Origin of the sequence: Synechococcus sp. MIT S9504 (genome assembly GCF_047497135.1) — a bacterium.
In the GTDB taxonomy this organism is placed as follows: Bacteria; Cyanobacteriota; Cyanobacteriia; order PCC-6307; family Cyanobiaceae; genus Synechococcus_C.
Window position 1 is genome coordinate 2,388,471 of sequence record NZ_CP138942.1, and the last position, 57,671, is coordinate 2,446,141.

Sequence of the window (57,671 nt, forward strand, 5' to 3'; positions counted from 1 at the left end):
AAAAACAAAAGATGACTGCTTATACGGTGGGAAACACCCTGGCTGGAACGCCTACGGCAGTGACGCCATCAGGCAGATCACGCACAACCGCTGCACCGGCCCCCACGGTTACATCGTCGCCGATACAGATCTGCTGAATCACGGAGGCGCCGATACCGATCCAACTACAAGAGCCGACTTGCACCAAACCAGCCAGACGAGCGCCAGGACAAATATGAACACCGTTGGCGAGTTTTACATCGTGTTCAACGCTGCAGCCAGTATTGAGGATGGCGCCAGTTCCAATGGAGGCCTGGGCTTGGACGACGACCTGAGCAAAAGCCACAGAAGCAGGGCCGATCTGAGCAGATGGAGATATCCAGGATGGGATGCATCAACAACACTGGCAGGTTGTAACCGGCGGATTGAAGCTTCTCAATCCAAAACAAGCGGGTGGCCGCATGGCCGATACCCACCAATGCAATATCAAATTGAGAAATAATGGAGGACTGAAGGGCCATAGCCAGAGGACCAATTACGGGCCAACCCAGAACAAATGGCAATGGATAGCGATCATCAAGAAACGAAATGCTGGAAACAACTCCACTCGCCAGGGCTGTTTCAGCTATCACTTTGGCGTGACCACCTGCACCAAGAATTAGGAGCGAGCTCATCGACTCATACCGGAGCCCGTGAATGGAGCCATCGTGGCTTCTCCAACGGCGTTGATGCCCTCTCGTCGCACCACCCTCCATATGGTGAGCACAAGAATATACAAATCGAGCATCAGGTTCTTATTATTCACATACCAAACATCAAGACGAAATTTTTCCTCCCAAGATATGGCATTACGGCCATTGATTTGGGCCCAACCACTAAAACCTGGTTTCAGATCATGGCGGCGGGCTTGCTCGGGGGAATAGAGGGGAAGATATTCCATTAATAACGGCCGCGGCCCGATAAAACTCATCTCTCCTCGCAGTATGTTAATCAGAGATGGCAGCTCATCTATCGAGGTAGCCCGAAGCCAGATACCAAAAGAAGTGAGCCGCTCGCTGTCGGGCAGGAGGAGACCACTGACGCCGCGGGCGCTAGTCATAGTGCGGAACTTGATTAGCCTAAAAGGGCGGCCTTGGAAACCAGGACGCTCCTGCCGAAAAAGAATTGGAGCGCCTAAATGCCATCGCACCAAAAGCGCAACCACTAAGAGCAAAGGCGAAAGCAGCGCGAGCGAAAGAAGTGCAACGAGTCGGTCAACAAGGCTCTTCACAAGAAGATAATTACAATTCATTTGCAAATTAAACCAAACAAAAGAATGCAAATTTTAACCGCTCCCAATCAAAGTCTACTACGCCCAATTGCCCGATCCGAAAACAATCACACACAAAGGATTTTTCGAGCAGATTATCGAAGAATCCCAAGAAGAAGACCAATCAAGCAATTCAAATTCATACTTTACAAAATCAAGGAAAATCTCTGGCCTTCAAGCAAACCAAAGCAGTAGCAGTGGCAGTGGCAGTGGCAGTGGCACCATCACGCTGTAAGCCGGCGATAGCGGCCAACCAAAATAGAAAAAATCAAGGAAGCGATAGCGCCCAGGTGCGTACACCATCAGATTGGTTTGGTAACCAATTGGCGAGAGAAAGCTCTGGCTGGCAGCAAACACCACAGCGGTGGCAAACAACATCGGCGGCTGCCCCAAGCCAGCAGCCACGGCAGAGGCGATCGGTAAAACAAGAGCCACGGCGGCCGCATTGCTGAGCAGTTCGGTTGCCACCAGGGTGATCGCATAGATCACCAGCAAAGACACGTAAGCGGAACTGTGCTGCAACAGCATCAGCAAGCTTGAGGCCGCCTGATCCGCCAGCCCCGTTTTCTGCAAAGCCACGCTGAAGCTCTACAGGCCACCTAACACTGGCAGAAGCTCCAAGCGGCCACATCACCGAAGCTGCCGACGGATTGGCCGTGGATTCGAGCGCCATGAGCCTGAGCGCAGTCTTCGATCACGGCGATGCCGTGGTCGCGGGCCAGATCGAGGATCGCGGGCATGTCAGCAGGCCAACCGCCAAGGTGCACCACAGAGATGGCCTTGGTAAAAGGAGTGATCAGCGGCGCGATCGTGTCGGCAGTGATGGCTCCGGAGTCGGCATCGACATCGGCGAAGACTGGCTTGGCACCGAGCAACACACCGCTGGAGGCAGTAGCGATGAACGTGCGAGGTGTAGTAATTAGTTCATCACCGGAGCCGAGGTTAACCGCCAGATAGGCCGCAGAAAGGGCCAGGGAACCATTGGCCATAGCAATCGCGCGTGAAGTACCGCACCAAGTTGCGAACTCCTGCTCAAAGTTGCGAGTGACCTGACCTGTCCAGGCGTTCACCTTGCCGGAGGCGAGCACTTGGCTTGCAGCGTCGATCTGATCGGCGTCGAAGTGGGGCCAGGGAGCAAGGGTCACGAGAAAAAAACAAAAGATGACTGCTTATACGGTGGGAAACACCCTGGCTGGAACGCCTACGGCAGTGACGCCATCAGGCAGATCACGCACAACCGCTGCACCGGCCCCCACGGTTACATCGTCGCCGATACAGATCTGCTGAATCACGGAGGCGCCGATACCGATCCAACTGCGATTACCCACCTGAACCTCGCCAGCCAGGTGAGCACCGGGGCACACATGGACGCCATTGCCAAGCTGGGCGTCGTGATCCAAGGAGCAACTGGTATTGAGGATGGCACCACTGCCGATGATGGCCTGGGCCTGAATGCATGCCTGAGCGAACACCACTGAGCCAACGCCAAGCTGAGCCGAAGGAGACACACAAGCAGTAGGATGAACTAATGCGGGAACCTCGTAGCCAGCAGTAGCAAGGCTAGGCAACCACTGCACTCGCAAGGCGGCATTACCGATGGCCACAATCGCAGCTGAAAATTGCTGGCGAATGTGGGGATCGAGGGCAGCAGATAAGGGGCCGATCACGGGACAGCCGAGTTGATCGGGCAGCTGACCAGGGCCGCAGCAGCGATCATCGAGAAAGGAAATCCGGTTGAAACGACCTGTGGCCAGGGCCGTTTCTGCGATGACCCGGCCGTGACCACCAGCGCCGAGGAGAAGCAAATCCGACATCACCAGGCTTCAAGGATAGATATAGATCCTATGAACAGCGACATAGTGGATTCACTCGTGACGTTTTAAGATTGTTTTCGCCTGTGTGACGAAAGGACATAATCAGAGATCTTAGCTCTATAAAAACAATATCACTTAGCGAGAAATCAACATCAAGAAAAGCATTCTAGAAATTGAACTTATAGCAGGCACTGAAGCAAGCCCAAATATCTTACAAGCGCTTACTCTAGGAATTTTAAAAAAATTGCAGTCTTGTATTCTTTTAAGAATATGGACCGATCAAACAAACTCTAACAAACAAAATGATTGCTAGACAATGCATTTTAGCAACAAATCAAGCCTCTCAACAGAGATCCAACGGGCGATCAACAATATTTCACGACGAAACCGCTACTAAGCAACCACGCTGCGCGGAAAACGACAAGAAGAAATCACAAGGCTCACACTAGAAGCTAAAAAGAATTACAGCGGCGAGCACATACACAAATAGAGCTGGCATTCAGCGAGACAAACACGAATGCTATTTTAGAATTTGCAAAATGCGATTGAATTCTATCAAGACGGCGCATAAATCACAAATGTTAAGCTTCGCGCGGAACTAGGCAAGCAAAAAGCGATGCCCTCGATGGTCGAATCATTTAGACAAAAAACAGCCGAGCAAGGTACAATTAGTACTAAGAGAAAGCAGCCATAACACAATCAAAAGGACACAAAAGAATTCAAGAGCATATATTTATGCGCCAATTACTTCAAGTAACTGAGAATTTACTTTGTGGACGTCATAATACTCCTTTGCTAGAGCCAAACTGGCATAAGACATGCTCTGTACCTCTGATTCAGGTGCTTCAAGCATCTGAATCATGGCACCCGCCAAAGCATAGGCGTTCCGAGGTGGAACCAACAGCCCGTTGATCCCATGATCGACCGTTTCACGGCAACCGGGAACATCAGTTGTTATAACAGGGCGGCCAGTCGCCAAAGCCTCAAGAACAGATCGAGGCGTGCCCTCGCGAAAGGACGGGAGCACATAGAAACGACAAGAAGCTAAAAGCGGCTGAACATTCTCAACATCACCCAAGTAATCAAGAACACCAGACTCAGACCAGGAATCAACCTCATCAGCAGTCACACCCGATGGGTTTGGGTCAAAAGCGCCTGCAAGCTGAAACAAAGCAGCAGGGAAACGAGCTTTAACAATCTTTGCAGCCTTAACGTAATCTCTAACCCCTTTGTCGACTAAAAGACGCGCCAACATGAGGAAGCCGGGTTTGGAGGGTAATGGGACAGGGGGAAACATATCCATATCAACGCCTGAGCCGTACACGCGAACACTGTCCAATTGCTTTGCAATTAATCTGCGATCACGAAAAAAACGCTCGTCATCAGGATTTTGAAAAATCACAATTTTTGCTGACTTCAGTGACTTACGATAAAGCTTCTGAACCAAAGCCCGAATCAAACGCCTTTTAAATTCGTTGCCCTCAGTAAATACATAGCCAAGACCTGTTATCGTGGGGACAAATGAGATATTACCAATAGAATTACATGCAAATCCACCATAAATCACAGGTTTTATTGTATATGAAATAAGCATATCTGGAAGATAATTTCGAAGTAGCTTTTTTAGCTCGAGAAAGGCAAGGTAATCGCAAAAAGGATTGATACCTCCTCTCGCAAACGGCACCACCTCGAAACGAATACCTTGCCGTGCAAGGACCTTACGAGCATAATCTGTACCATTATCTGCAGGAGCAGCTGCTATAACTTCATGACCGAGATTGCGTAGTGCGGTGAGGAGAGGCCCCCGAAAATTAACTAGAGATCGTGAAAAGCCAGCTAAAACAAAGATTTTCATTTGTATAAATAAAGATCAAGAAAATTAATTCGCAATCGATCAATGACGATAAATACAGGAACTACATAAATCGATGAAAATGGAACATGCAGCCAACATATTCGAGAAGTACGAGAATGATGAAGCTTACATAGATAGCATTGAGAAAAAACTATAAATCGCTCAGGTTCAAGCGTTCTAATCTGAACACATAAAATTGCAGCAAATGGGAAAGCGCATGGAGGCCTGCTTCACAGGTGGGGAGAGCCTGAAAATAAGTGTTTCCTTGGCTAAGAGAAAGCAATTAAAATTAAAGCTCATTAGCAGGATAGCAGAAAGTCTAAATTATTAACGATACATGAGAATATAATACCCACAGGCTGCGGAAGAGAGCACAACCTATCAATCCACAAAATCGTTAATTGAGGCACTGTGCCACTAGTTCTGCCAAAGCTGCATAAGGTAATTGCCGAATGTTTCTACAGTATGAAATCTTTGCAAGCAATCTGCTGACGCATGTAATTGTTCGTCACTAATCTTAAGGTTGCCCATTATCACGTCAAGAAGAGCCTTGTAAACATCATCAAGAGAGGGGCTAACAAGAATAGAGGACTCAGGTTGTAGAAGCTTGTAAGTAAGCCCTACGTTTGTAGCAATAATGATATTATGGCAAGAAATAGCCTCCATCAAGGATTGAGAAGGGTAATTCTCATACTGCTGCAATGAAAGAAAAACTCTGGATGTAGGGAGGATTGTCCTCAAGTCTGCACATTTGGAAAACGTAAAATTATGAAGAGAGAGAGAAGAAACTAATGAATTAACTTCTCCAGAAAGAGAACCATTACCATAAATACTAAATCTCCAATGCTTCAATATACTCGAAGGGCATAATCGCTGAACCTGTGCTACTGCTAAAACGAAAAGCAATGGATTTTTTGATACTTCCATTCTTCCAGCAAACACGACATGGTTTTCTTTTTTCCCAGGACGAAAGAGGCTATAGTCAGTAAAAGAACAAGGTGTTATAGTTACAGGACATTGAACATTTGTTTTTTTTAACTCGTACAGAGAGTCAATATGGTCTGCACATTGAAGATATAGTGAGAATAAAAGACGGTTTTCTACCGGAGATGGCAAACCATAAGCCAAAGGATAATTAGCAACTGTATTGATAACGCGGGGACGATTGAATCCAAGGCGTTTAAATAGATAAAGAAATATATAGTAAGGGAGGAGAGATTTTTGAATTAAAACATTATGGACAACATCAAATTGGCGTAGAAAGAGGGTCCTGAAAATCAAAGACGCATTAAAATGCAAAATACATAATATACCCCTGCCTGGAATTTTAATCACTTCCTGAGAAGCATCAAGCAAATCATACGAACGGAATGAGGAGAAAAGGTTTGAAGGAACGAAGAGTATTGTAGATATTTTCCTGCTACCAAGATATTGAATTACCCTTGCAAATCTCCTCTCAGCTCCACCACCTGCCTTTATAGAATGGCAGTATATAACAACGAGTACTTTAGTGATTGGAACTGAAATCATAAAAAATAAAAAATAAAGTCCAATGGCGCCAACGGAATAAAAAGATCTAACCGATGGCATAAATCAGCATTTTTGAAGAACGACTGTATAATGAACAAAAAGCGGAAGCAAATACTCAGGAATATACCTCTCAAAAGAATAAAACCAATCAGCAAACTTTTTGTTTGGGGAAATACGGAAGTACTCCTTAAAAATAAGCTTAAATCCGTGTTTCTCAAAAAGCCTGATGAGCTTAAAAGGGCGAGTTATTCTTTCATTTCCATACAAGTGTTCTTTACCGTTATCATCTAAAAAAGTCTTTACAAGTTCAAATCCTCGCTCTCTAAATAATATATATTGCAAAAATGGATTCCAACCATTGGATTCGCAAATAACACAAAATCCATCGTCAGAAAGTAGATTGTATATAACGCCAGGCAACTCTTCTCGTGGCTCAATATGATGGAAAGCTTGTTCCATCCATATAATATCAACACGCTTTTGACTACAGGAAGCGCTGGCGTATTCAAATATATCTACATTTTCAAAAGTCGCATCTAGGTTTATGCCAAAACTATGTTCTAACATGTTCTTCCTGTATCTAGCAGTTTCTAGACGATCCTCTCTTAGATCAATGCCTTTAACTACAGCCCCTGATAATGCAAACCAAAGAGTTTCAGTACCGCACCCACACCCAACTTCCAAAATAGATGGAGATGTCTTAAATTTATTGATTAAAGAACAAACCTGTTCAGTTTGCTTGTTAAACTGAAACGAGATAGCATTACCAAAGTAGTCCATATAGGATGCATAATAGCTTCTAAAAGTCAATCCTTCCGGGGAAGCGTCGTCACGAAAGAGATCTATGGAATACTTAATAAATGAAGCAATGTCTTTAAAGATCATTCTGGAAGAACTCCTAACCATATGCAAGCAATTATAGGACACAACGACTCTAAGCTTTGAGTAAATTGATGCGGCTTATATCGGATTGATAGGGCAAGCAACTACCAGTGAATTGCAAAAGAATAGCTCCTTAAACATATCAGTTGAAGCATGATTTATTATATAAATATATACGCCTTTAGAGTGGATGCAGCAAAAGAACAAGCATGAAATCTACTCTAGAAAAAACATAACCAGCCAGAGAAATTGGTGATTTCAACTATGTCGCACTTATGAAAAGTCAAAAGGGAACGGAAACAAAAAGCACACTATAAAATATGAGGTAAAGGGATAAAATGCAAAGTCATATAATATACGGGAAAAGCAATTTAATCCAATTAAATTACATCTGAATCCAACGCAGATCTGATCAAACTTTAATGCCAAGTGTCTCGAAAACTTTCTATCTAGGAATATCGAGTAAATCAGATGTCCTATGCAGCCAAATTGACAGAGAGGAGTAAATTCTCGATATTTTCATAAATTTAATATCAAAGCCAACAAGACTGTGATTTCATGGTTTAATATCCTCTCATTTGATAGCTTGTCAAGTGAAGCATGGCAGCAAAAATATCAAGCCTTCAACTCAGTCAAATTTTCACTTGCTAGAATAAATCGTCCACAACTATAGCACTAAGTATAAACTAGAAAAACAAGTATTGGCTAGATCCAAAGACAACACCTGATATACAAGTAGTTGACCAATTTTCAAATGTGGTATTTCTCCTACAGGCAATACACAATGATTCAGGTAAGACATGATGGGGCGCAAAATCCTAAACAATAAATTATGCCATCTAAGAAAAAGGTCAAGCATTAGTGCAAATCGAACACGGCTTATAGCTCAAATCGAAACTATTTTCTTAGTTAAGTTATTTGCAAAGTGAGCAAAATATCTGAGGATAAGAATGACTATAGCTCACTAATTGCACTAAAAAACTTCAACTATACAAGAAATATGGGGATTGAGAACCGAGCAAAAAGTCTTTTGAAAGATCAGAAGGTTCTAGAACCACGGAGATTCTTAAGTCTGAAAAACTGAGAATTTAAAAAGAGAAAAAATATAATACCATGCCCGCCAACCAAAAAGAAACTGTCTAAAAATGACCTTAGAAAGATTGCCAACCACAAACCAAAAGGTATAGAAAAAGATGAAATAGCAAACAGAACAACTTTAACTAATCCTGGGATTCCTTCGTATAATAGCATATATAAAAAACTATTATGTGGGTTGAAAGGGTAAAGCAATGGGCCCAAATTAGACAAATTATAAAAAATCATTTCCGGATCAAAGGTTATGATTTCTTGCCACCAAAGGAATCTCACCTCTTCATAATCGGTATGAAACTTTGGATTGCTATAGATTATAAAAACAAGAGAGAAGAGCAGTGTGATAACAACCATAAACTTAAAAATTTTGGAAGCACTAATACCCCAAACTTTATTTTTTAACCAAAGAAAATTCTCATTACTTATAAGCGACAAAAGCAAAAATACGGATGACCTATTAGAACCTATGCCGCCTGGATTACTAATAAGTGCAGCTGAGACACATAAAAGAACTGTAAGCTGATTGGCTTTTCCAATGAAGATAAAATTCAGGATAATAAGATATAAATAGAGTTGCGAAAGCAGATTGACCACGTGCAAGCCAAATTGATAGTACGCAATCCAGGCACCTACCAATATCGAGAAAACCACCAAAATGTCTATTTTTTGATAATAATTGCTATGCAGATTCAATCTAGTCAATGACAAAGGAAGAAACAAAAAACCAACAAATGGAATAAAAGATATGGCGGGACCCAACACACCACCATCAAGTAAGGAGGAAAACAAGCCAACGATGAATATTAATTTCCCAAATCCACCAAGCAATTTATATTGTGAAACAAAAAGAAAGCCGCCCAAAACCAACAGAAGAATTATTGAATTAACAATTATAGAGTCAATTAAAGGCAGCAATATAACTTGAGCACTCAGTGATAAGCCAAAAAGAGTATAAGCAATTTTAGATCGTACAAAATTCACGGAATCTACCAGACATACAACACTTTAAAGGGGTAGAACTTTTATTGAGATCTCTTGAGGCCACACAGCTTTTAATTGAAATCACAGGATGAAAGTACTTTGACACAACATATGACTAAGAGCGACTCATCGTTGCCAAAAGAAAAAAGAATAAACAATCAGCTTTAAACTTAAAATTTTAATCTAGATGAAAGAACAAAATCATCAAAAAGCTACTTAACAAAAGTTCATCTATAAATTGGATCAGATTATTCATAGACTGGAGATAATTAACAGCATTGCTAATCAAGTATATTGTAGCAGGGATGTCAGAAGCTAATATCCGAATGAACGTCGAACAATATTAAACATTTTTTTTGCTAAAATAAAATATTTCTTTTCGCTAGGATAAGCATCGTGCATTACTTCTGGCCTATCAATATAATTAGTAAGATCAATACGACTCCAACCCATTTTTTTCAGGAAATACGAAATATCGTTGTCTAGATCTTGTTGAGATGGATAAGGAATACCCTCCAATGCTTTCAAAGCATCAGCCCGAGACATTTGTCCTGAAGCGACAACCGTCCCTAGGTGCAACAAACGCTTGTCAACACCAAATTTCTCGGGAAGGAGATAGCCTTGATAGAACCGCGTAAAAATTGATTCATAATGTTTAAATGGATAACGTTTATAACCATAATGAGTTTCTAACGCATCTAAAGCATCAAACTTATTGAAAGGCAAATAATCTAAAAAAGATATCCACTTAATACCGCGAATAAAGCTATCTACAACAAGGTCAACTGTAGAGTAAAGTGGAAAAGACTTGATTCGAATACCCGCAAAAGTTTTAGCTAATGCCCTGATATTTCGCGCATCACGCTTGTACCAATTCCAACCTTGTGGCATACGCATACCTTCTGTAATCTGATTGCTCCCAGACATAATGTACTTTATGCCATATTTACGCGCCTGCTGATAACATACGGCAAGCATAGCATTATCATATAGCAACTCAACATCTATAACATCAGCATCAAAGAAGGATTGCATTAACCCGCGATATTCATGCCAATTAATCACATGGGTGTAAAGGTCAACGGAAAAGCTTTTAACTAAATTAGCGATGTTATTCTGTGCAAGTTCAGAGTTCCAACCGTTATCCATGTGAACAGCAAGCGGGCGCAAACCAAGTCGTTTAACCTCGACAAGCGTCCAGGAGCTATCAACTCCACCTGACACTCCAACAATACAATCGTACGTTTTTCTTTTTCCATCCTTTTTAACTTGGTTTACAAGCCTCTCTAGGCGTCTTCTCTTTTTATCCGGAGCTTCGTCAATAATATGACTCGAACGTTCAAGGAATTCAGAGCAGAAATTGCAAGTACCGTTGCTATCAAATACAATTTCAGAAGCCGAAGTGTCCATCAAACAACGCGTGCATTGCTGATAAGGCCTATTGTTTTTATATGCAGTCATAATTCATATACTAGATGGATTGAAGAGATATTCTAATTCATCATAACTAGGATAAGTAATTAATACCGCTCGATGCTTTCCATAATATACGAAAAAAGCCCCCGCTGCAACAGCGCTGGCACCAGCGTCTACGCAAGCCTTGATGTCTGCCAGGCTAGATACACCGCCAAGACAAATTAAAGGAACTCCAATCGCAGAACTAGCCTGCTTGATCAATGACAAGTCAGGCCCAGCAAGCGTACCGTCTTTGTCAACTGCATTAAGCACCACTTCTCCTGCACCAGCCAGAACAAGCCTCTGCATCTCCTCCAACCAATCGACATCAATCAACTTGCCGGATGATGATTGATAAAGCTTGGGATTACCTCGCCAATTTTTTTTTATATCTAAAGATACCATGATACTTTGACTCCCAAACTGACTGACAAGTTCTCTAATAAAGGCAGAATTAGATAGAATTGATGATTGCAAACATATTTTTTCTACGCCCAAAGAAAAAATTCTTCTCGCTTGATCTATATTTCTAATCCCTCCACCATAAGATAACGGCATGAAGCACTCAGCAGCAAATTGCTCAATTAAGTCATAGTCTGGTTCACGTTCTTTCTTACTCGCCACAATATCAAATATAGCCAACTCATCTACTTCTTTATCGTTAAAAATACGAATAACATTGATAGGATCTCCAACATATTCAGGGTTTTTGAAACGAATTGTTTTAACCAAACTTCCTTCACTTAGTAGTAAGGACGGTATCACACGATGCTTAAGCATAAATCACAGATTGATATATCGGTGCATGAGTTCCATACCAAAACGATGACTTTTTTCAGGATGAAACTGCACACCATAAATTCTTTTTTTCTGGAAAGCTGCACAGAAGCTATCTCCATGATTCGAAGTTCCAATCACGTCTGAAAAATGGTCTGGAACAACCCTATAAGAATGGACGAAATAAAAGCGCTGCTCAATTTCACTCAAAGGTAGCAACAAATTAGGCACTGTCGAATTGACTACATTCCAACCCATGTGGGGTACTTTTAAACATGATCTTGCAGGAAACTGAAACTTTTTGACATCTGCATCGATTAAACCTAGGCCAGGAAGTTGACCTTCTTCGCTTCTTCTACAAAGCATCTGCATTCCGAGACAAATACCGAGTATGTAAATATTTTTACTGTTAACGAGATTTATAATGGTTTGGGTAAACCCTATATCCGTTAGCCGAGTTATTCCTTCGTCAAAATGACCAACACCAGGAAGTAATATTTTTGAATAATCTTGAAGTTGTGAAGGCGTCTGTAATGTAACAGCCTTACCACCCACCTTTTGGATCATCCGCTCGATTGAACCAATGTTCCCCAGGCCAACATCAATTACAGCAATGGATTTGCTAGTAGTCATCAGTTTTTACTAACCTGCCGATCTAAACCACTGTTTGCTAAAATCCATTCAATTGCTTTTTGCCATGATGCCGAGCTAGATGTATTCAGCAAATTAGATTTTAAAGGAACAGCCTCATCAATCCAAGACTTAATATAACTTGTTTCAGCCGAGCTTTTAACTGCATAGCCAGAAGACACTAAGTCTTCAAACAAACCTGCATTAGTATTTCCATCTCGTAAGCTTGGACATAACAATAAAGACTTCAATCCAAAATTAGCGCATTCGTAACTAGCCATCGAAGACATAGATACGCTTCCAGAACATATCCTGGCTAATGATGGCAAAGGCAGCGAAGAAGCGGTCTGCCATTCGCAATTAGAATGAATTGAGCAGAATGCATGAAGTCTTTCTCGGATAGCACTATACTTTTGACCTCGATGTTGGACGGGATGAAGTCGAAAATGCCAAAAAACTTCTTGCATTTCAATTATAACTTGCTCAAGCTTTTTAGGAAACAAGCCATTATCCAAGATTCCTGCGAGATGAGTATATTTACCGTGATCGCCGTCATAACCCCACTGAAGAAGCACGATAATTCTCTTTACGTAAGACTTGGCTATTGGATATATATCGTTCGAAGGAAGTGGCTGGTAAGATGAATTTTTACCGACAAATTTTTTGATAAAAGGATTTGGTATTTCTAGAATTTTGATCCCTCGCTGAGCGATCGGCAGAAAAGTTTCTGTAGACACGGAGTCCATACTCAGAATAGCTTTTGGCAAATGGGAAGTCTTCCGAGAGTTCAAACCCCAAGGAATTACATCATAACCATAACCATGTAAGAGCTCAAGATGTAAAATATCAAGTTTTCTGGCAGCAAGGCATAAGCCCTCTGAGCATCCAATCGTTATTACAACCCTTGCGCGGCAGGATTTAAAAACCTTGCTAAAAAGCAAAGTATCAAGCATCACTTTGTTAAAAAAACAGCTAAGAACAATTACGGCGAAATGCTTTCTATTCAGGGATACTGGGTTAGCCCATGCTTTACTACCTATTAACCTCGAAAAAGGGTGAGCTACAACCGAAGAGACTAAACCAAGTATTTCAAATTCTTCTCTTAAGCTATCAATCAAGGGTGAATACGCTCGCCCATCTAGCTGTAAACCACGATCACTATCATGACAGAAGAACAATACATCACATTTCGAAGGGTATTTGTCTGGGCCAGACAAGACGGCCGCCCAAAAAATATCGATAAACTTTCGGAAAAAGCGTAAAAAAATCATAATATTTTTCGATATCACTATGAATGCAAAAAACTAGTGTGTACAAAAAGTTAAAGAATCTGTCACAAGCCCGTATAATGGTTTCATGGAAGACTGTAAAAAGATTTGATTTGAGAACTTAACCCGTGAAGAAAGGGCATTTAATTGGCATTTCATGGTTAATACTGGATACAGATTGAAGGCTGATTTCACACAGAAAGAGATAAAATTGCTTAAAAATAAATGGTTGAATTAATCAGATATTTTATCAAGAAAATAAACTGCACAAAGGCCTCAGAAATAAAAACTAGATTAGCGTGTGCCACAAAATAAGTAAAACTAGTACGAGTACAGACGACGTAGGTCATTTGAGATGATGCTTTCACCAATCATTCATTGATAAGTAACGTCAAAAAAGCGCTTCTTAAGAAGATTTTCAAGTGATTGACTCTCCAGAATCTTCACAATGGCTGTACTTGCACCACCACTTCCATAGGGGTTACTGACCTTAGGGAGTTTAGCCTGAAAAGAGGATGAAAACAAATGTCTAATAGATTTGGCGATAGATCTATAATCAGCCGGACAATCAATAACACTTTCTGCGCGCAGGCGACCCTTTTGCCGATCACCAATATTAACGGTGCCTTTGCAAAAGCTAGGAACTTCAGCAAGTCCGCTAGATGAGTTGCCGATTACTCCATCCACATGCTTAATGCACGAGAGATACCTCAACTGACCGAGAGAAGTATAGGCACATGCCATTGGGTGCGATAAACAAAACTCCCTGATCTGGTGAACCAAAATGCGGCTATCAGTGTCTGCATTGGGCATAGTAAAAATCAAACCGACATTATTCAGCTCATTTAAAGCTGTTAATAGCTCCTTCATCTGATTACTACTAGTAGTCTTCTCCAAAGTGACAGGATGATATGTAATCAAAAGATTACGCTTTGCCAGCTTAAAGTCAAGTTCTTTCTCCAATTGAGAGCGGCTAAGCAGCTCAAGACGTATTATGTTGTCTATACCTAAGCCACCAACGTTATACACACTCTGAGGCTGTTCACCTAACTGAATCACTCTTTTTCGGTACTCGTCAGCGGCAACAAAGTGAAGATGTGACATCTTGGTGATCGAATGGCGAATCGCATCATCAAAAGCACCTTCAGTAAGCTCACCACCATGGAGATGAGCAATAGGTATACGGGCAATCATGGCAGAAGCCGCAGCGGTGAAGATCTCAAAACGATCGCCAAGCACTAAAAGAAGGTCAGGTTGAAGTTCTGCCAAAACATCTGCGAATCCAACCATGGCCAACCCCATCGACTTTGTTATCCCAACGGGTGTGTCGGAACTAAGCAACATCTCAACTTTGCGGTCAATGAAGAAGCCATCAGCTAAAATATCTTCGATTGTGAGCCCGAACTCCGGGGATAAATGCATCCCAGTCACAATCAGCTGCAATTCGAGCAGCTCAGAGTCTTGAATGCCCTTCATCACCCAGCGCAACAACCCGTATTCAGCACGGGTGCCTGTCACAACGCAGATTTTGCGCGAGGTCGTGCTCATTCGATCAATGCGTCTGCAGCGAAGTCTCGGAGAGCTTTCCGGCCGATCCAGGCATCCCAGTTCATTGGCGAGATACCTGTACCGGGGCGCTTGGCAGTGAGATTTACCTCACTGAACAGCTCACCAGCGCAAATAGGACGAGCCGCCACTAACGACTTACGCACCACCGGCAGGTTGTTCTGCTCACTTGGTGTTGGCCGCTTAATGCCATCACCAAGAGCCCGCTCAATAGTTCGGATGCCACGAACCATGGCAGCAAACTGATCGGGTTCAAGGCTAGCTTTGTGATCAGGGCCGGGGAGTTTGCGATCGAGGGTGAGGTGCTTTTCGATAACGGTCGCGCCCATTGCCACCGCGGCAATCGGCACAGAAATTCCATCTGTATGATCGGAATAACCAACCGCAACTCCAAAAGATTGGGCGATGGTGTTCATCGCTCGCAAGTTAACCTCATCTAGTGGAGCAGGATATTCAGTAGTGCAGTGCAACACGGTGATTCTGCTGCGAGATGTCCCAGCCTGTTCCAGCACCGCAAGTGCAGCTTCAATCTCACCAAGATTGGCCATACCTGTGGAGAGAATCACAGGCTGGCCCTGACTTCCGATGTGGCGCAAATAGGGGAGATTAGTGATTTCACCGGAAGGAACCTTCCAGCGCTTAAGCTTCAGGGATGCCAGCAGCTCAATGCTTGAGATATCAAATGCAGTGGAGAAAAATTCAATATTTTTCTGCTGACAATATTCAATTAACTCTACATGTTGATCAAAGTGGAGTTCGAGGCGCTTCAACATCGCCAGTTGGCCCTCCGAAGAATCCAAAGCCCTCTGTTGGTAAGCCGCTTGTTCTGCATGCTGTGTAGCAAGTTGACTTGCTTGAAAAGTCTGGAACTTCACCACATCGGCTCCAGCATCGCTAGCAGTATCGACAAGCTTCTTGGCGAGCTGTAGATCACCATTGTGATTCACACCTGCTTCAGCAATAATGATGGTCATTTACAAAACCTCCCACCTGCAAAGAGTTTAGCCTCAGAAATCCATTCAACAATACGAATATAAGTATCACCGGTCTTGACTAAAAAACCAACACCATCTTTAGCAAGAAGGGCCCCCGGTATGCACTTATATGCGGGAGCATCGGTGACAAGTTCAGCTTTTACAATATAGACGGTCTTATCTTTTATTTTTGTCTGGGCTAATGGCCCCGGGTGTGATAAAGCCCTGACAAAATTAAAGACCTCTCTTGAGGTCCAATTCCAATCAATTGTTTCATCCCCTGGCTTTCTTTGGCTAAAAATACTCCCGACAGGGTGGACAGAATTTTGAGTTAATCGAGATGCGTTCCCTGACCTAATAAGTTGGATTGCTTCATATAACACTGAAGGACACTCGCGATGTGCCCTGGCAAGAAGAGATCCATAGTCATCATTGCCATCAATAGGGTAAATGCGCTGAAGCACAATATCTCCGGTGTCCACTCCATCATCAATATAATGAACTGTTATACCAAATTCTTTCTCATCATTGATTAGCGCCCAATTAAGAATATTGCGACCTCTATAGAACGGTAGCTTTCCAGCATGGCAGTTTATAGTCCCCAAGGGAGGGAAAGAGTAAAGCCGCGCTCTAAGAATTTGATCAAAAGACATTGAAACGAACAAATCACACTTATGATCAGCTATCAAATCCAAAAAACTATCAGAATTTACATTCTCGGATATATAGAATTGAACCCCGAGGTCATCCGCTTTTTTCTTAAGATATTGATCAGGATTTGAAAACCTAGCGCAAATAAAAGCAACCTCCAAACCTGTATCCAAAGCAATTAAATCAAGAGCTCGATGGGACCATGGGCCATCGGCAAAATACCCTATTTTCAAATGTGATAAACCCATGTTTGGCAAATAATACGTGAAAGCTTGAATTAAATTTTTGCAAGGAAGGTATAGAACAGGAGGTTAATCAGAATTCGATCATCACCTCCAATCAGGAGAAATGGCTACATTCCTCCCATCCCTCCACGAGCTGAGGACTACTAGGCAGATTAAGCAAACGCGACGCTTGATTCTCGGCCACACCGAGCGATCCTGCAGGGCAAGCCATATACATCGGAAGCTGGTGTAATGGTGTCCATACTGGGCGAAGCAATAAACCGATCGAGTGTGCGCGTTCCAGCAGCTGCAGCCGCGCAGCTTGAGCGACGAGGGGATCCTCTGCAGTGAAGCGCAAGCTCACCAACCAGTGATTACTTCGGCAATCAGTAGGTTCCCCTACAAGCTCAACGCCGTCCAGCTCAGCAAAGACCTCTGCATAGCGTTGGACTACAAGGAGTTTAGCATCAAGACGACGATCCAAATCCTCTAGCTGGGCAACACCAAGGGCGGCATTGAGGTTGGGAAGGCGGTCGTTCCAGCCAACGGCATCGTGCACAAACTCCCAAGGGTGAGGATGCTTGGCGGTAGTCGACAAGTGCCGTGCCCGCTTAGCTAGGGCAGAATCATTAGTGAGCAGGGCACCGCCGCCACCAGTCGTAATCAGCTTATTGCCGTTAAAGCTGAGTGTGCCCACTGACCCAAACAGGCCGCAATGGGTCGCTCCTCGCCAGCTGGCGAGTGCTTCAGCAGCATCTTCAACCAGGGGAAATCCCCAAGTATCAGCCAACGTCCGCAGCTGATCCACCTCGGCTGGATGGCCAAAAACATGCACTGGCAGTGCCGCAGCGATACGCCGGCCTGTTTCTCTGTTGACCAGGGTGTCTTCGCGTCGATCAGCAATGGCCTCCAGGCGTGCAGCCAAGGCAGCGGGGCAAAGGCCTAGCGAATTGGGCTCCACATCAACGAAATGAGGCACCGCTCCAAGGTGAGCGACGGCATTGGCCGTGGCCACAAAGCTCAGCGGCGGCAACAGCACCTCATCGCCAGGGCCCACCCCCACCAGATGCAGGGCCAGCCGGAGGGCGATAGTGCCGTTACTCACTACCACCGCATGTCTAGCGCCGGTAATACTGCACAACTCCTGCTCAAAGCGACTCACCCAGCTGCCTGCCGTGCTCACCCAACCGCTATCAAGGCAGTCCTTCACATAGGCCCAGGCCTGAGTGCCACCAAAATCAGGCTCATGCAAGCTAATCGGATGCTCCTTAGAGCAGGAACCCACCACTTGCTGAATTCCCTGCAGTACAGACTCCACATTGGGGTTTGCAGCAGCTTTCACATCTCAGACCGCATAAGTACCAGGTCGATAGCGTGACAGGTTGTCAGGATCACTGAACCAATCAGCGGTTTGGGCCAGCCCGCGACGGAAGCCCTCAAGACCGCCATAGGCAGGCTGCCATCCGGTGAGCTGGCGCAGGCGGGTGTTGTCGCCAAACAAACGATTCACCTCGGAAGCCTCAGGCCGCATTCTCTGTTCATCCGTAACGATCTCCAGCTCAACATTCATCACCTCAGCGATGAGAGCAACCGTATCCCCGATCGAAATCTCAAAATTGCTGGCTGCATTCACAACCTGACCTAGCGCAGCATCACAACCAGCGATGCTCTCGAAGGCAGCACAGGTATCAGCAACAAAGTTGAAATCACGAGTTGGTGACAGTGCCCCCAAACGAATCTGACGTTGGCCTGCAGCGACCTGAGTGATAATCGTAGGGATCACGGCGCGGGCACTCTGGCGAGGACCGTAGGTGTTGAATGGCCTCAAGACTGAAACAGGCGTTTCAAAGCTGCGCCAGTAGCTCAGTGCAATTTGATCTGCACCGATCTTGCTGGCGGCATAGGGCGACTGACCCACCTGGGGATGATCTTCCGTAATAGGCACAAACTGGGCAGTGCCGTAAGTCTCTGAAGTGGAGGTGTGAACCACGCGGCTTACCCCAAGGTCACGGGCAGCTTGTACAACATTCAACGTACCGTGAATGTTGGTATCCACGTAGCTAGATGGAGCCACATAGCTGTAGGGGATGGCAATCAAGGCCGCCAAGTGAAAAACCTGATCACAGCCTCGCATCGCTTCCCTTACACAGAGGGGATCGCGAATATCACCCAACACCACTTCCAGCTCAGCCTTGGTGGATTCCGGGAGAGTATCGAGCCAACCCCAACTAGCATTGGAGTTATAGAGACAAAATGCACATACCCGATGGCCAGCTTCCACCAACGCTTCAACGAGGTGGGAGCCAATAAAACCATCCGCACCGGTGACCAGAACTTTACTCATCATTGTGTGTATCTCAACCTGTTTGTTGCATCAGAAATTCACCCCATTGCCAATCAAGCAGAGTGTCGATATCAACAGAATGCTCTGGTGACATCACATAACCCAAAGTTTGTTTATTAAGAAAGCTGCTCTCACGCTCCAAGAAACAACGAGATGCCAGATAAAGAGCGCCATTAAGCTCATACGCATGTGGAAGCTGTTGGCGGCAGGCAACATTCGAGCGATAAAGCAAAGGCTGCAATACTTTGTCTGGCGACATGCTAAACATCCATGCTGGGTGCTTGCTAGAAAGCGACACTGACACAACCGAATCGTTTCCAGCTTGCCGATATAGGGCTACTATCTTCTCAACATCCTCCACTCGTCGTAGCGGAGAAGTGGGTTGCAAAAGCAAAAGATCACTAACGTCTGGCAGCTGCTCAAGAACATGCAGCACAGGAGCGATTCCGGACGCAGTATCGGTGGCCAATTCTAGGGGCCTGAGAAAAGGTACCTCAGCCCCGCCTGCGAGTGCGATCTCGGCAATCTCATGATCGTCGGTGCTCACCACCACTCTATCCACGCTCGGTGCTGCTAATGCCACATCAATTGACCATTGCAGCAGAGGTTTGCCATAAAAAGGTCGAATGTTTTTCCGGGGGATCCCCTTAGAGCCTCCCCGGGCAGGGATCAAGGCAACAAGGCTCATGGCTCCTCCTGAACACACCACTCACGGTGGGCTTGCTGCAGAGTTTCTGGCCGGCCTACATCTAGCCAATATTCATGGATTGGACATACAGCCACCCGATGACCAACCTCTTGAGCAGCTTTCAACAGGCTAGGCATGTCGGTGAATTGATTTGGAGGTAGAAGAGTCAGCAGTTGTGGATCAATCACATAAACCCCGGCGTTTACCTGATGCCTATATGTTGGCTTCTCCTCGAAGCCGGCGAGTTCAATACCTTTGGTTTGCACCACACCAAAAGGAACTGTGAGCTCTTGTTCGCGAACACAAAGAGAAGCCTGAGCTCGATGTTCGGTGTGGAAGTTCAGCAGATGGCTGAAGTCAAGGCGCGTCAGCACATCCCCATTGAGCACCAAGAATGGCTTCGTAAGCGAAACAGGAAGCAACTGCAGTGAACCGGCAGTACCTAGTGGTTCATTTTCGATCAAATAGCGAATCGAAACTCCCCAGCGAGCTCCATCAGCAAAATGCTCGATGATTTGCTCCTTAAGGTAATTCACCGAAAAATAAAAATCAGAGAAACCGTCTGCGATACATTTCTCGAGCAAAATTTCAAGCATAGGACGACCTCCAACTGGGATCATCGGCTTGGGGCAATTTTCTGTATAGGGCCGCAAACGAGTTCCTTTCCCACCGGCCATGATCACGACGGAGTTGTCGAGTTTCTGGGGATTCAGAAGCTCCTGCAACAACAGTAATTCGACAACCAACCCATCTTCATCAAGCACAGGGATCTGCCCCAAAACCTCCCGACGCATCATTTCAAGTATTACACCCTGATTGTCGCTGCTACGCACGAAGCGAAACTTGTGATTCATCAACTGGTGAACAGGCGAGTCAAGACTTGCGCCATGCAACAAACCACGACGGATATCTCCATCTGTAAGCGTGCCGAGCAAACGCTGATCATCATCTACGACCAAGGCAATTTGAGCAGCTCCTTGATCAATAACTTTCATAGCATCCTGAATTGATAGATCGGGAGCTACGAAAAAATCTACAATCTCGGTAGTCACAGTTAATTCATTCCAAAAGCATGTCTGCCGGAGAAATCAATTCTCTGCATGTCATCGCCAGTAATCTCAAGCCATCCAATCCACTACGCTCTGGGTGAAACTGAAATCCGGCTATTGAGCCATTCCGAACTGCAGCCACAAAGGGGTGATGACCATAGTTGCAGTGGAACATCACCGAAGCTGGATCAACTTCGGTAGCCACAAAACTATGCACAAAGTATTGATAAATGACCTCAAAAGAATTATCGAAAAGACTAGCAGAGCCTTCAATCAATCTGTTCCAGCCCATATGGGGCAAAATTATTGATTGTCCATCAACATCAAAAGCTGGAAGCGATTTTACTTGACCCTGGAGAACACCAAGCCCATAACTCTCACCAAATTCATCACTGGATTCAAACAACATCTGCATTCCTAAACAAATACCAAGCAAAGGTTTTTTTGAAGCCACCCACTCTTGGCATAACCAGGTATCCAAACAACGACTTCGCAAAGAAGACATTCCCTTAGGAAAAGCCCCAACCCCAGGCAAAGCCAATAGATCACAAGAGCTCAACTGGTTGGTTTGATCGCTTAGAACGATCTCAGCGCCAAGACATTGCAAAGCGTTGACAAGGCTCTGCTGATTACCCATTCCATAATCAATTACACCAATGCATAATTCTGCTAAAGAATAATCTTCTTTCAACTCATCAAGCCTCGAAGAGGTAGAGACTCCATGAGCAACATGACGAAGAGGAATTTTTGACACTGAACCTGTTAATTTATACTTGACGGTCTCAAGATTCAGTCGACGTTGATGAAGCGCCGCGCCCAAGCTCACAGCTGAAACCTGGGGGTGCTGCAAAACCGTATTTAGTTGATCGACTTCAGCAAAACCACCCCCAACAACCAACGGAACGCGAGCAATAGAGGAAGCTACTGCTATCAAATCCTCATCAGGTCCAGAACAGGTGCCGTCCTGATCCACAGAGGTAAGCAAGATCTCACCAGCACCGAGTTGGTTGAGTTGTTTAATCCAATCAGCAACATCTCGGCCTGTCCGTTCACGGCCAGCTTCTTTCATTGCAACCCAAGCCCCATCGGCCGTACGCCTGGCCTGAATTGACGCAACCACGCACTGTCTGCCGAATGCCTCAGCCAAATTTGTAATCAACTCTGGACTTTCAAGAGCAGCTGTGTTTACAGCGATTTTATCCGCACCGGCAGCCAGAAGATCCGCAGCATCTTTAACTGATCGCACACCACCACCAGCAGTGATTGGGATAAAAACTTCGCGACTAGTGCGACGGAGCAAGTCAGAGAGACTGTTGCGACCGAATAGACTGGCAACAGCATCGACGTACAGCAACTCATCAGCTCCACTATTAGCGTATAGAGTTGCAGCGTCACAGGGATCACCAACGACTCTCAATCCTTCGAAGCGCACGCCCTTGATCAGGCGACTACCCTTGATATCGAGTCGAGCAATTAAACGCTTGCAAAGTGTCATATTATAAGCCTATTTATTACCCTGCCATGAAGCAGCAGAAAACTCTTGCCTAGTATGCTCTTCATCAAAAATTCGACTTCGAAGCTGCCATCCAGATTCATCAGAAAACTGCCAAAGGTGTGGAGAGCGAAAACGATCGGATAGGAGATCGTAATAAGCACGATCAAAAATTGGCTGCTCAAAAGCCTTAGAAGCTACTGGAAAATGACTAGCAGGAAGACTCAAGTATTCAAAAATCTCATTAGCCCACCGCTGAGGAAATTCGCCGTCATATTTACGGACAAGAGCAATTCCTTCTTCACGGGTAATGTCTCGGGAACGTACTTCTTGAGCAGCATCATAAGTAGCTCTTCCAATTCCAAATTTAATCCAGGTCGTATGATAATGAAAATCGTCAATCCGATCATCAATAGAATTATAGGTACTATAAGTTCCGGCAGTTCTTTCTGGTGCGCATTGGAAACCACCATGCTCAACTGCATAGTAATATGCATTTTGCGGATGCCACTTTTCGTAATACCCAAGATAGTGGACTTCAATATTTTTTTCCTCGATCTGTTGGGGATTGATTGGCATATACGGCTCCCAATCGATTTTTTCTAACCCCAATTCTCGAAGGGTAGCAAGCGAAGCTCCACCCAAAAAGATTTCGTCTTGGCTCGATGAGGTGAAGTAATCCCAACTGCGTTTCGCAGAACTCATATCTGCCTTAGGGTTGCCGTATTCAGCTTCGTTCTCACCATAAAAAATTAAAGGAATATTGTATTGAGCAGCAATTTTCGGAGCAAGGTTTTTTTGCCCAAGGATGAATGGCTGGAATGGGTGGAATAAATTTTCAACAGCCAAACGAGTTATGAGCCGATGAACACGCCCGTTGGGCGTGAAAAGAATGTTGTCGAAACCAGCATGGATCCATGCTTGGTGGTTCTTCCAGCCCCAATCAGTGTATACATGTGGCGCCCATGTACACGTGAGAGGATGCATTCCATATTTGTATTTTAAAAGATGTGCCTGAATGAAACTATCTTTACCGCCGCTCCCAGGCACTAAACAATCGTAACTCCCGTCGTTTCGACGATGGCGATCGCATAGTTCTCGAAGTTCCTTTTCGCGATCATTCCAATTAATAGCTGCTTTCTGCTCAGCGACACGACAAGCATCGCAAATAATGTTTTCGTCAAAGTAAATAGCTTGCTTAGGAGTCTTTCCATCATTTTTGAACTCAGTAGTACTTGAGGGCCGCTGATTACTTATAACACATGAGCGGCAAAATTTGACTTCTAGTGGTAGTCCATAAAGAGCATTAGTGGAGTGCGCAGCTCTGAAAGCTGCTAAATCAATAGGCTGAGGATAATGATAAATAATCATTGTTGAATAAAAGAATTCAAATCAAAAATAAAGATTTAAGCTTGCTAACGATGAGAAGCAGAAAGCTTGCATTGTAGCTCAGGCATGCAAAAGCAGGTGAGAATCGTTTAATTATTGCATCATCAAAGGAGAAGCCCCTGGTGGGCCCTCGGCTTGGATTAGCCCCTTCTCAAGGCGTATTACACGGTCACATGAACTGACAGTAGAGAGGCGATGAGCAATTATCACAATAGTAAGGTTGTGGGAAAGACTCTTTACCGCATTCATAACCGCCGCTTCCGTGGCGATGTCTAAGGCGCTAGTAGCTTCATCGAGCACTAGCACTTGTGTCTGCTTGTATAGCGCCCTAGCAATACCGATGCGCTGACGCTGACCGCCGCTAAGGCGAACACCACGTTCTCCAACAAAACTTCTATAGCCCTCTGGAGCCTCCTCAATAAAGCTTGCGATATGGGCTTGAGCAGCAGCATGCTTTACGAGAGCCATGTCGATCTGGCTAGGGGGTACACCAAAGGCAATATTTTGTGCAATAGAGCTGTCAGCCAGATAAATATTTTGTGGCACATGAGAAATCTCAGCCCTCCAACCTGCCAAAAGCTCTGCATGGGCTGGGTCGTGCAAATCAAGACCATTCACCATCAGTCGCCCATCACTTGGAGGCAATAAACCCATGAGCACATCAACTAAAGTACTCTTACCACTACCAGTACTTCCAATAATACCAAGACGCTCACCACGATGGACCACTAAATCCAATCCTCTCAGAACATTTTTCTGAGTTGATCCATAGCGATAGTAGATATTCTCCAAAAAAATAGCTTTAAAACTTTTTACAGGCTGGAGAGAAATACAACTTAATTCCAAAGGCTGATTTAACATGGAAAGTACTGCCTCCATCGCAGCACTAACTCCTTTCAAAGTGACCCAACTGTTATATATCTGCTGCAAGGCTGGCAACAACCGCTGAGCACCCAAGGCCAAAGCGCCAAGAAGAGGGATAACGTTTGAGCCACTGCCCCTCTGCAAAACTAGTATCGAACCAAGAAGAGCAATCCCCACCATTCCTAAGGCTTCTAGCGCATACCGAGGGAATACACCCAAAAAAAGATTTTTGGAAGTAAGTATTCGCTGAATGTGATTTGAATGCCTGTAGACTTGGAGATAGGTGGGCTGACTGCCATCAAGCAAAATATCGCGAATAGCACCTAATCCTTCCTGCAATGCCTTAATTTGCTTGCTTAAAGCTTCAGCAATTTTGTTGCTATTACTATGGAGCTCTTTACGCGCTGTAATTGAGAGCAAATAGTAGGCAGCACAAAAAAGAGCAGCAGCCGATAAAGCAACAGACGCGTCAATTAATAACAACCCTAAAAACAAAGCTATTGATACGAAAGCTGATGTTAGGAGCTGAAGAAACGAATTCAACCCTACAACTGTTAGGTCCGTTTTGCTAGTAATAGTTGCGATTACAGAGGAGGTGTTGCGCTGTACATGTACTTCATAAGGCTGATATAACTCACGTCGGTACGCCTCACAACTTAAGTCTGAGCCCACTTCAGCAGCCAGTCGCAGGTTCAGCCAAAGATTTGTTAATCTTATAAAAGCAGCTAACACAGCCGCAGATGCAAATACCAGAGTGGCGGGTATTAAAAGTTGGCTCGCTGCTCTGAAGCCCATCAAGAGCGCGAGACCACGAATCATTGGCTGTTGCCACATACTAGTAGGGTCACTTAGCAAAGCTAGAAAAGGCAAAACCGCACCAAGTGATACCAGCTCAGCAATGCCACTAGTTAACATGGTTACTAGGAGCAATCCAAGTTGGATTCGGCGACGTCTATTTAAATGGGACCAGATGCCAAAGAGAAGTACCTTGGTAGTTGGTGATTTCTTTTCAGGATTCTTATCGTCGATTTGCAATGTTCAGTACTCCAGCGGCAGATGAACGGTGCTGCCATCACGTGCTGACCGGTAGGCAGCAATGAGTAGCTCCAGGCTACGCAATCCCTCACGGCCATCACATTGAGCCGCCTGTTTCCCCTGAAGAGCATCGAGGAGATTAGCGTAATAAACAGGATGGCCAAAACCATAAACACTCGTTGTCTCGTAGCTAGCTTTTTCTACGAGAGAATCATCAGGGCTTTCATCGGCAAAATCCCAGTGCTCAATCTGATTAACCGCCTTCCCACCAATTTTCACAGTACCTTTTTCGCCGAGCAAAGTGATCGAGCCCTCCAAATTTTTGGGATAAGTCAGCATTGTCACTGCCATCGTTCCTAGTGCACCATTACGCCAACGCAACTGCAACGCTGCTGTGTCTTCCACTTCAATATTGCGACTTAACGTAGCCATAGAAGCGCTAACGCTCTCTAATGGTCCAACCAACCAATCAAGCAGATCCACATAATGACTGGCCTGGTTCATCAGAGCGCCGCCATCAAATTCCCAAGTGCCGCGCCAGTGGGCTTGGTCGTAGTAGCTCTGCGGCCGCTGCCAAAATACATTTACCGCCACCATCACGATCTTTCCAAAGCGTCCAGCCTGAATCTGTCGTTTAACCAGCTGCAATGTACTGTTAAAGCGGTTCTGCTTAACAACAAAAAGACGCACCCCAGCTTCATCACAAGCCTTCACCATTGCAATCCCATCAGCCCAGCGAGTGGCCATTGGCTTTTCTGTGCACACATGCAGCCCTGCCTTAGCTGCTGCAATTACCTGCTCTGAATGCAGACCGCTTGGAGTAGCCAGCAGCACCAAGTCGACAGGAGTAGTACCGGCGGCACCGGAAGCAGAAAGAAGATCGCTATAGCTAGTGAATTGAATTGGATACAATCGAGCTCCGGAGTTCTCTTCAAAAACTTCGTCTATGTACTGCTGTGCATGACTAAGAGATTCTTGCTGAGTATCACAAATAGCCACAAGTTCTGCACGGTCATGGTGAATAGCGATGGCTTTGATGTGATTGCGGCTAATACGACCACAACCGACAATTGCAATGCGTATTCGACGCCCATTAATTGGGGTAATTGAGTGGAGCATAATTAATTTTCAAGCGACAGATAGCGTGGATTAAAACAGAGATCAGTAATGACAAATTACGACATATTTGTCAAATCTTTTGAAGACAGCTAATAAAGGATTGGCGGCTACGCAACTTTTCTTGAAACAGAGCTTGAAAAGAGACGAGCCATTAGATTCCATTAGCATCATGCAGAGGAAGCAAAAGAAGTTTGTTGTAGTGCATTCTTCAGGGCATTCACTACACGGCCTTGATCATCATCGCTAAGCCAAGGATGCATGGGAAGGCTTAAGACTCGCTCACAAGCAGCCTGAGCCAAGGGCGTTTGCCAACATTTTCTGGCACGGCCATTTACACAACGTAGAGCTGGTTGTTGGCTGAGGAGAGTGGGATAGTGCACAGAAGTAGGAATCCCCATCTCTTTGAGCGAAGCCTGTACTTCAGTACGCTGATCCACTTGTACTGTGTATTGGGCGTAGACGCTTGTGTTACCAGCTTTCAACTGGGGAGTTGTGACAATTCCTGCAGACTGGAGTTTTTGGCTATAAGCAGCGCCGATGCGGCTACGCGCTTCAACCTCTTGAGCGAAGTTGGGCCACTTGCCGAGCAAAATCGCAGCCTGAAGAGTGTCGATGCGGCCATTCACACCGATATCGGTGTGAAAATAACGCCGCGACTGGCCATGCCGCGAAACCCGGCGCATGCGCTCCGCTAGTTCAGAGCTATCAGTAAAACAAGCTCCGCCATCCCCATAACCCCCGAAGGGTTTCGAGGGGAAGAAGCTTGTGGTGCCGATGGTACTCAGCCCGCAACTGCGCCGGCCGTGCTGCTCGCTGCCGAAGCTCTGCGCACCGTCTTCAATCACAGGCAAGCCATGCCGCTCGGCAATCGAATTAATGGCAAGAAAATCAGCCGGCTGACCGTACAGACTCACCGGAATGATCGCCTTGGTGCGCTCGCTAATCGCGGGTTCCAGATTGATGGAATTAAGGTTGTAAGTGGCTGGATCGATATCCACGTAGACCGGCGTTGCACCCAACAGGGCGATCGTTTCTGATGTAGAAATGAATGAGAAGGGTGTGGTGATTACCTCATCCCCAGCCTTAACACCCAGGGCCATAAGAGCGATTAATAGCGCATCGGTACCGCTGGCCAACGCAATGCAGTGCTTTACACCTACATATTCAGCCAGGATGTGCTCCAGCTCCTCTACCTCTGGGCCGAGGATGTAACGACCATGGTTGAGCACCCCAGCAATGCGCGCATCTACGGCTTCACGAATGGTTCGCCCATCTGGCAGTTGCTGGCGTTGCTGCGCCGCTAAGTCAATGAACTGCATCGCTTAAACGGGTGTTTGGGTGAGATGTTGATCGAGGAGTTGGTAGACGTCACCCGAATGGGGGCAGGTCCAGGAACCGCTGCCCTCAAGCGGTAAATCGACTCGCTCGCCGTAAGCACTCATCCAACCGATTTGCTTGGCCGGCACTCCCACAGTTAATGCAAAAGGCTTAACTTCGCGGTTCACCACTGCACCCGCACCCACAAAGGCATGGTGTCCAATTCGAATACCACAAACAATCGTGCAATTCGCGCCGAGTGTTGCTCCCGTCTCAACAATAGTATCGCGGTATTCATCCCTACGGCTTACAGCTGAGCGAGGGTTGTACACATTGGTAAATACCATGCTGGGACCGCAGAACACATCGTCTTCCAGGGTCACGTTGTCGTATACCGAAACATTGTTCTGGATCTTGACGTTGTTCCCGATGCGAACATGGTTGCCTATAAACACATTCTGGCCGAAAGAGCAGCGATCACCAATCACAGCTCCTGAACTTATGTGAACCCAATGCCAGACCCTACTGCCGGCACCAACTGTGGCCCCATCATCCACCAGAGCGGTTGGGTGAATCGTGGCTGATGGGTGGATATGGCTCATAGTTGATTTCACTAGTTCTTAATTCGAAAGTAAGAAGTGATTGACACATTCTCAGAGCCGCAATGCTCCAAGCTCCCTTGGCACGATTGATTTCAGATCTACCAGCACACCATTCGGCTCAAGCAAAAGGCTCCATTTTTCGGCGCTCAGGGCAGTAAATTCCCGGTGGGCTACAGCAGCAACCACCGAGTGCCAGGTGCAGCCCATGGGGATTTCGCCCAGGACCTTAAGGCCATACTCCCTCTCGGCCTCCGTTGGATCGACCCACGGATCCACAACCAAAGGCTCCATTCCATAACGCCGGAGGGCCTCCAGCACATCCACCACTTTTGTGTTGCGAAGATCTGGACAATTTTCTTTAAAACTCAGCCCCAAAACCAAGACTTGGGCACCGGAGATGACTTGGCCACCTCGGGCCATCTCCAGCACAAGTTGTTCAACCAACCAACGGCCCATTCCGTCATTGATGCGCCGCCCCGCCAGTACCACCTGTGGGTAATAACCCAACTGCTCAGCTTTGTGAGTCAAATAATAAGGATCTACACCGATACAGTGCCCGCCCACCAAGCCGGGCCTAAATGGCAAAAAATTCCACTTCGTGCCCGCTGCCTCCAGCACATCGAGCGTATCGATACCCATCTCGCGAAAAATAATAGCCAACTCATTTACTAGGGCTATATTCAAATCACGCTGTGTATTCTCTATCACTTTAGCAGCCTCAGCAACTCGGATGCTTGCGCCTTTATGGGTGCCGGCCTGAATAATTGAACCGTAGAAAGCGTCAATCCAGGACGCAGACTCTGGAGTGCTACCGCTGGTCACCTTGGTGATTGTGGAAAGTCGGTGTTCAGTGTCGCCAGGGTTGATCCTTTCGGGGCTGTAGCCGCAGAAGAAATCGTTGTTGTTAATAAGACCAGATGCTCTCTCCAGGATTGGCACACATATCTCTTCTGTAGCGCCGGGATAAACAGTGCTCTCATAGATCACCAGAGGAAAACACGATATTTCACAACGGCTCTGCTGCTGCTCAAAACGCTGCTTCAGAACCAAGCCCACAGTATTACTAGCCTTTTTCAAGGGGGTGAGATCGGGCCGCTTTGCGCTGTCGATAGGTGTAGGAACCGTTACGATAAACACATCCGCTACCGCCAATTCGGACGGATCAGAAGTGAACTCGAGCATTGTTGCTGCTTCCAGCTCCTGAGAGCTGGTCTCATGGGTGCTGTCGTGACCTGCGCTTAACTCGCTCAGACGCTGCTGATTTATGTCGAAACCGATTACACGACGCCTCAGAGGTGTTCCGGTGCGGACGCAAGAACTAGGTGTAGCGAAGGCAACAGAGAGTGGCAGCCCCACATAACCAAGGCCTATAACCGCCACTGTGCAGGTAGCGAGGGATGGAAGGGGAGCAAGAGTTGGATCTGGAACGGACTGGGTGGTGCTACTCATAAAAAACCACCGGACAACTCGGGGCTAGGGAGTGGGCTGAACAAGATTGGAACGATGTGGAAAAAGAGGGGATGAGTGTGCTGAATTACACTTGATAAAATTCCCTATACCAAGAAACAAACCGCGAAACGCCGTCTTTGACCTGCGTGTTGGGCTTGAAGTCGACCCATGCCTCTAAGGCGGAGGTGTCAGCTGCCGTGGCCGGCACATCGCCTGGCTGAATAGGCAAGAATTGCTTCTCGGCTTTGATGCCTAGAGAACTTTCCACTGCTTCGATGTAATCCATCAGCGGTGTTGGGTTGCTGTTACCGATGTTGAACACTCGGCTCGGTGCCCAGCTGGTGGCCGGGTTGGGGTTGGCAGGATCGAAGGCCAGATCTGGGGCCGCAGGCTTCTCGAGTAATCGAACCAAGCTTTCGACAATGTCATCGATGTAAGTGAAATCGCGCACCATCTCGCCGTTATTGAATACCTTGATCGGCTCACCTCCCAAAATCGCCTTAGTAAACAGAAACAGCGCCATATCTGGCCGGCCCCAGGGTCCATACACCGTGAAGAAGCGCAAGCCAGTGGTCGCTAGGCCATAAAGATGGCTGTAAGTATGGGCCATTAGCTCATTGGCCTTCTTAGTAGCCGCATAGAGGCTCACAGGGTGATCCACGCTGTGGAGCTCGGAAAAGGGCATACGCGTATTGCCGCCATAAACAGAGCTACTACTCGCATACACCAGATGCTTTACGCCATTTTGGCGACAACCTTCAAGAATGTGACCAAATCCCACCAGGTTGCTCTGTATGTAAGCAGCAGGATTCTCAATAGAATAACGAACCCCTGCCTGCGCAGCCAGATTCACCACCTTCGTAGGCTTGTGTTGAGCGAAGGCAGCTTGCACCGCATCACTATTTTCCAGATCAGCCTCTATCAGCAGGAAAGATGTACCTGTTGACGATGCTGTGTCTTCGAGTTGGAGAATCCTCGCCCGCTTGAGATTTGGATCATAGTAAGAATTGACGTTGTCGAACCCCACAACGGGCGTTCCCTGCTCCAGCAAACGGCGACACAGATGAAATCCGATAAAGCCGGCAGCACCGGTTACGAGAATAGTCACTAATCAAAAAAACTTTTAGAGAAAGAACAGGCACAACCCTCTGAATAGACGATTAGAAGCGCGACTAGCCTATAGAAGATTGATATTTTCACGACGACTGAAGCAACTCATACACCAGGTTCTGACGAAAGTACATTACCGGGCTCTCTAGGCCTTCATCAAGGGAATATGAGACCGCCAGCCGAGGGCGGTCAGACAACTCACTTCCAGCTGCTTCTAAGGGATGCCGTCGAGTTTGATGGAGTCTCAATGGAACTTGCATGATAGCCCGTAAAGATCACAAAATCTTCTTGAGTAACTGCTGCTGAGGTATGCGCCACTGCATTTCCACGTGGTAGCGGACGTCGACCCAGTCCTCAGCGAATCGAGATTTCTATGAACATAAATTGTTTATTACCTGCATCGATCCGGACCAGACCAAGAGGATCCTCAGAGCCACAAAGGGTTCGCCTCGGCGCTAGCTCTCATAATCGAACTGCATGTCCTTACAAGTATAGATCCAATAAGCCCCGCAGTAGCTCAACATGACTCAGCAAGGGTAGAGATTCATTACATCTTAGGGACTGCGCCGAACAGAAGAAAGGGGATGAGTACTTCGCAGCACTTCCAAAAATAAAGCAACAAAATTGCAGCAATTCTTCATCACGGATGATTTTTACTTGTTAAATCCAATACCTGAATCGACTCCATAATTTTCAGAGTTTTTAACGCTTAGGGATTGCCGGTGTATCAAGCCGCTGCGTAACCCTCAGGCTCCTGCAAGACAGCATCTCAAGCCAAATTGCTCTGAACGCCAAGGTTGTAAATCTCATCAGGCTGCGCTTGCTGAATAATCCTGTTCAAATTGCTGCTATCCGTTAAATCGCCGAAATGCAGCACCAGCCGAGGGTTATCCACGTAAAGATCCTGATAGAGATGATTAATTCGGCTTGTATTTAAAACTGTTTGCTCTTTTTAATCCCATGGACCACATATCCTCGTTCCAGCAACAACTCCGTTAGATAACCACCATCTTGGCCGGTGACTAGGGCGGTTTTGGTGGCGGGGCAGCAATAGGGGGGGGGCATTGAATCTTGAGAATGACGTGCAGGCACAACATCTCTGCCTGCGGTCACTGCGGACAGGAGCTGAGCTCAACCGTCTCGGCTGTGACGTGATGGCGTTTAGCTTGCCACGGCGACGCTGCACAGCTGAACGCGTTTTGGAGGCAATGCACTTTTCGAATAACCACCGCAGCCACCTATGCAGCCCAAAAAAGCTGGGGAGGACAAGCAATTACCGTCACTATTGACACAATACCGTTACAGCAACGACACGCCTACGCGCCACTTTCTCCCCTTAGCTGACCTGCTTCCTCTCTCAACAGCTCAAGGCGTGCCCTGAGATCGATGAACAGCCAGTGTCTTAGGGCAAATCCGCCTGATTTAACTGAGAGGGTGAAAACATCGGACTCAGCAGCACCTTGATTCCGGAGCAGTTTCTGAACGAGGGGCAAAGCAGCCTCAAAGCACTGTGCCCAAGAAAGCCTTAACCCTCGCCAATTGTCCGCAGCTATTGCAAAGGGGGGGGGGGATGTCCTCTTTTTGATTTAAGCTTTCATGAGCGACAGCTGCTTAGCAATGTGGAGTAGGCGCATTGGCTTCAATGGCAGACATCGATGTGCGCTGGCTTCAATGCTTAGAGAACTACGAATAGTCTTTGGCAACGCTCTAATGAGCACTGTCTCTTACTGCCAGCCGCCCACTCAGCGAGCTTGAACCCAAATATTAACAGGGGTTTGTTCACCTACAAGCTCAGCTGGCTTCTGCTCAAAGATTTTTGAGCAGATCAAGGCGTGGGTGGAATCACTGGCTCACGAGATGTATTGCGGTAAGCAATTGTGAGAGATCTTTTGCCCACTTGCACGGAAAGCACCTGGATAGCGATGATCAGCAGCCACAAACTCAACAGCCATACCTACTACCCAGCTCTTGCTAGAGAGATTGCACAACTTATTGCTAATCCATATGGCAAAGGACCTCAGGGCTTTCAGAAAGAGCTGCGCCGCTAAGCAGAGCAGAGCCCATAACCCCAGGCATCGCGATAACCTGCAATACCTGGGCTGGCTTGAGATCAAATTCTTCACGCACTCGCTTAGGAATGACAACTTGATAGTTCGGGGTAACAGTCGAAAAATCCATCAGCAAAACATACTGCCCATGCACGATCCATCAGTAATCAATGCTGCTGGGCAAGAGCAAACAGATCAATAGAGGCGAACGAATCGAATTACGAGGACAGACGTGACTTCAATTAAGCAAGCCGTCACCAAGGCCCCGTCCGGGAGCAATGCGGTGATCCATTACGCCGACCCAGAGGCTGTTGGCGAGTCTGCAGAGAAGCCACTTCACTATTGGGATGTGAATGCGAATGGCACTCACTGCCTGCTGGCGGAAGCACGGCAGCTGCTCACACACAACCTGGGCAGCAGCCAGGGACAGTCCTTTCTGGAGGTTGTTGAGGCCATGAAAGCCGAAAACGGCCGTTCCATCACCTTTGCGATCTTCGATCGTTGGCCTGGCGAGCCGGCATCAGTGTCGCCGACCCCAGCAAATCTGCTCAGCGGCTGGGATGGCGCACCAAGCGAAACCTTGAATAGATCAGCCGAGATGGCTGGACATGGCAAAATAAGTTAGTATTGATCAAGCTAAGCCAAAATTGGGAGAGTGTGGTCGCTGGGCTCCATCTCGAAACACGTAATTTTCATTTGAAGCCCGTTCACAATAATCAACGAAATAGCACTAAGTGGTCGCCTGCAAGACAGCAATTAATTGAGCAGGATCATCAAGCAAAACTCGGTGTTCTTCGCCGTTCACAAGCAGGGACTTCAAAAGTAGTTCTCCTGCTTTAGCTTCTTCATCACCAATCACCGCAGCCCAACTAGCACCGCTTCGATCAGCTCGCTTGAACTGCTTTCCAAAGGCAGCACCAGTGGCATCAAGTTCAACTGAGACTCCAGCTGCTCGTAATTGCCTGGCCAGCTTCAAAGCGACGACCTCAGCTTGATCGCCACGATTCACCAGATAAAGGTCCGGAGCTTTTTCAGAGATGAGCGTGGCAGCAGCTCCGTCAGCGTCAGCTGCAGCTGCAGCGTCTAACACCAGCATCAGCCTCTCCATTCCAAGTGCCCAGCCCACTGCAGGCGTGTGAGGACCGCCCAGCTGTTGCACCAAACCGTCATACCGACCGCCGCCACATACAGTTGCCTGCGCGCCGAGTTGATCACTGGTAATCTCGAAAGCAGTGTGACCGTAATAGTCAAGCCCACGCACAAGCCGTGGGTTGAGCTGAAACGGAATTTCCAGCTGATTAAGAAAACGCTGGACCGCCTCAAAACGCTGAGAACTGTCGTCGGTTAGAGCGTCCAGCAATGTGGGTGCATTTTCAAGCAATGCTTGAGTCGTTGAGTGCTTGCTATCGAGGATGCGTAAAGGGTTGGATTTCAGGCGCTGCTGGGAGTCAGCATCCAACTGGTCGACTCGGGCTTCAAGCCAATTCACCAACTGCTGCCGATAGCGCTGACGATCCTCAAGGGTGCCAAGACTGTTGATCTGAAGTTTCAGGCCGGATACACCCAGGTCAGAAAGCAAATCCCAAGCCAAGGCAATCACCTCAACATCACTGCGTGCACTACTCACGCCCAGAAATTCAACTCCGATCTGATGAAACTGACGCTGACGCCCGGCCTGAGGACGCTCATAGCGAAACATGGACCCCGCGTACCAGAGCTTCTGAGCACCCTGACTCAATAGGCCGTGTTGTAAGGCAGCTCGCACAACCGAGGCAGTACCTTCTGGACGAAGCGTGCAGGAGCGGTCACCACGATCAAGGAAGGAATACATCTCCTTACCAACAACGTCAGTGGCTTCACCGATCCCCCTTGCGAACAGATCAGTTACTTCAAGTAAAGGCGTCCGAATCTCCTCAACCCCAGAACGCAGAAAATGAGCACGAGCCACACCCTCCACAACCTGCCAACGGCGAGTCTGGTCCGGAAGGAGATCGACCATGCCACGAAGGCTCTGCAGTTGACTCACACCTGTTGTTTCTTCGATAACACCATTTTGCATGGTCGCATCACCACCTCCACTTGACCCAATTCCACCCCTGGCCACAACCAACTTTTATCTGGGGTCGGAATGACATAAATTCGCACGGCATTTGATCGGTTCAGCATTGCTGAATACCCGTTTCCTATCGACAATCGCTGCAAGCGCCTTGATAGCTCTTCCGGCAGTCGCGGTGAATGCTGAGCAGATCTTTGAAATTGAAGAGACAACGACTACGCAGGAGCAACCCCTCCCATTAGAGCAACGAGCTCAGATCTCCTACGATGCCTACATTCTTGGACCAGGAGATGGGCTCCGGATCGAGCTGCTTGATCTGCCAGAGCTCAGCGGAACGTTTGCAATTGGTCCTGACGGAACCATTTACATACCACGCCTGCGTGCTCTTTACGTCGAAGGGCTCACTGTCGAGGAACTTCGATACTTCCTCACTGAGCAATTTCGAACTTATGTTCGAAACCCCCAGGTGTACGTGCGCCCCATTAAGTACCGACCAATCCGTGTCTATGTGGGCGGAGAAGTTAGGCGACCTGGCTACTACACTCTCAGCGGTGTACAGACGATAACCGAAGACGTGACATCAACCAATTTAGGTGATGTCGACTCAGGAATAAATGCTCTTGGAGAAGGCGTAACCTCGAAAAGGTCAACATTGACGAGTGGAGGCAGTAGTGGAAATCTCTTCCCGACAGTATTTGACGCCATCCGCACTGCCCAGGGCATTACGCCTTACTCCAAACTTTCAGAAGTACAGGTCACACGAAGACGCGCCCAAGGGCTTGGAGGAGGGCGGATCAGAACGAATCTAGATTTTCTTTCTCTAATAACAGAAGGAAACGAGTCACAAAACATAAGACTTTTTGATGGCGACGTACTAAACATTGCAAAAAGCCCTGTAGTACTTCGCGAACAACTACTTAAGGCTGGACAGTCAAATTTAAGTCCGCAATTTTTGGAGGTTTTTGTTACGGGACGAGTTAATATACCTGGAGGCATAACTGTACCACAAGGCAGCTCACTTAACCAAGCGATTTCGTTAGCTGGCGGCGCCAAGCTTCTTAAGGGAAAAGTCGAATTTGTACGATTCAACCGAGATGGCACTATCGATAGAAGATTATTTGCGTACCAACCTGCCGCGGCTGCCGACGCACCAAATAACCCTATCCTCGCAGCCGGTGATTTAATTCGCGTCCAAGACTCTCTCCTTAGCGGCAGCGTCAGTGTCTTGAATGAATTAACCGGACCGTTCGTCGGACTTTACTCCGTTTATTCACTTTTCAACTAAATTGATAAATGACAATAAGCGATTCGTCAAAGCAAGCTGTAAACATGTCACGCGCGCAAGCCGACGACGAGATTGATCTCACGCAAGCTGGAAAATCATTGTTGCGCCACAAATTTTTAATTGCAAAAATCACTGTGGCCACTCTTGTGCTGTCGGGCCTTTATGCATTTACTCGAAAACCTGTTTGGGAAGGTCAGTTTCAAATCGTCCTTCAAAGCGAGTCAAAATCATCAAGCGGGGCAATGTGTCTGCTGCAGTCCAATCCAGGACTAGCCAATCTTGTTGGTGCGGGAGCTGGTTCCAGCAACTTGGAGACTGAAGTGCAGATTCTTGAGAGTCCCTCAGTGTTGAAACCCATTTTCGATTTCGTCAAAACCCAAAAAGCCAAGTCAGGCAAAGACACCAGCAAGTGGCGATATGCAGAATGGTTTAAAGACAATTTATCCATCGAGCTTGAAAAAGGCACTTCAGTACTTAATCTTGAATATCGCGACACTGACAGACAACTTATTTTGCCTGTAATCAATCGCATTTCCAAAGCTTATCAAAGCTACTCGGGCCGAGACCGAGAAAAAGGGATTAGCCAAGCTATCAGATATCTCGACGAGCAAATCAATATCTATCAAACAAAAAGTGTTACTTCTCTCAGGGAGGCTCAGAATTTCGCTGTCGAACAAGACCTCACAGCTCTCCAAGGCAATGGAGAGGACGATAATGAAATCAAAAATTCAATCAACATTGAAAAAATCCGAATTCAAGCAGCTAACCAAATCCGTAGTGTTAATGAACAGCTGAAACAACTTGATTCACTCAATGATGATCCTGAAACTTTGATGTACATGGGGCGCAATATCCCAGAACTAGCATCTCAGGGCCTTCCCCAAGCTCTTGATAAACTCGATACGCAGCTAGCCACACTTCGCACCAAATATACCGACAAGGAAGATTCTATTCGTCGTCTTTTAGAACGTCGTCGGCTGCTCATTGAATTGTTTAAACGTCAGACCTACGGCTATCTCTATGCCAAGCGCACTGCAGCGAAGGCGCGACTCGCGGCAGCAGAGCGACCCAAAGGTGTATTGATTAACTACAGAGAATTGCTCCGTACTGCAAATCGAGATGAAGCTACTTTAATTCGATTAGAAGGGGGACGTCAGCTTCTTGCTCTTGAGCAAGCACGCAACGAAGAACCCTGGGAGCTGATCTCAACACCAACGCTTCTCGACAACCCTGTAGCCCCTCATAAAAAGAAGATTATGGCTCTTGGTTTGCTAGCTGGAATCGTTTTCGGCAGCGGCGCTTCTCTTGTTGTGGATCGCCGTACGGGCCTTGTGTTCAGCACCGATGAACTACAAAGCCTGCTGCCATGTCCGCTTCTTAAGCACTTGCCAGCCATGGCCAAAGACACTTGGACCGATGCAGCAGACCTGCTCGCCTCGGGCCCCTTGGCAGAAACCGGTGGAAACACTGACATCGCACTGATCCCCTTGGGCAACATGCCGAGCGATCAGCTCGAAGTCTTCAGTACAGAACTGCGTCGCGCCCTTAAGGGACGCAAGCTGCTTGTGAGTACCGATTTGCGAGAAACAAGCGATTGCGCCACCCAACTGCTGCTCGCTGCACCAGGAGTTGCCACTCGCACCCAGCTCTCACAATTCAGCCAGAAACTTGCTCTTCAGGGAGCTCCCCTTGCTGGTTGGGTGCTGCTGGATCCTGAACTCGATCTGGGGTGAAGTACACACCTTCTTTCCAAAGCAGAGTGCGCAGGCTTCTGCTTTCCAGCTCCGTTTTGACAATCGGAGTGGGAAGCGGGCTGCCTCAACCAACACAGGCGCAGATCGTGTGGAAGGCCATCGACTCTCCTGTCATCGCCCCTCCTCCTGTGGTCTGGGAACCCGTCTCTGAGGCAGACGAGCGAGATCCATCATTGACGGCTGTTTCTTGGCAAATTGTGCCTGGATCGGAGCAACAAGATCAACCATCGACGGTTGTGGCTTGGGAATTGCTTGATGCAGATGATGCAACCAATCTCCCAACGTCGGAGACTGCGTCGACAACTGAGATCAATCCACCCGCCAGCGTGGAAGAAGCTGAAGCGTTGCTCAGCGCCATCCCTCTGACACCCAGCGATTACGTACCGCTGCTGCGACTCTCACCTTCCGTCCCCACAGCAGAAACCTTGCCTGCTGATCAGTGGCGCATCTCGTTTGGAACCATTTCGCCCTTTGAAAGTGCTGCAGGCACAGGCAATCAGAACTATTCGATCAACCTCGATATTGGCTTGAACGACAGCCTGATGTTGTCATTTTTTATAAGTCAGGCCGATGACCCGCTCAACGCCCCACTCACGGGTTTCGCAGTACAACCAGCCAATTTCTGGCAAAGCTATGGTGCCGCGGCCCAGTGGCAAGTTCTCAACCAAAACAACTGGAAATTGGCAATCAGTGGCTCACTTGAAGCCTGGGAAGTGGGCAGTGGCGGAGACGACTCGTTCTCCGACTCGGGAGATAACGCCAGCCCCAACATTTTCAATGACTCAGGCAGCCGAGTCTTCACCCGAAACTTCGTCGGGTCCCTCAGCCTTCCGGCGACCTGGCAAGCCAGCAAACAGTGGCAATTCAGCTTTGCCCCTGGTGTGAGCTTCCTGCCTGCAACGCAAGGCTCTGGCCAGGGTGGCGCTGGAAAGTTCTATGGAACCAACCCCTACGTCAGCGGCGGAGTTCTGTTCCAACCGTTCCCGGAGCTGGGCTTCACCGCCAGCATCGCCCAACCAATCGGCAGCGGCACCAACAGCTTCGATGCAGATCTGGTCTTTTCTCGCGTACCCATTCTGTCCGCTGGGATCAACTGGGATCTCAATCCACGAATCGGGCTCAAAGGCTTAATCACCAATGGCTTCGGGGCTACACCGGCCACGGCATTGCTCGCTTTGCCCTCCGATAACCGGCTTGGCTACTCCGCCAGCTTCGTGTTCACCCCCGGCACTGCAGACACACCACAAGCGCCGCTCACACCAAGGCAGGATTCACTCGCCAAAGGCGGGCTCACAGTCAACACCGCCCTGGTACCACCGGACACCAAAACAGAGGCTTGGATTAATGCCGATAGCGGCGGGAACGTCAATGGTTTCGTTGGCTATTCCCTTTCCAACATCTTCCAGCTGACTCTTTTCAGTGGTGGGCTTTACAACAACGTGCCCCAAACCACGCCCCAAGCCCGCCTCTACGCCAACGATGGGGCCTGGAACTGGCGTATCGGCGGCAAAGCCGTCGCCTTCAGCCCTCTTCGTGGTGCTCCCTTCTGGGGAGGTGGGCGGATCACCCTGGGAAGAAGTAATCAAGAGAGCAGCAGCGGCCAGGGCTATGTGTTTGCAGAAACCATGGCCACCTGGGAAGCCACCGAGGGATTGGCGTTCAACTTCAACCCGAAAGTGGCCTTGAGCGGAGCAGGCAACCTCTGGGGATTAGGGATCAGCTCCAATCTGCAACTCTTCCCAGGCTGGGAGCTAGTACCCGAAGGCAATGTCGTCATCAATCAACTGTCCCAAAGCAACGGCACCCTGGGTCTTCGTTGGCATGCCACTGACAGCATTGCGCTAGAGGCCTACGGAAGTACTGCCGCCTCCCTGTTGGATATTGGTCAGTTGATCAATGCTGAACAGGTGCGCTGGGGTGGACGATTACTCATCGGTTTTTAACGACGGATCTCGGCACGAGCCTCAACGCAACACCCGAAGCACTGCGCAACGTGAGACGTCCGGTCCATTCAGGGCCTGAGCTGTCATCACCAGGAAAAAACTGAAAGTGCTTGATGAGTTCAGCCAGCACCAATAAGGCTTCCTGCTGGGCAAACGCAGCTCCGGGGCATTTGCGCGGACCTAAGCCATAGGGAAGCCATGCTTCTTTGCGACAGAGGATCTCCTGGTCCGTAGCGGTGCCATCCAGAAAACGTTCCGGGCGGAATTGATGAGGTTCCGGCCAGTAGTCGTCATGGCGATGAATCACCCAAGGAGAGAACGTCAATAACGATCCCACCGGACATCGGCTGATCGCTGGTGCTTGCTGCGGGCATTCGATCGATGGAACCGAGAGGTCGGTGTCTTCGTGAACGCGTTCACGAATGAAGAAACTCACCGGCGGATAGAGGCGCAAGGTTTCCTGAAAAACCGCAGCTCCATAGCGCAGCTGCCTCAAGCTTTGGTGCGTCAACACCTCAGGGAGAGATGCCACCTCTGCATGCAACTGGCCCTGAGCCTCTTGATCCAGAGCCAACAGCCAACAGGCACTGCTCAAGGCACTGGCTGAAGTTTCATGGCCCGCCAGGAACAGAAAGCAAATCTGATCCACCAATTCCTCGGCCGTGAAGGAAGTACCTGTTTGTGGATCCACGGCGGCAAGCAGGGCCCCCAGCAGATCCTTCACACCAGCCTCAGGCTGCGCAAGCCGCTCCTCGATCACGCCTTGGATCCACTGACGAATCACCAGTGCATCGCGTGCCAGCGAGCGCTGCACCCAACGCCGTGGCAAACGCGCAAAGCGCAAGATGAGTGCCCGGGCAGCCTTGCGTTGATAGCGCCCAAAGGCCTCAAACACCTCGCGGGCCTCTCCCTCTTGCACCGGTCTACTGAGGATCGTGCGCACAATCACATCAGCGGTGACCCAGGTCATCGCAGCCTCGATATCGATTTCAGCTCCTTGTTGGCTGCAATCGGCTTGCTCAGAGAGCTGTTGCGCAAGGCGCTCCAACATGGCGTCTTTTGCAGCCTCCATTGCAGGAAACACCTGCTCCAACTGCGCCACCTGAAACGCCTGATCAACCAAACGCCTTTGGCGTGCCCATTCGTCTCCATTGACAGAAAAGATGGCTCGGCCAATCAGAGGTTCAAGAATCCAAAGCGTGTAGGGGTGCTTCGGGAAGGCCTCCACCTCCTGCACCAGCACGCGCCTCAGCAGGGTTCGATCATTCACCAAAAACACTCTCAGGCCCAGAAGATTGAGCTCACCGAGAGCGATGCGGAAATCCCATTCATTGAGCAAACCAAACCAACTGCTCCATCCCCGCTTGAGGCGACGCAGCACATTGGCGGTGTAGGGCAAAGGCTTTGGCCAGGGGGGTGTGATGGCCATCAGATCGTGATTTCTCCAGTCATCAGCCCGCAGAGATCCAGGCCCGCAGCGGGATTGGTCAAATAATCGAAATGAAGGTCAAACAGCTGGGCCAACCATTGCCGATTGCGCTGTAAACCGTTGGCTTGACGCAGATTCAACAGCTGCATCAGCGGGTAGTCACTGCCACCTCTCTTGGGCACAGGCAAACCGCAGGCTTGGTAAGGATTCACGCCAGCAAAACACAACAAATCATCGAAGGAGGTGACATCCAGCCAGGGCAAGCAGGGTTCCATCGCCAGCGTCTGAAGATCATCGCGAAAAGCCCCTGCACCTGGATACAAGCCCAGATTGGCCAGGTTCTGCCCCAGGCTCAGCAAACACACCCTGGACGTCATTGCCATCGAATTGGGATGGCGTCGCAGTTCAGCTGCCACCATCGCCAAGACAAACGATCCAGAACTATGACCCACTAACAGAATTTCATCAGCGGGATTTTTGTCTTCCAAAGCCAGCAATGCCCCCACTAACTCCCGCACCCGCTGGCGCAGCATCGTGTCTCTCAGGCTGCCAAGGCGATGGGTGAACAAAATGGACCGGCAAAGCCACACCACACCCAAACGATCCGCCAGCCGCCAGCCCTGCCAGAGCACAACAGCCACCACCAACGGCACCAACGGAAGCCAGAGAAAGCCAGCCAAGACTCCAGCGGCAATCGCTGAAAGCGTGACCAGTATCAAAACCATGACGGGGTAAAGCCCGCAAAGCGCCACACCAGGGCACAACCGCGCCGTACGCACGACTCCTCCCTGCAGCAGATAGGCCCGCGCAAATCCAAGCAACTGGGTCAGCAACGGCCAGGGGTGCTTTGGCCAGTTGGCACGGGCAATGTCATCCCAATGCAAAAAAGCAAGCTCATACTGTTGATCAACCTCAGGATCCAACAAAGGCCAGCGGGTGATCCTTTCACCTTCCTGACGAGACCCCAAGCGCCAACCACGCTGTTTCATCAGCCGCGCAAATAAACGCTGATAATGCGCTACGCCACGGGGGTCAAACCCGCTCAGGAAGTAAGTGCGTCGCCTGCACGATGATCCGGGCTTCTTCAACTCGTCTACTCGATTCACTGCCATGTCCATCCAGCTTCACCTGCGATCAACATTGCTCGGGCTGGGGATCGTGCTGACACACTTACCAGCAACGCCAGCGGACGCTGCGCAAGCAACAAAGATCCAGATCCAACAGTCAGGCAACACCCGTACGGCTGAGATGACGCTGCCCGTGTCACAAGCGCATGCCTGGACAGTGCTCACAAACTATGTCGCCACGGGAGAGGCAATGCCTGACATCAGCAAGGTGCAGCTACTGAGCCGTCAAGGCAACCTGATTCGCATGCGCCAGACCTATCAAGCGCCTTACACCTTTGGCTTGAAGATCAGCGCAACCCTGGCCGTGAAAGAAAGCCCAAAAACGGCCATCGCCTTTCACATGCTGAAAGGCGATCGCATTCGCAAGCTCAATGGCAGCTGGACGATCACGCCAACACCAACGGGAACGCGTCTGCGCCACACCATCACCCTGGTTCCAGAGCTGCCAGGCATGCTGCAACCGGTCTTCGCTGAACTGACTCGCAACAGCTTGCGTGAATCGATGCAACGCCTGAGTGGGCTGATGCAGGCCAACAACTAAACCTCAACACCCCGATCCCTGCGGAGTACCACGCGCGAAGGCCTGAACTGCACGGTGTAATCGACACCACGCCATGAAACATGGCGCCTGAACAATGCCGACAAGGTGGCCAGTCCATCCACCAATTGGCCAGGGAGAAGTCCTACGAGCCAACCCCAAACACGAAGAGGGTCCTGTGGGCGCAGCAGAACCTGGATCCAGCAGAGCAGGCACACACATCCCAGCTCATAGAAAAGCACTGCCAGCCAGGCTCCTTGAAACAGCGCGACCAGCAACAACAGCATGCTGCCAAAACCATGGAAGGCCACAAGTGGCCACGCGGAGTGATGCAGGCGAGCTGTGAGCAATTGTCGGGTGATCCAGCGGCCCAACGGCAGCATGGGCTGTGCTGGATCGGGATCCACCATCAACAGGCTTGGTTCAAAGCGGTAGCTCAATTCCAACTGCCGCAATGGACCGAGCAAACCCGTGTCTTCACACAAACCACGCCCTAAAAGCTCGCTCCAATCACCGGCCTCCACCAGCTCACGGCGAACGCAAAGGGTGCCGCCCCAGGGGATCTGCAACAAGGTCATCAGCACCACGGCACCGGCATTCCAAACGGCTCGCGTCCAGCTGCTCCAACCCAAAGCTCCAAAGCTGGGGGCAGAGGGACGAAACCAACGATTCCCAGAGATGGCACCCACTCCTGGTTGGAGGCAAGAGAGCGCACAACGTTCCAGCCCGTTGGCTGGGAAACGAATATCGGCATCCAGAAGCACAACCAATGTGCTGCTGGGGTGAAGCTGTGAAAACGCTTGGCGGAGTGCTGCGCATTTCAGCGACCCCTGGCCAGGGCGCTGAAGCAGGGTGCAGCAGCGCAACTCAGTCCAGGCCGCATCTTCACGGGCTCTCCAAGGCTCAAGCAAAGCCCAGGCTGGATCGTGATCGCTGTCCACCACCACCTGCAACAGCCAGGGAGCTGGATAGGTCTGAGCAGCCAACGCCTCCAGCAACCGCGGCAGGCAGGCATCAGCACCCCGCAAACACAACACCACTTCCAAGGGAGGCCACGCACTTTCAGAAAGAGATGCTGGATCGGACGAGACACGCAAACCCCGCATACGTTTGCTGAAGGCAAAAACAAGCAGGGCTTGCCCAAGCCAAAGGGCCAACAGCAACAACGAGGCTGGCATCAGCGAGCCAGTTGTTCCTGCTGAAGCAGCACTGAGGCCCAGGGCCCAATTAACTGATGCCAGGGGGGGCAGCGCACACCATGGGTCTCCAACACCTGAGCCGTGAAGACACAACTGGGGCGAGCCCGCTGACCCACGCAATTGCGCTCGGGATAGGTCAGCCCATCTTCACCCCAGCTCTGCTGAAGGAAGGGCAGCAAAGGCTGGAGAGGATTGCCGGAACTCCGCTCAATCTCAGCGATCCATTCCTGCATCGGCAAAACGCGCCAACCGTCCATGCCATCGGTGAGTTGCCTCAACAGAGTGGTGAGCAGGAGCGGTTGAGGATGCTGGAGATGGAAAGCACGCCCTTTGGCCTCATCACTCCAGGCCAGAGCCGACACGGCATCAGCAACGTAATCAACAGGCACCACATCCAATTCCCAGGCCAAATCAGGCGAGGCCCCTAACGCCAAACAGCCCTGCAGCAAGCGCTGCAGCAAGTCACCTTGGTGCCAGGCACTTCCACAGGATGGACCTGCAATCAACGGGGGCCGGTAGATGGAAACAGGCAGTCCGGCTGCTGAAGCGCGCCGCACCATCCGGTCCGTGACCCATTTGGTTTGGGAATAGCCGAGCTGGATGCCTCGCCAATCCTCAAGCGGATCGTCTTCCAGAATCAACTGATCACGGCAGGCATCGGCCTCAAACACCGCCACGCTGGAGATCAAGGCGAAGCGTTTTGGTGTGTCCGAAGCTGCTAGACGCAGAAGCTCGCGCGTTCCGCCCACATTGGTGGCCGCCAATTGGGCGTAGCTCGCCATCTGACTTAACTGGGCACCATTGTGGAGGATGCCGCCAATGCCCCTGCCAAGGGCAGCAAATTGATTGACATCCATGCCCAACCGAGGCTGGGAGAGATCACCAAGAACCACCTCCAAGCGCTCTTGCCAGGCGTGCTGCCAAAGCCCATAACGGCGCAGGTTCTGCTCCAACCGCTCCATCCCTTGCTGCTCGGAGGCCGCTCGCACCAAACAGCGAATCCGTAAATCCGGCGATTGGCGGAGTTGCCCCGCCAGGAGATAGGCACCGAGGAAGCCACTCGCGCCAGTGAGCAGGACGCGTTCTCCAGGAGCCTCCACGGACGGGCCCTCCGGCAATGACCAACTGTGATTCAGCTGAGCCTCTTGATCAAGATCCAATCCTTCCGGTGCCGCTGCCGAGCCATCTGGCAACAGGCGCTCGAGAGCCATGCTTGCCAGATCATCCAGGCAGGGGGCGTCGCTGAACGCAGCCAGATCAAGGCGCCAGCCCAATGCTTGCTGCACTTCGGCAGCAAACTCTGCCGCCATCAACGAATCGAGCCCTAAATCAAACAGGCTGGCTTGGGCATCGAGCTGAGCTTCCGGTTCTTCCATCACTGCAGCCAGAAGTTGTTGAAGCGTCGCCAGCAGCCAGGGCCTGCGCTGATCCGCTGCCAAGGCCTCCAATTGAGCGCGAACCTGGGCTTCTGATCGGCCCGGAACTTCATGGATCAGGGACCGGAACCAAGCCGCCTGGCGGGGCAAGGCCTGACTGACGAGCCGCGGCCAATCGGCTGCCATCACCGTCACCACTCCGCTGCGGCCTCGTTGCAGCAATGACTCCAGAGCCGACAGCGCTTCGTCTTCAGCCAGTAAGTGCAAGCCGACAGATTCAAAGCGCCGCTCCAACCCTGCAGCCATGCCTGAACCCACCCAAGGCCCCCACTGAATCGCCAGCTGAACGGGCCCCTCAGAGTCCGCATGGCGGCAGCTGGATTCAACGGCCCCATTGGCAGCGCCATAGACCAACTGGCCAGGCGAACCCAGTGCCGCGGCGATTGACGAGAACACCACCTGGAAGTCGAGGTGTTGAAAAGCTGCTGGCTGCAGCCTTTGAAGCTTATCCAGTTGCTGCTGGGGGCCCAGTTTTGCCTCAAACACGGCATCAAGACTGGAACGTTCAATCTCACCAACGCGCTGATCTTTCAGCACTCCAGCAGCATGGAAGACGCCCCGCAGCGGCATGTCCTGAGGTAACTGCACGAGTGCTTGCGGAAGGTCGTCCCAGCAGAGCGCCTCAACCTGCACACCCTGAGAACGGAGCCGGTCCAACCACTCGGCCGTTTCCGAGCCTGGTGAGGGCAAACGTCGGCCCACCAACAACAACGAGCGCGCACCCCGATCCAGCAACCAGGACTGCAGATGTTGCCCGATCCCACCAAAAGCACCCACTACCAGATAGGTGCCGTCGGTGCGTATGGCACAAGCAGGGGCTTGGCTGGGCAGGGTGATCACCAACTTGCCCACATGCTTGCCCTGCGCCATCTGCCGGAAGGCGTCTTTGCACTGCTCCACAGCAAAGGCCGAAACTGGCAAAGCGGGCAGGGTTTGGTCCTGGGCAGCCGCCACCAATTGCAGCAATCGCTGCCTCAAAGGTTGTGGGTCGCGAGCGGCCACTTCCAGCAGGTCAAAACGGAAATAGCCCACATCAGGCCGTCGTTCGCGCACCTGCTGGTCGCTCCAGATCTCGAGCTTGCCAAGCTCCACAAAGCGCCCTCCGGAAGCAAGCGCCTGGAAACTGGCATCCACCCACTCACCTTTCAGGCTGTTCAAAACCACATCAACGCCGCGGCCTTCGGTGTGCTTGAGCACCTGTTCAGCGAAATCAGTGGAGCGGGAATCGAAGACCGCCTCCACACCTTGCTCCAACAATCCAGCCTGTTTGCCCTCACTGGCGGTGGCCAGGATGCGAGCACCGCTGCGCAAGGCCACCTGCACAGCTGCCTGCCCAACGCCACCGGCAGCTGCATGAATCAACACCGTTTCTCCAGCTTGAAGCCGGGCCAGCTGCTCCAGCCCATGCTCCGCCGTGAGATAGGCCGTTGAAAGGCTCGCCCCCAGCACAGGATCCAACTCTTCCGGCCAAGGCACACAGAGCACTGCCCTGCACGTCACATGGCTTGCCAGGCTTCCCAGGGTGAGCGCGGCAAGCATTCGCTGGCCCACCAACGAGGTATCCACCCCGGGACCGACAGCAACCACCCGCCCGACGGCTTCGCCACCGAAGGGCAATTGAGCATTGGCTCTCAGCCCGAGAGATTGATTGTGACTTTGCAGAAGCCCCAAAGCGTTGAGAACATCGCGAAAGTTCAGCCCCGTGGCCTCCACCGCCAACTCCAGCTCTCCTGGCAGAAGACGCGCCAGCGGCAAGGGCGCCTTCAGCAGCCCCTCAAGTCGACCAGTTCCATCGGAGAGCATGCGAAACCGCTCTTGATCAATCGGCTGAAAACTGCGGGTTTCAATGCGATCAGGACCACACCAGCGGACCTCAGCATCACCGGCGGTGGCCGCCAAAAGCTTTTGCCACTCAGCGGATGACAGTCCTGCAGCTAGGGCAGAAAGCGAAGCTGTGATCGTGCTGCAACGCCATGCGGAACAGTCCTGGGCCAGGGAACGCACTGCCGCCTGGACAGCCTCAGCCGCAGGTGAGGCCAAAGCAGGCATCCACAACAGCACCTGGCGCGGCTGAGTGAGAGGCAGCGCCTGGAGTTGTTGCACCAGCGCTGAAGTCACCGATTGTGGATCCGCTTGTGGATCCAGTTCAAAAGGCGTGATCGCCTGCTGCTCGCTCCATTCCTTAACAGCATCTGGCAATGGCCCAATCGCAATCAGGCTGATCGGCTCAGCCGCTCTTGGGCTCCAGTCGCTAAGTGCATGAGCCGCAAGGGGTTGCCAATTCTCCTCCAGCAGTTGCGCGGCAGGTCTGGGAGGGTCCTCAGGCAGCATCAACTCCAGCAACGTTCGCGTCAGACGCCGGAACTGCAAGCCACGGATCGCACCGATCAGGTCGCCGGAGAGATCAAGAACATCCAAGTCAGCGGTCACATGGGCGCGACTTCCGTCATCTCCCTGGCTGAGATCGTCCCGGCGCAGTTGTAAGCGACAACGCAGCTGGTCAGGCAATGGCCATCGCAACATCTGCACCTGCTCCACTCCCACAGGGAGTAGCAATTGACCATCAGCGTGCGTTTGGGCAAGAACCGCAGCCACCAGTTGAAAACAACCATCGATCAGGCTGCGATCAGGCGCCGCCTCCGGACGCTGCAGCAGTGCTTCTGCCCCTGTGGCGTTCGCGTGCAAAGCAACAAGCGGCCGGTAGCAGTTGCCGTAATCCAGCCCAAGATTCTTCAGGGAGCAGTAGAAATTGGCAACATCAAAGCCAGCACCAGGGTCAAACGCCAATGCCGGGAGGGGGTGAATGGGTTGTTCAGCAGCTGTGGTTAGCCGAAGCTGGCCATGGAGCTGCCAGCGGCCGCCGTCTTCGCCCTGAAGGGAGCGGGCATGGAAGCTGAACGCATCACCGTCGCGTAAAGCCTGGAGCTGTACCGAACCGGCGTTGAGCCACAGCGGACGATCGAGATTGAGATCAGCACATTGAAGTGGCTGTTGTTGATCGTTCAACCAATCCAGGAGAAGGGCGAGATAACCCGCTGCCGCAAACAGGGGATAGCCGCACAACGCATGGTCAGGTAGGTCGCGTGCGTCAGCCGGATCCAACACGGTCTGCCAATGCTCTGCCGCTCCTGGAAGGTCCAACTTCTGCAAAGCCAGTCCAGACTGCTCAGCGGTGACAGTGCTGCCAAAGCCGACGTGATCCAACCAAAGGCTGGCTTTGTCTTGGTCGAGACCCTGATCCCGTGGCGTCCACCAGAAACGTGAACGCAGAAAGGGATGACCTGGAGGCCGCAGCTGATGCCAGGAGGCACCTTGATGCCATGCCACCCAATCCATTGGGGCTCCTTGAGCCAAAGCCTGGACAAGCTTCTGGAGCTGCTCAAAACCAACAGCACCCTCAGCAAGAGTCTGCTGTTTTAGATCTCTCAAGGCCTCTGGCAGTTCCCCAGATCCACGCGCAGCAACGACACCGGTCCACGCCGCAGGGGCTTGCCCGCGCAACTGGCGTACCAGGTCCTCAAGACTGCTCGCAATCAAGCCCACTGCATAGGGAAATTGGGTGCGTCGCAGATGAATGCTGGCGCAGAGGTCCTGCAAGCCGAGAGCAGCATGATCCTCAAGCCAATCCGCTGTTTGTGCACGAAGCAAATCAAGTGCTTCCTCGTTGCGCGCGCTCAACCAGAGCAGGTGCCATGAAGGCGCTGATAACAACGTTGACGTGGGTTGAGAAAGCTCAACAGGAGCACCGCACAAAACAGCATGAGCGTTGGTGCCACCGAATCCAAACGAGCTGACACTGACCACCAGTTCCTGCTCAGGTCTAGGGAAAGGTTGCAGGGTTGTCGCAACCTTCAGACCTAGAGCAGGCAGATCCACGCTTGGATTAGGCCGCGTGTAATGAAGGCTGGCAGGCACCATGCGCTGCCTGAGGCACAACACGGCTTTGATGAAACCCGTAATGCCTGCAGCGGTTTCCGAATGACCCACATTGGTTTTCACCGAGCCCAGCAAACAGGGTTCGGTGCTTGGCCGCTCCTGCCCCAGCACCGCTCCAAGAGCCCTGAGTTCAATGGGATCCCCTTGGCGAGTGCCGGTGCCGTGGGCTTCAACCAATTGCGCTGAAGCCGGTGACAGGCCAGAGCCTTCATAGGCGGCTTGCACACAAGCGATCTGAGCTTTTTTGCTGGGTGCCGCCAGGCCCTTACTGCGCCCATCGGAGTTCACCGCCGTGCCACGAATCACAGCTTCAATCGGATCACCATCACGCAACGCCGCCGCCAACGGCTTCAGCAGCACAGCCCCCGCCCCTTCAGAACGCACATAACCATCAGCCGCGGCATCAAAGCTGCGGCAACGCCCCTCAGGCGACAGCAAACCGGCTTTGCAGAAACTCATCTGAATGGCGGGGTGAATCAACGCCTGAGCGCCGCCTGCAAAGGCCAATTCCGATTCACCACGCCTCAAGCTCTCGCAAGCCAGATGCAACGCCACCAAGGACGAAGAACAAGCCGTGTCCACCGTGAAGCTGGGCCCTTTCAGATCAAAGGCGTAAGAAATCCTGTTAGCCGCAATGGAACCGGTGTTGCCGGTGAGAATGAAGGGTTCGTTATCAGGCGTGAGGTATTGATTTTCAGAGGCCCAAAGCAGAGCTCGGTAATCCGAGCTGGAAATGCCCATAAACACTCCCACTGAGCGTCCACGCAACTGCTCCATGGGCTGGGCACCCGCCTCCATGGCCCTCCAGCACACCTCAAGCAATAGGCGCTGCTGAGGATCCATGCATTGGGCTTCCCTGCTGCTAATGCCAAACAAGGCTGGATCGAACCGGTCGATCCCATCCACGAAGCCCGCTCGGCGCACATGCTGGTGCAACGGCGTGCGCGGATCAGGATGATGGTGAAGCTGAAGATCCCAGCGGTCTGAGGGAATCTCAGCGATCGCCTCCCGTCCTTCAGCCAGCAGTTGCCAGAACTGTTCAGGACTCTCGACCCCGCCAGGGAGTCTGCAACCCATCCCCAAAACGGCAATGGGCTCTTGCGTTGGTGAAACCGGACGGATCTGCTGATTCATGCGCCGGGCACTTGCTTTCCATTCACGCGCAGGGCCCGAACACCTTCACGGAAGCCATTCAGTGGGTGGAGCCAGCGAAGCCAAAGCTGTGCTGGTTCCTCGATATTGCCAATGCAGCAAACGAACCCACTGACTGGCAAAGACTGAAGAGCCAACGTTGTTACGACCTAGTAGATCCGACCCCATTGAAAACCAGCACGCCCCCCGCAGCCCCTGCTTTGGTCACTGCCCTTGCTCAAGGGCACTTCACATGCAACCAAAACAGTCGATGGGAAGGGCGATTTTGGCAATCTCAAACACTGAGCCGCCACAAAGGCTGATGCAGATGCTGCATCAACTTCAAAGACCTTTCGCCTGAACATTGGATCGGTTTTCACCCAAACAACACTGTTTCCAAGACAGGCCGGCGGCAATCACCCAGCCCAGAGCCCCGATGGCAATCGCCATCACACGCCCCTGCCCGGTGCCAAGACTCTCTGTTAACCAAGCTGGCCACACGGGCCATTCGAGTGCCGGGCTCAATCCGAAGTCAACCAGCAGCGGCACAACCAAAAAGGCACACAACCGGGTTGCCCATTCGCAGCCATAGCGCAGTGAAAAGTAGCGAGGCAGTGCGTCCCGGGGAGCCAGGGTCACCCAGGCTTGGTGAAGTGCTGCCATCACAACGGGCAACGCTGCACTGAACACCAAGACAGCTCCAAACCAAACCAAGTGTCGATGCGCAAAAGCTTGCAAGCCTGTACCCATCAAGATCAACGCCTGGATGATCAGGCTCAAGGGCAGAACAGTTCTCCAGTGCTGCCCCAATCTCCATCGCCAGCCAGCAAACCCGATCAAATAGCCCAAGCAGCCTGTAATCAGAACCCAACCCATCCGCTCAGGCGCATAGGCCAGCGCCACCCAAGCAGGAAACAGCACTTCCAAAGAGGCATACACAAATGCCGTGAGCGCAGTGAAAACCAGAGCTGAGCGAGCTGGACATGAACGCTGCCAGAGTGCAAGCAAACGATGCCACGTGCGAGGAGCCATGAGCTGATTCGACGCCCCAGGAGCTACCCAATCGAGCTGCTGCCTGGCCTGCGACCAGGGAGCCACCACAACACTCAGCAGGGCAAACAAGAAACTGATGCCATCGAGCAGCAAGACCCCTCCCAGGCCCTGACTGGCGACAAGCCAGCTCCCCAGGAAGGGAGCCATGGTGATCACTAAGCCGTCCACGGTGGCGAACAATCCATTGGCTCGCTGTAAACGCTGCTGATCGGAGATCAGCAGCGGAATCAGGCTGGAGAGACGCACCACCAACATGGCTTCAGCCACAGCGGCCAAGGCTTGAATCGCTAAAACCCCAAGCAACCAAGGCGGCTCATCAGCGGAAGAGCCGAGCAACACAACAGCCAACAGAGCAGTGCACACTGCTCCAGTGGCATGGCAGAGCATCATCAAACGACCTGGAGGCCATGCCGGGAAAACGCGCAAAAACAGCGGCAACGCCAGCAAACGCGCCGCCTGCACCACCATCGCCACCAAGCCAAAGTCGAGTAACTGGCCCGACTGCGCAAACAACCAAAGCCCGATTCCATAGAGACTCGTCTGAGTTCCCAGATTGGAAATCAGCTGGCCGCCCCAGAGGTAGCGAAACAGTCGACTCGATCTCTTGACCACTGGAAAGATCTTGGAAGAATTAGAGAAGCAACGAATAAGACTGAAACCACATCAGACCAGTGCCTTTGGACCATGGAAGAGAAGCTGACGAATCGCTTCTCGATCGGCGCTGAGTCGGTGACGCTGCATTCTTGCCTTGAGCTGTTGATACAGGTGCGGCTGCTCAAGCCAGCTTCGACACAGTGCAACAAGGTCTTTGGGCTGACGGATACAGCAATCGATGTCGCGAGCCTGGAAATAGCGGCGGGCCAATAATTCCTGAGGCATTGTTGTGCCAAAACCATTGAAAATCAGCACACAACCAGAGGCCAAAGCTTCAGTGGATGTTCGTGCCCCTGGCCGCGCCACCATGGCCCAGGCAGTTCTGTAAAGCGATGCCATCGCTGCTGGGCCTTGAAATGCCAACGGCTCAACCTTCAGCTGAGAATGCTGCGCCGCCCAGTCCTGCACCTGCCGAAACGCCGCCTGACGACGGCCGCAGAGGGCGACAACCCTGATCTTCCCCGCCAAGGGCAACAGGATCTCCAGCAAACGAATGTGGTTGTTGGCACCATTGGCCCCAGCTCCAAGTACCAGGAGTGGCAGCAGATCGACGTCACTCTCCGAAATGTCACGCTCCAGCTCCTCCTCAAACGCGGGGTCGAACAACGGACCCAGCGCCGGGGTCGGCAACGCGCGGTAGCCACGTCGGCGAACGTCATCGCTGACTTCCTGAGAGAGGGTCCAGAACGCTTCGGCCCGTCGCGTCAGCCAGTTGCGACTGAAGCCAAAGCCACCCTCCAATTCCGTGCAACAGGTGATGCAGCGCAGACCAGGAACAACCCGCTTCGCCAGATCGAAGTGACCGCGGTTGATATGGGGGTGCGTGGAGATCAACAGATCCGGCTGCAGACGCCGCAACAAACGAATCACGTAAAAACGGCCAGCCAGGAGAGTTCCCGGCTTGGTGACGTCTTCCCACTCAACGACTCGCCAATAGATCTGATGCATCCAGGGGCCATGGCGCTGAATCCAGTTGTAGAGAGCAACTCCTGCGCGGGTAAAAATGCTGGCATTTTCCAGCACATGCTCAACCCACACCTCACCGGTTGGATCCCAACGCTTGAGCCAGGCCTGAAGCGCATAGGCAGCCGCGTCATGGGCTGTGCCGCCGCTGGACGTAAAAATCAAAACCCTCATCCGATCAGAGTCTCATGCTTGTTGTCTCTGGCTAATGAACCACCGCCAGAGTCAAATCCAGTGCCTCATACGCGCAGTGCTCTTGATCCATGGCCAATAGATTCAGTTGGTTGAAGGGCGTGATCGATGGCACGGCTGCTGATCACGGGCGGGGCTGGATTCATAGGCAGCCACACCTGTGTCGTGCTCTTACAGGCAGGTCACAACTTGCTGGTGCTCGACAACTTCAGCAACAGCACCCCACTGGCCCTGGAACGCGTATGTGCACTCGCCCAGCTTGACTCCCAGTCCTCCCAAGTCCGCCTGCAGGTTCGACGAGGAGACATCCGCGATCAGGCCTGCCTTGACGAGCTGTTTTCCAAGGCAGCTTCAGCAGGCGAACCCATTGATGCTGTGATCCACTTCGCCGGACTGAAGGCCGTCGGTGAATCGGTGCGTGAACCGCTGCGCTACTGGGATGTGAATCTGACAGGCAGCCGATGCCTGCTGGATGCCATGAACGCCCATGACTGTCACACCCTGGTGTTCAGCAGCAGCGCCACGCTTTACGGCTACCCGGAACGCGTACCGATCCCGGAGACAGCGCCCATTCAGCCGATTAACCCCTATGGCCACTCCAAGGCTGCGGTTGAACAGCTGCTGCAAGACCTTGCCGTCAGCGCTGCCAATCAATGGCGCATTGCCTGCCTGCGTTATTTCAATCCCGTGGGAGCCCACCCCAGCGGAAAGATTGGAGAAGATCCCCTGGGCACACCCAACAACCTGTTCCCGTTTCTGAGTCAGGTGGCCGTGGGCAGGCGCGAATCTCTCCAGGTATTCGGAGGCGACTGGCCCACCAGCGACGGCACCTGCATCCGCGATTACATCCATGTGATGGATCTGGCGGAAGGCCACCGCGCTGCCCTCGACTGCCTGCTTGCTGAACCAACTCAACTGCTCACCCTCAATCTGGGTAGTGGTCAGGGAGCATCGGTGTTGGAGGTGGTGCATGCCTTTGAACGCGCCTGCGGTCGCCAAGTGCCCTACGACCTGGTGGCCAGACGCGATGGAGATGCTGCCATCACGGTTGCCGATCCCGGGTTGGCTCTGCAACGGCTCGGCTGGCGAACGCAACGCGGCCTCGACGACATCTGCCGCGACGGCTGGGCCTGGCAATCGGCCAATCCAGCTGGCTACGACGACCCCGAATGAGTGGTCTTGTACTGGCCGGTGGGGGCCACAGCCATGCTCTGGTGCTGCACCGCTGGGCCATGCAACCCAGCAAACGCCCCAGCGGGCTGATCACGCTGGTGAGCCGAACCAGCACAGCCCTGTATTCAGGCATGGTGCCTGGCCTGATCGCAGGGATCTATCAACACGACCAGGTGGCAGTGGATCTACGCGACCTGGCTGATCAAGCGGGCGTGGCACTGGTCGTGGCCGAGATCACCGGTCTGGAGCTTCAGAACCAACTGCTGAGGGTGGATCAGCGGCCAGCACTGCCTTACGTGCGCCTCAGCCTCAACCTGGGCGCGGTGACTTCAGCGAACCCAGTGCCGACTTCCGGACTGGTGCCAATCAAACCGCTGGAGCCAGCGCTGGACTTTCTCGGGGAGCAGGACCGACAGATGGACGAACCGGCTGTTGCGACCTCCCCTTTTCAGGTGGTGGGCAGCGGCCTGGCTGCAGTGGAGACGGTCTTGGCACTCAGAAAACGCTGGCCCAGGCGACCTCTGGTGCTGCAGATCCGGCCCAGGCATCTACAACCAGTCTTGATCCGAGCCCTACGGGAAGGCTCCATCCAGATCCTTGAAACAAGCGAACTGGATCCAACAGGCGAGTTCATGACTACTCCAGGACTGATTTGCACCGGCAGCCGTGCACCCCATTGGCTGGCCGAAAGCGGACTGCCCTGCTACCCAAGCAGCGGCCGGATCCGCACCGAGGCAAGCCTTCAGGTGATCGGACAGCCCAAACTCTTTGCCGCAGGCGACTGCGCTGTGATCGATGCGCAGCCCCGCGCCCCATCGGGAGTCTGGGCTGTGCGGGCCGCCGCACCTTTGGCCCACAACCTGGAAGCCGCTTGCGAAGGACGACCTTTACAACGCTGGCGTCCCCAACGCCAGGCCCTGCAACTGCTGGGCGGGTTCAACAAGGGGCACCCCACAGCCTGGGCACTACGAGGATCACGCCTGATCGGCCCTCACCCCCTGCTGTGGCATCTCAAAGCGGCCATTGATGCGCGCTTCATGGCGATGTTTCGGCGCAGCAGATCCATGGACAGCGCCGAAACAATGGCATGTAGGGGCTGTGCCGCCAAGCTTGCCGCTGGGCCCCTGGAAAGTGCTCTGCAGCAGGCCGGCATGGCAACGCTGGGGACACAACCCGAAGATGCCGCAATACTGCCGATGAACACCGCCGCGGGCTCCACGCCTGTGCTGCAAAGCGTGGATGGCTTTCCAGCCCTGGTCAGTGACCCCTGGCTGAATGGACGTCTTACGACCTTGCATGCATGCTCGGATCTCTGGGCCTGCGGTGCCCGCGTGCTGGCTGCCCAGGCGGTGGTAACCCTGCCTCAGGCCACTGAATCCACCCAAGAGACCCTGCTGGCCCAGACGTTGGCGGGCATCCGCTCCGCCCTTGATCCCCAGGGCGCCCAGCTGATCGGTGGTCACACGCTGGAGGCCCGCGATGGCCTTGCCCAGCCGCCGCCCAGCCGGGCTGTTCAGGTCACGCTGAGCGTCAGCGGCCAAGCCCTTGAACCGTTCTGGCCCAAGGCAGGACTTCAGGCCGGAGACCGACTGCTGCTCAGTCGTCCGCTGGGGACAGGAGTGCTGTTCGCCGCGGCCATGGCCGGTGCTACTCCAGCTCCTGCTCTGGATTTAGCCCTCGCACAAATGGGCACGAGCCAGCACGTCTTGCTGGAAGGCCTTCTGGATCTGCAAAGCGAGCATCCAAATGGCATTCATGCGGCGACCGACATCACCGGCTTTGGGCTGCTGGGGCATCTGGGCGAAATGCTGCGCAATCCGGCCCTCAAAGTGGTGCTCAACGGCGCCCATATCCCTGCGCTCGCTGGATCCATCTCCCTACTGGCCAAAGGCTTCGCAAGCAGCCTGGCTCCCGCCAACCGACGAGCCTGGAGCTTGCTCGACAACGGCGGGGTGGATCTGCAACTGACCGGACTGGAACCCGGCAGCAAGAGGCATCAAGCCCTGCTTGAGCTGCTGGTGGATCCACAGACCTGCGGACCGCTTTTGATCAGCGTTCAGGCCGATATCGCTCAGGTGCTGACCACTCGACTCCAAAGCCCCTGGACGGAAATCGGCAGCGTGCAAACACGCTGATCCAGAACGAGTTCATTGATCAAGGGCTTCAATCGGGGCCAGGCGGGGATCGAGGATCTTGGGCCCCATCCCGGCAAATTTCACAGCGATCGAGACCTTCTCGCCACTGCCGAAGGTGTGGGTGACTTCGCCTTCCCCGAAGCTGCTATGCATCACCCGGTCGCCCACACTCCA

General features: G+C 50.8%; 45 protein-coding genes and 1 pseudogene (1 of these 46 only partly in view). 7 read left to right on the forward strand and 39 right to left on the reverse strand.

Annotation, left to right across the window (positions count from 1 at the left end; translation table 11 throughout):
• Positions 1-19: 19 nt before the first annotated feature.
• The 31 genes and pseudogenes from SIB58_RS13305 to SIB58_RS13455 all read right to left on the reverse strand — a co-directional run bounded on the left by SIB58_RS13305 (position 20) and on the right by SIB58_RS13455 (position 33,623).
• Entirely contained in the window at positions 20-184 is a 165-nt protein-coding gene (locus tag SIB58_RS13305; protein ID WP_231884173.1) for an acetyltransferase, read from the reverse strand.
• A 61-nt stretch (positions 185-245) separates the two neighbouring features.
• Positions 246-653, reverse strand: coding sequence for a hypothetical protein (locus SIB58_RS13310; RefSeq protein ID WP_197461140.1), 408 nt, complete (start codon positions 651-653; stop codon positions 246-248).
• Positions 650-1,300 carry a sugar transferase gene (locus SIB58_RS13315; protein WP_304440877.1) on the reverse strand — a complete coding sequence of 217 codons (651 nt, stop codon included), beginning with the start codon at positions 1,298-1,300 and terminating at the stop codon, positions 650-652. The genes SIB58_RS13310 and SIB58_RS13315 overlap by 4 nt, the downstream gene beginning before the upstream one ends.
• A 162-nt stretch (positions 1,301-1,462) precedes the next feature.
• Positions 1,463-1,867, reverse strand: coding sequence for an SLC13 family permease (locus SIB58_RS13320; RefSeq protein ID WP_067326466.1), 405 nt, complete (start codon positions 1,865-1,867; stop codon positions 1,463-1,465).
• Between the two features lie 20 nt (positions 1,868-1,887).
• Positions 1,888-2,433 carry a DegT/DnrJ/EryC1/StrS family aminotransferase gene (locus SIB58_RS13325; RefSeq protein ID WP_414494660.1) on the reverse strand — a complete coding sequence of 182 codons (546 nt, stop codon included), beginning with the start codon at positions 2,431-2,433 and terminating at the stop codon, positions 1,888-1,890.
• A gap of 24 nt (positions 2,434-2,457) precedes the next feature.
• Positions 2,458-3,102 (reverse strand): acetyltransferase, encoded by a 645-nt coding sequence (locus SIB58_RS13330; protein WP_414494661.1) that lies wholly within the window; start codon positions 3,100-3,102, stop codon positions 2,458-2,460.
• Positions 3,103-3,835: 733 nt separating this feature from the next.
• Positions 3,836-4,957, reverse strand: coding sequence for a glycosyltransferase family 4 protein (locus SIB58_RS13335; protein ID WP_067326748.1), 1,122 nt, complete (start codon positions 4,955-4,957; stop codon positions 3,836-3,838).
• A gap of 417 nt (positions 4,958-5,374) precedes the next feature.
• Positions 5,375-6,547, reverse strand: a complete 1,173-nt coding sequence (locus SIB58_RS13340; RefSeq protein ID WP_082823398.1) for a glycosyltransferase — start codon at positions 6,545-6,547, stop codon at positions 5,375-5,377.
• A 3-nt stretch (positions 6,548-6,550) separates the two neighbouring features.
• Entirely contained in the window at positions 6,551-7,372 is an 822-nt protein-coding gene (locus tag SIB58_RS13345; RefSeq protein ID WP_197461169.1) for a class I SAM-dependent methyltransferase, read from the reverse strand.
• A 1,035-nt stretch (positions 7,373-8,407) separates the two neighbouring features.
• Positions 8,408-9,328 (reverse strand): hypothetical protein, encoded by a 921-nt coding sequence (locus SIB58_RS13350; protein ID WP_197461170.1) that lies wholly within the window; start codon positions 9,326-9,328, stop codon positions 8,408-8,410.
• A 429-nt stretch (positions 9,329-9,757) separates the two neighbouring features.
• The gene (locus SIB58_RS13355; RefSeq protein WP_074162597.1) at positions 9,758-10,903 is read right to left on the reverse strand and encodes an N-acetyl sugar amidotransferase; all 1,146 of its coding nucleotides are present in this window, start codon (positions 10,901-10,903) and stop codon (positions 9,758-9,760) included.
• A 3-nt stretch (positions 10,904-10,906) separates the two neighbouring features.
• Entirely contained in the window at positions 10,907-11,677 is a 771-nt protein-coding gene (locus tag SIB58_RS13360; RefSeq protein WP_414494662.1) for an AglZ/HisF2 family acetamidino modification protein, read from the reverse strand.
• Between the two features lie 3 nt (positions 11,678-11,680).
• Positions 11,681-12,307 carry an imidazole glycerol phosphate synthase subunit HisH gene (gene hisH / locus SIB58_RS13365; RefSeq protein ID WP_067326760.1) on the reverse strand — a complete coding sequence of 209 codons (627 nt, stop codon included), beginning with the start codon at positions 12,305-12,307 and terminating at the stop codon, positions 11,681-11,683.
• On the reverse strand, positions 12,307-13,575 hold the full coding sequence (locus tag SIB58_RS13370; protein ID WP_156486731.1) for a hypothetical protein: 1,269 nt from the start codon (positions 13,573-13,575) through the stop codon (positions 12,307-12,309). The genes hisH (SIB58_RS13365) and SIB58_RS13370 overlap by 1 nt, the downstream gene beginning before the upstream one ends.
• 372 nt (positions 13,576-13,947) lie before the next feature.
• Positions 13,948-15,120 (reverse strand): UDP-N-acetylglucosamine 2-epimerase, encoded by a 1,173-nt coding sequence (gene neuC / locus SIB58_RS13375; protein WP_067326766.1) that lies wholly within the window; start codon positions 15,118-15,120, stop codon positions 13,948-13,950.
• A complete protein-coding gene (neuB, locus tag SIB58_RS13380) occupies positions 15,117-16,112 on the reverse strand; it encodes an N-acetylneuraminate synthase (protein ID WP_067326769.1) in 996 nt (331 codons plus the stop codon). The genes neuC and neuB overlap by 4 nt, the downstream gene beginning before the upstream one ends.
• Positions 16,109-17,011, reverse strand: coding sequence for a methionyl-tRNA formyltransferase (locus SIB58_RS13385; RefSeq protein WP_067326771.1), 903 nt, complete (start codon positions 17,009-17,011; stop codon positions 16,109-16,111). The genes neuB and SIB58_RS13385 overlap by 4 nt, the downstream gene beginning before the upstream one ends.
• Positions 17,012-17,102: 91 nt before the next feature.
• Positions 17,103-18,329, reverse strand: coding sequence for a LegC family aminotransferase (locus SIB58_RS13390; protein ID WP_067326774.1), 1,227 nt, complete (start codon positions 18,327-18,329; stop codon positions 17,103-17,105).
• A 3-nt stretch (positions 18,330-18,332) separates the two neighbouring features.
• On the reverse strand, positions 18,333-19,331 hold the full coding sequence (locus tag SIB58_RS13395) for an NAD-dependent 4,6-dehydratase LegB (protein WP_067326777.1): 999 nt from the start codon (positions 19,329-19,331) through the stop codon (positions 18,333-18,335).
• 13 nt (positions 19,332-19,344) lie between these two features.
• Complete coding sequence (locus tag SIB58_RS13400; protein WP_067326779.1) at positions 19,345-20,019, reverse strand: cytidylyltransferase domain-containing protein; 675 nt, start codon at positions 20,017-20,019, stop codon at positions 19,345-19,347.
• Positions 20,016-21,071 (reverse strand): nucleotidyltransferase family protein, encoded by a 1,056-nt coding sequence (locus SIB58_RS13405; protein ID WP_074162598.1) that lies wholly within the window; start codon positions 21,069-21,071, stop codon positions 20,016-20,018. The genes SIB58_RS13400 and SIB58_RS13405 overlap by 4 nt, the downstream gene beginning before the upstream one ends.
• Positions 21,072-21,078: 7 nt before the next feature.
• Positions 21,079-22,563, reverse strand: a complete 1,485-nt coding sequence (gene hisH / locus SIB58_RS13410) for an imidazole glycerol phosphate synthase subunit HisH (protein WP_067326784.1) — start codon at positions 22,561-22,563, stop codon at positions 21,079-21,081.
• A gap of 9 nt (positions 22,564-22,572) precedes the next feature.
• Positions 22,573-23,931, reverse strand: a complete 1,359-nt coding sequence (locus SIB58_RS13415) for an N-acetyl sugar amidotransferase (protein ID WP_074162599.1) — start codon at positions 23,929-23,931, stop codon at positions 22,573-22,575.
• Between the two features lie 111 nt (positions 23,932-24,042).
• Positions 24,043-25,848 carry an ABC transporter ATP-binding protein gene (locus SIB58_RS13420; RefSeq protein ID WP_231884190.1) on the reverse strand — a complete coding sequence of 602 codons (1,806 nt, stop codon included), beginning with the start codon at positions 25,846-25,848 and terminating at the stop codon, positions 24,043-24,045.
• Between the two features lie 3 nt (positions 25,849-25,851).
• Positions 25,852-26,967, reverse strand: coding sequence for a Gfo/Idh/MocA family protein (locus SIB58_RS13425; RefSeq protein WP_067326788.1), 1,116 nt, complete (start codon positions 26,965-26,967; stop codon positions 25,852-25,854).
• Between the two features lie 167 nt (positions 26,968-27,134).
• Entirely contained in the window at positions 27,135-28,286 is a 1,152-nt protein-coding gene (locus SIB58_RS13430) for a DegT/DnrJ/EryC1/StrS family aminotransferase (RefSeq protein WP_067326792.1), read from the reverse strand.
• A gap of 3 nt (positions 28,287-28,289) precedes the next feature.
• Positions 28,290-28,886: an acyltransferase gene (locus SIB58_RS13435; protein WP_067326795.1), complete on the reverse strand. Its 597-nt coding sequence runs from the start codon at positions 28,884-28,886 to the stop codon at positions 28,290-28,292.
• A gap of 51 nt (positions 28,887-28,937) precedes the next feature.
• Positions 28,938-30,335 (reverse strand): nucleotide sugar dehydrogenase, encoded by a 1,398-nt coding sequence (locus SIB58_RS13440; protein ID WP_074162600.1) that lies wholly within the window; start codon positions 30,333-30,335, stop codon positions 28,938-28,940.
• 85 nt (positions 30,336-30,420) lie between these two features.
• Complete coding sequence (locus tag SIB58_RS13445; protein ID WP_067326801.1) at positions 30,421-31,443, reverse strand: NAD-dependent epimerase; 1,023 nt, start codon at positions 31,441-31,443, stop codon at positions 30,421-30,423.
• A 771-nt stretch (positions 31,444-32,214) separates the two neighbouring features.
• A pseudogene (locus SIB58_RS13450) lies at positions 32,215-32,376 on the reverse strand (GDP-mannose 4,6-dehydratase); the annotation flags it as partial.
• A 1,064-nt stretch (positions 32,377-33,440) separates the two neighbouring features.
• A complete protein-coding gene (locus tag SIB58_RS13455; protein ID WP_082823404.1) occupies positions 33,441-33,623 on the reverse strand; it encodes an AbrB/MazE/SpoVT family DNA-binding domain-containing protein in 183 nt (60 codons plus the stop codon).
• A 102-nt stretch (positions 33,624-33,725) separates the two neighbouring features.
• Between SIB58_RS13455 and SIB58_RS13460 the strand changes: the two genes are divergently transcribed.
• Positions 33,726-34,118 (forward strand): hypothetical protein, encoded by a 393-nt coding sequence (locus SIB58_RS13460; protein WP_067326807.1) that lies wholly within the window; start codon positions 33,726-33,728, stop codon positions 34,116-34,118.
• Between the two features lie 105 nt (positions 34,119-34,223).
• Here the strand turns inward: SIB58_RS13460 and hisS are convergent, their stop codons facing one another.
• Positions 34,224-35,519: a histidine--tRNA ligase gene (gene hisS / locus SIB58_RS13465; protein WP_067326861.1), complete on the reverse strand. Its 1,296-nt coding sequence runs from the start codon at positions 35,517-35,519 to the stop codon at positions 34,224-34,226.
• 139 nt (positions 35,520-35,658) lie between these two features.
• On the opposite strand from hisS, the gene SIB58_RS13470 reads away from it, so the two are divergent.
• Genes SIB58_RS13470 through SIB58_RS13480 form a run of 3 tightly spaced genes read left to right on the forward strand, consistent with a single transcriptional unit; the run spans position 35,659 to position 40,531 of the window.
• On the forward strand, positions 35,659-36,834 hold the full coding sequence (locus SIB58_RS13470) for a polysaccharide biosynthesis/export family protein (protein ID WP_231884191.1): 1,176 nt from the start codon (positions 35,659-35,661) through the stop codon (positions 36,832-36,834).
• 44 nt (positions 36,835-36,878) lie between these two features.
• Entirely contained in the window at positions 36,879-38,567 is a 1,689-nt protein-coding gene (locus SIB58_RS13475; protein WP_414494663.1) for a GumC family protein, read from the forward strand.
• Positions 38,568-38,623: 56 nt separating this feature from the next.
• On the forward strand, positions 38,624-40,531 hold the full coding sequence (locus SIB58_RS13480) for a hypothetical protein (RefSeq protein WP_414494664.1): 1,908 nt from the start codon (positions 38,624-38,626) through the stop codon (positions 40,529-40,531).
• Here the strand turns inward: SIB58_RS13480 and SIB58_RS13485 are convergent.
• Positions 40,518-41,960, reverse strand: a complete 1,443-nt coding sequence (locus tag SIB58_RS13485) for a cytochrome P450 (protein WP_067326814.1) — start codon at positions 41,958-41,960, stop codon at positions 40,518-40,520. The genes SIB58_RS13480 and SIB58_RS13485 overlap by 14 nt on opposite strands.
• Positions 41,960-42,949 (reverse strand): hypothetical protein, encoded by a 990-nt coding sequence (locus SIB58_RS13490; protein ID WP_067326817.1) that lies wholly within the window; start codon positions 42,947-42,949, stop codon positions 41,960-41,962. The genes SIB58_RS13485 and SIB58_RS13490 overlap by 1 nt, the downstream gene beginning before the upstream one ends.
• 121 nt (positions 42,950-43,070) lie before the next feature.
• Here SIB58_RS13490 and SIB58_RS13495 point away from each other — a divergent pair, with 121 nt between their 5' ends.
• Positions 43,071-43,628 (forward strand): SRPBCC family protein, encoded by a 558-nt coding sequence (locus tag SIB58_RS13495; protein WP_067326820.1) that lies wholly within the window; start codon positions 43,071-43,073, stop codon positions 43,626-43,628.
• Here the strand turns inward: SIB58_RS13495 and SIB58_RS13500 are convergent.
• From SIB58_RS13500 to SIB58_RS13515, 4 genes are all read right to left on the reverse strand, one after another.
• Complete coding sequence (locus SIB58_RS13500; RefSeq protein WP_067326823.1) at positions 43,625-44,803, reverse strand: glycosyltransferase; 1,179 nt, start codon at positions 44,801-44,803, stop codon at positions 43,625-43,627. The two genes, SIB58_RS13495 and SIB58_RS13500, sit on opposite strands and share 4 nt — an antisense overlap.
• Positions 44,803-51,330, reverse strand: coding sequence for a thioester reductase domain-containing protein (locus tag SIB58_RS13505; RefSeq protein ID WP_067326826.1), 6,528 nt, complete (start codon positions 51,328-51,330; stop codon positions 44,803-44,805). The genes SIB58_RS13500 and SIB58_RS13505 overlap by 1 nt, the downstream gene beginning before the upstream one ends.
• A gap of 339 nt (positions 51,331-51,669) precedes the next feature.
• Positions 51,670-52,992 (reverse strand): hypothetical protein, encoded by a 1,323-nt coding sequence (locus SIB58_RS13510; RefSeq protein WP_067326828.1) that lies wholly within the window; start codon positions 52,990-52,992, stop codon positions 51,670-51,672.
• A gap of 51 nt (positions 52,993-53,043) precedes the next feature.
• Positions 53,044-54,162, reverse strand: coding sequence for an MGDG synthase family glycosyltransferase (locus SIB58_RS13515; RefSeq protein WP_197461503.1), 1,119 nt, complete (start codon positions 54,160-54,162; stop codon positions 53,044-53,046).
• Positions 54,163-54,297: 135 nt separating this feature from the next.
• Between SIB58_RS13515 and galE the strand changes: the two genes are divergently transcribed.
• Both galE and selD read left to right on the forward strand, forming a co-directional pair.
• The gene (galE, locus tag SIB58_RS13520; protein WP_066904895.1) at positions 54,298-55,362 is read left to right on the forward strand and encodes a UDP-glucose 4-epimerase GalE; all 1,065 of its coding nucleotides are present in this window, start codon (positions 54,298-54,300) and stop codon (positions 55,360-55,362) included.
• The gene (gene selD / locus SIB58_RS13525) at positions 55,359-57,497 is read left to right on the forward strand and encodes a selenide, water dikinase SelD (protein WP_067326830.1); all 2,139 of its coding nucleotides are present in this window, start codon (positions 55,359-55,361) and stop codon (positions 57,495-57,497) included. Before galE ends, selD begins: the two co-directional genes overlap by 4 nt.
• A 12-nt stretch (positions 57,498-57,509) precedes the next feature.
• Here selD and SIB58_RS13530 read toward each other — a convergent pair whose 3' ends face one another.
• Positions 57,510-57,671: the final stretch of a UvrD-helicase domain-containing protein gene (locus SIB58_RS13530; RefSeq protein WP_066904900.1), read on the reverse strand. The gene runs 2,232 nt beyond the window's last position; 162 of the gene's 2,394 nt are visible here — the last part of the coding sequence; its start codon lies off the right edge, out of view; it ends in the stop codon at positions 57,510-57,512.

Coding starts and splice junctions, on each gene's coding strand:
- SIB58_RS13310 (WP_197461140.1), bottom strand. CDS start 653: ATGAGCTCGCTCCTAATTCTTGGTGCAGGTGGTCACGCCAAAGTGATA.
- SIB58_RS13330 (WP_414494661.1), bottom strand. CDS start 3,102: ATGTCGGATTTGCTTCTCCTCGGCGCTGGTGGTCACGGCCGGGTCATC.
- SIB58_RS13335 (WP_067326748.1), bottom strand. CDS start 4,957: ATGAAAATCTTTGTTTTAGCTGGCTTTTCACGATCTCTAGTTAATTTT.
- SIB58_RS13340 (WP_082823398.1), bottom strand. CDS start 6,547: ATGCCATCGGTTAGATCTTTTTATTCCGTTGGCGCCATTGGACTTTAT.
- SIB58_RS13345 (WP_197461169.1), bottom strand. CDS start 7,372: ATGATCTTTAAAGACATTGCTTCATTTATTAAGTATTCCATAGATCTC.
- SIB58_RS13355 (WP_074162597.1), bottom strand. CDS start 10,903: ATGACTGCATATAAAAACAATAGGCCTTATCAGCAATGCACGCGTTGT.
- SIB58_RS13360 (WP_414494662.1), bottom strand. CDS start 11,677: ATGCTTAAGCATCGTGTGATACCGTCCTTACTACTAAGTGAAGGAAGT.
- hisH (WP_067326760.1), bottom strand. CDS start 12,307: ATGACTACTAGCAAATCCATTGCTGTAATTGATGTTGGCCTGGGGAAC.
- SIB58_RS13370 (WP_156486731.1), bottom strand. CDS start 13,575: ATGATTTTTTTACGCTTTTTCCGAAAGTTTATCGATATTTTTTGGGCG.
- neuC (WP_067326766.1), bottom strand. CDS start 15,120: ATGAGCACGACCTCGCGCAAAATCTGCGTTGTGACAGGCACCCGTGCT.
- neuB (WP_067326769.1), bottom strand. CDS start 16,112: ATGACCATCATTATTGCTGAAGCAGGTGTGAATCACAATGGTGATCTA.
- SIB58_RS13385 (WP_067326771.1), bottom strand. CDS start 17,011: ATGGGTTTATCACATTTGAAAATAGGGTATTTTGCCGATGGCCCATGG.
- SIB58_RS13395 (WP_067326777.1), bottom strand. CDS start 19,331: ATGAGTAAAGTTCTGGTCACCGGTGCGGATGGTTTTATTGGCTCCCAC.
- SIB58_RS13400 (WP_067326779.1), bottom strand. CDS start 20,019: ATGAGCCTTGTTGCCTTGATCCCTGCCCGGGGAGGCTCTAAGGGGATC.
- hisH (WP_067326784.1), bottom strand. CDS start 22,563: ATGACACTTTGCAAGCGTTTAATTGCTCGACTCGATATCAAGGGTAGT.
- SIB58_RS13415 (WP_074162599.1), bottom strand. CDS start 23,931: ATGATTATTTATCATTATCCTCAGCCTATTGATTTAGCAGCTTTCAGA.
- SIB58_RS13425 (WP_067326788.1), bottom strand. CDS start 26,967: ATGCTCCACTCAATTACCCCAATTAATGGGCGTCGAATACGCATTGCA.
- SIB58_RS13430 (WP_067326792.1), bottom strand. CDS start 28,286: ATGCAGTTCATTGACTTAGCGGCGCAGCAACGCCAGCAACTGCCAGAT.
- SIB58_RS13435 (WP_067326795.1), bottom strand. CDS start 28,886: ATGAGCCATATCCACCCATCAGCCACGATTCACCCAACCGCTCTGGTG.
- SIB58_RS13440 (WP_074162600.1), bottom strand. CDS start 30,335: ATGAGTAGCACCACCCAGTCCGTTCCAGATCCAACTCTTGCTCCCCTT.
- SIB58_RS13455 (WP_082823404.1), bottom strand. CDS start 33,623: ATGGATTTTTCGACTGTTACCCCGAACTATCAAGTTGTCATTCCTAAG.
- SIB58_RS13475 (WP_414494663.1), top strand. CDS start 36,879: ATGTCACGCGCGCAAGCCGACGACGAGATTGATCTCACGCAAGCTGGA.
- SIB58_RS13485 (WP_067326814.1), bottom strand. CDS start 41,960: ATGGCCATCACACCCCCCTGGCCAAAGCCTTTGCCCTACACCGCCAAT.
- SIB58_RS13490 (WP_067326817.1), bottom strand. CDS start 42,949: ATGAAACAGCGTGGTTGGCGCTTGGGGTCTCGTCAGGAAGGTGAAAGG.
- SIB58_RS13495 (WP_067326820.1), top strand. CDS start 43,071: ATGTCCATCCAGCTTCACCTGCGATCAACATTGCTCGGGCTGGGGATC.
- SIB58_RS13500 (WP_067326823.1), bottom strand. CDS start 44,803: ATGCCAGCCTCGTTGTTGCTGTTGGCCCTTTGGCTTGGGCAAGCCCTG.
- SIB58_RS13505 (WP_067326826.1), bottom strand. CDS start 51,330: ATGAATCAGCAGATCCGTCCGGTTTCACCAACGCAAGAGCCCATTGCC.
- galE (WP_066904895.1), top strand. CDS start 54,298: ATGGCACGGCTGCTGATCACGGGCGGGGCTGGATTCATAGGCAGCCAC.
- selD (WP_067326830.1), top strand. CDS start 55,359: ATGAGTGGTCTTGTACTGGCCGGTGGGGGCCACAGCCATGCTCTGGTG.